Origin of the sequence: Noviherbaspirillum sp. (assembly GCF_036846085.1) — a bacterium.
GTDB lineage: Bacteria > Pseudomonadota > Gammaproteobacteria > Burkholderiales > Burkholderiaceae_D > Noviherbaspirillum.
On sequence record NZ_DAIUCO010000004.1, the window covers coordinates 1 to 54,929 of the forward strand.

Below are 54,929 nucleotides of genomic sequence, written 5' to 3' on the forward strand. Positions count from 1 at the left end.
TGTGGAGATTTGGAATCGCACCGTCATGCTGGCGTCGACTTTGGGCAGGGAAGAATTGCTGGCCACCGATATCCAGACGCTGATGCATCGCCTGTTCTGGGAGGAAACGATCCGCCTGTTCGACGCGCAGCATCCAAATTTTTATTGCTCCTGCTCTCGTGAAAAAGTGGGCAATATGCTGAAAATGCTTGGCAAACCGGAAGTTGATTCGGCACTGGATGACCTCGGCAAGCTGGGGATCAACTGCGATTTCTGTGGCCAGCACTATGAATTCGACAGAGTGGATTGTGCACAGCTCTTCGCTACCGAAACGTCGAGCGAGGGTCTGCAGGCGCCGGGGAAATTAAAGCATTGAGAGCGTGTACACGAACTGTGGCACTGCTTCACGCGCCGAAAGCGGGTACGGCTGGCCGTCGAATCACTTCTTCACTGTATCGGAAACGACTGGCGGTGTGCTGTTCGGCTCCAGTACCTGAACGAAGAGCTCGCCTTGCTTGATCATGCCGAGCTCGTAGCGGGCGCGCTCCTCCACCGCACCAGTGCCCTCCCTCAAGTCGCGTACCTCGGAGTTCAGTTTGGCGTTGCGCGCTTTCAGCTCGTCATTTTTCTTTTGCGCGGCCACCACCTGGTTGTCGAGATCCCACACGCGGAGCCATCCTCCCTTGCCAAGCCAAAGCGGGTACTGGATCAATAACAGCAAGGCCGCAAGGCTAAGGGTAATCACGCGCATCGGATTGTTACGTTCGACGGCCCGCCAGGGGCGGCAGGTCGTCGAACCCTCGTACTTATCTCAGGTTATAAAATGCGCCGCGGCCGGGGTAGCTGGCGATATCGCCCAGGTCTTCCTCGATGCGTAGCAACTGGTTGTACTTTGCGGTACGGTCCGAACGCGACATCGAGCCGGTCTTGATCTGCAACGCATTCGTACCCACCGCGATATCGGCAATGGTCGCGTCTTCGGTCTCACCGGAACGATGGGAAATCACTGCCGTATAGCCAGCCCGCTTCGCCATTTCAATGGCGGCAAAGGTTTCCGTCAGCGTACCAATCTGGTTGATCTTGATCAAGATCGAATTGGCAATGTTCTTCTGAATGCCTTCGCGAAGGATACGGGTGTTGGTTACAAACAGGTCGTCGCCCACCAGCTGAACCTTCTTGCCCAGCGCCTGCGTCAGCGTCGCCCAGCCTTCCCAGTCATTTTCCGCCATGCCATCCTCGATGGAGATGATCGGATACTTGTCGCACCAGGTTGCCAGCAGGTTGGTGAAGTCGCCCGACGACAGGCTCAGGCCTTCGCCGTCAAGACGGTATTTACCATCCTTGTAAAACTCCGACGCGGCACAGTCCAGGCCGAGGGCGATCTGGGTGCCAGGCTCGTAGCCGGCCTGCTCGATGGCTTGCAGAATCAGCTTGATGGCCGCTTCGTGGTTATCGACCGACGGCGCAAAACCGCCCTCGTCGCCGACCGCCGTCGTCAGGCCCTTCTCATGCAGAATTTTCTTCAGGGTGTGGAACACCTCGGCGCCGTAGCGCACCGCTTCACGGAAACTCGGTGCCCCGACCGGAATGATCATGAACTCCTGCAGGTCGAGGTTGTTGTCGGCATGCGCACCGCCGTTGATGACGTTCATCATCGGCACCGGCATCTGCATTGCGCCTGAACCGCCGAAATAGCGGTACAGCGGCAGGCCGGACTCTTCTGCAGCGGCCTTGGCCACCGCCATCGACACAGCCAGCGTGGCGTTGGCGCCGAGGCGGGCCTTGTTGTCGGTGCCGTCGAGATCGATCAGGGTGCGGTCGAGGAATGCCTGTTCATTGGCGTCCAGGCCCATGATGGCTTCGGAGATTTCGGTATTGATATTTTCGCAGGCCTTCAGCACGCCCTTGCCGAGGTAGCGGCTCTTGTCGCCGTCGCGCAGCTCGATGGCTTCGCGCGAACCGGTGGACGCGCCCGATGGTACGGCGGCGCGTCCCATCACGCCGGATTCCAGCAGAACGTCGCATTCGACGGTCGGATTGCCGCGCGAGTCGATCACCTCGCGGCCAATGATATCTACGATGGCACTCATTCAAAGCTCCCTAGTCAAAAAGAATTCTGTGGTGCAGGCCTCGACGCCTGCTGCGGCGCATGGCTGGAACCGCCTGCGCATGCCGGTCTTGTAATCGAAAATCTCAGGAAAAATCGGCTTCGAGGAAGCCGGCTTCCTTGACGGACCGGTCGAGTTTAACCAGCGTCGCCAGCAGTTCCTTGATACGGAGCAATGGCACCGCATTCGGGCCGTCCGATTTCGCCTCGGCCGGGTTGGGATGGGTTTCCATGAAGAGACCGGCAATGCCGACCGCCACCGCGGCGCGCGCCAAGACCGGCACGAATTCACGCTGTCCGCCCGACGACGTCCCCTGCCCGCCCGGCAACTGGACGGAATGGGTCGCGTCGAACACGACAGGGCAGCCCGTCTCGCGCATGATGGCGAGCGAGCGCATGTCGGAAACGAGATTGTTGTAGCCGAATGAGACGCCGCGTTCGCAGGCCATGAAATTATCTTCCGGCAGCCCTGCTTCCCGGGCCGCATCGCGTGCCTTGTCGATCACGTTTTTCATGTCGTGCGGCGCGAGGAACTGGCCCTTCTTGATATTGACCGGCTTGCCGGACTGCGCGCAGGCCCGGATGAAGTCGGTCTGGCGGCACAGGAAGGCCGGTGTCTGCAGCACATCGACGACAGCGGCAACCGGCTTGACCTCATCGATCTCGTGAATGTCGGTCAATACCGGAACCCCAATTTCCCGTTTGACCGTGGCGAGTATCTCCAGCCCTTTTTCCATGCCCAGCCCGCGAAACGATGTGCCGGACGAACGGTTGGCCTTGTCGAACGAGGATTTGTAGATGAACGGGATGCCGAGTTCAGCTGTGATTTCCTTCAGCCGCCCGGCGGTATCGAGCGCCATCTGCTCGGATTCGATCACGCACGGACCGGCAATCAGGAAGAATGGCTTGTCGAGACCGACATCGAAACCGCAGAGTTTCATGCTGCCTTCCTTTCGGACGATGCCTGCTTGCGGGCGAGCGCCGCCTTGATGAACGAAATGAACAGCGGATGCCCGTCGCGCGGCGTGGATTTGAACTCCGGGTGGTACTGCACGCCGACATACCATGGATGCGCATTCTCGCCGGTACGCGGTAATTCCATGATTTCACACAGTTCCTCGGTCGGCGTTCTGGCCGACACGATCAAACCTGCTTCTTCCACGCGGCTGAGATAGTGATTGTTGGCTTCGTAGCGGTGGCGATGGCGTTCCGTCACCACCGGACCGTAGATCTCCGCTGCGAGGGTGCCGGGCTTGACGGCGCAGGTCTGCGCGCCCAGCCGCATTGTGCCGCCGAGGTCGGAGTCCGCATCACGCCTTTCCACCTTGCCGTCATGGTTTTGCCATTCGGTGATCAGTGCAACGACCGGCTGTTCGGTATCCGGATCGAATTCGGTGGAATTTGATTTGGTCAATCCGGCCTTGTGACGTGCAAACTCGATCAGCGCGACCTGCATGCCAAGGCAGATGCCGAGATAAGGCACTTTGTGTTCGCGAGCGTATTTTGCAGCGGCAATCTTGCCTTCCACGCCACGCTTGCCAAACCCGCCCGGGACCAGGATGGCATCGTACTTCGCCAAACCGGCAGTGCCGCTGGCTTCGATTTCCTCGGAGTCGATGTACTCGATATTGACCCGGCTCTCGGTATGGATGCCGGCATGCCGCAGCGCTTCGGTCAGCGACTTGTAGGATTCGGTAAGGTCGACATATTTGCCCACCATTCCGATCGTAACTTGCTGCTTCGGATTTTCAAGGGCATGGACCAGCCTGGTCCAGACGGACAGGTCAGCCGGCTTGGGCGACAGGCCGAGCTTTTCGCAGACAATCGCGTCCAGGCCCTGGTCGTGCAGCATCTGCGGAATCTTGTAGATCGTATCCGCATCCCAGACCGAGATTACGGCGTCTTCCTGCACATTCGAGAACAGCGAAATTTTGGCGCGTTCGTCGTCAGGAATCGGACGGTCGGCGCGGCACAGCAGCGCGTCGGGCGAAATACCGATTTCACGCAGCTTCTGCACACTATGCTGGGTCGGTTTGGTCTTGAGTTCGCCGGCCGATGCAATAAATGGCACCAGCGTCAAATGCACGAATGCCGCCGCATTGCGGCCTGCCCGCAGGCTGAGCTGGCGGGCAGCCTCGAGAAATGGCAGCGATTCGATATCGCCGACAGTGCCGCCGATTTCGACCATTGCGACATCGAAACCCTCGGAACCGCGATAAATGTAGTCCTGGATCTCGTTCGTGATGTGCGGAATCACCTGCACCGTCTTGCCGAGATACTCGCCGCGGCGTTCCTTGCGGATCACCGATTCGTAGATCTGGCCGGTGGTGAAGTTGTTGACCTTCCTCATCTTTGCAGTGATGAACCGCTCGTAGTGGCCGAGGTCGAGGTCGGTTTCCGCGCCGTCGTCGGTCACGAAGACCTCGCCGTGCTGGAAAGGACTCATGGTACCCGGGTCCACATTGATGTACGGATCGAGTTTGAGGAGGGTGACTTTGAGGCCGCGCGATTCGAGGATGGCGGCCAGAGACGCGGCGGCGATTCCCTTGCCAAGGGAAGATACGACGCCGCCTGTGACGAATACAAACTTGGTCATTGCTGAATGTGCCGGACGGCACGTGCGGGAAATTCAAATTATAACGCAAACCGTTTGCCGGATTCCCGGCTTTGCCGTTCGTCGTGCCTCGCGCACGAAAGTATTTGCCGTTCAGGGCGTATAGGAAAATTGCAGGCGGATAAAATTTTGCGATCCGGTCGAATCCGGTAACGCCCTGATTTCATTGCCCCGTCGCACAATGGAAAACAGCAAACCGTATGAACCTTCCATCCACGCGACGCCAGCCTCCACCTCGCCCACGGCGCGTTTCGGCTTCACCGTATGCGGATCGCCGCTGGAGAAATAGCCGCCTTGCAAGGTGGCATTGTGGGCAACCGCCCTGCCGTCAAGCCGAAAAAAACCGTGCAGTGTCGATGCCCCCGGCAATGCCGCCAACCGTCCGGCCCGTACCAGCAGGCCGGCGCCGGCGTCCGCATGTATATTGCCGAAGCGGCCATGAAAACTCGGCGTAATGTCCAGCGACGGGGAAAGGGCCCATCGTATCGGCGCAATTTCGCCATGGAGAATCACGCCGAATTCATTTTTCACCTGGCGGCTCCATCCCTGAGGCAAAGGCTGGTTCAACAGCCGATGCAGATTCTTCTGTGTCCATTCACCGCCGGCACAAGGACCGAGGCAGCCGATGTCGATTCCCGCCCGCATATGACTGCCGTCGGAACGATGCGTTTCCTTGAAAACACCGCCGAACAGCCAGGCGGCATAGGGATGATCCGGCGCGCGTACCCGGGCCGGCGGAAGGTTGATGTCGGAGGCGGTATAGAGCTGTTGCCCGATCCGCCAGCCGAAACTTGTCGTTGACGATGGTCCTGCGACGGTTGCGCGCCGGGTATAGCGCAAGCCGCTGGAATAAAACCCGTCATCCCGGTTCAGCAACAGGCTGTCATTGTCGATGTCCAGCGCATGACTGGTCTTGCCTTCGACCGCATGACGCCGGAAATCGCTGACGAAATCGCTTACGAAGCCGGCCGCCTGCAGGGGCGCACATAAGGCAGCCAGAAGGAGAAAGGTACCGGATGCCGGGATGGATGAAGGAAGTGTCATGATCAGTGCCGTGAAGGAAGCAGGGATTGAACCATCTGGTGCACCGCCTGTGCCGCCGGTGCGGGGGACTCCATCGGAAACAGGTGGCCGCCCGGAATTTGCATGAAATGCTTGCCGACCAGCCGGCGGGTCGCCGACAAGCCAGCCTGGCGGCATTCCACCGAAGCGGCACCGCCGATGAAACCCACAGGTACCGGAAAGGATCGGCGCACCAGGCGGCCGAGATGATGTGGCAGGCTGCGGTACACCGCCGTCTCGGTCTCGCGGGTGAAGCGGAGGGTGACGCCCTCCGGATGCGCCGCCAGCCCGTGTTCGATGTAGTCGCGCAGCACTTCCGGTGGCCATGCGGCGAAAATTTTCTTGGCCGCATAATGCTGGTAGGCGGTTTCGGCATCCGGCCATTGATTGCGGCGTTTTGCGGAAAACTGGGCTGGCGAGAACCGGTCGTCGATGCCGATATGCTTTGCGATACGCAGCATTCCCGCGCGCCACCCCGCCACCACCGGCGCATCGAGCAACACCACGCAGCGAGCCACGTCAGGCCGTGCCCGGGCTGCCATCAGGCTGAGCATGCCGCCCATCGAATGTCCGACCAGGATGACCGGCTGATCGTAACGGGCCGCCAATTCATCCAGCAGTTCCCTCTTGAGTGCAGACCAGCCGTTGCGGACCGGATAGTTGGGATTATGGGCATGCATGTCAAGCGCCTGCACCTCGTAGTGGCGGCCCAAATGCTTGAAAAATTGGCGATAGGTACCGGCCGGGTAACTGTTCGCGTGTACGAAGTGGAGAATCGGTTGTGTCATCGGTGGCGCCGGCCCGCTGGGCCGGGAAATCGGTCGGCATGAAGAAGCCAAGATTGTAAAGGCAATGCCGCCGGACCGTTGCCGGCCCGTCGTGCCCTCATCATGTCAACGCCCATGCCAGTAGCGGGCGTGCTCCGTCCGGAATTCACTCATCTCGATGCGTTGCCCGAAGCGGAAACTGATCGCGCCCGACTGGTCGCTGCGAAGGCGCTGGATATCCATTTCGGCATACCGGTCGAACACTTCCTGCTTCGGATGGCGATAGCGATTGCGGTAGCCGACCTGGAATACGGCAACGGCGGGTTTCACCGCTGCCAGGAACGGCTGAGTGGACGACGTGCCGCTGCCGTGATGCGGCGCGAGCAGCACGGTTGCATGCAAGCTGTCCGACGCTTCGCTGACAAGGGCGGCTTCCTGGGCAGCCTCGATGTCGCCGGGGAGGAGAATCGAATGCTCGCCCATGGTGATTTTCAGCGTGCAGCTGCGTGCATTCGGTTTCCATTTATGGATGTCGTAACTTTCCGGCGGCGGATGCAGCATCTCGAAGCGTGCGCCGTCCCAGGTCCACGCCTGGCCCGCTTCGCAACGCCGATGCATGGGCGCGGCCTGGACGATCGCGTGATCGGCCGGAAGCGACGAGGCTGTCCAGCCCACCTTCACCTCGTCGAGAATGGAACGGGCGCCGCCGGAGTGATCGATGTCGCTGTGCGAGATCACTACGCCATCAAGTGCACCGATGCCTCGTCCGCGCAGGTACGGCAGGATGACGCGGTTGCCGCCGTCGGATTCGGGCGAATAAGCCGGACCGGTGTCATACAGCAGGCGATGATGCGCGGTCTCGACCACGACCGCCGTGCCCTGTCCTACATCGAACGCAGTCACCCACATCTGCCCGGGTTCCGGACGGGTCGGCTGGTTCAGGAGCAGCGGTATCCAGGCTGCCAGTCCGAGCCAACGCAGCGGCCAGCCGGGTGGTGCAAGCAGCCAGAGCGCGCCGATCAATGCACAGGCAAACATCCACCAGGACGGCGACGGCGCGGTCCAGACCGCCGATGGCAATTGGCTGATCCAGCCAAGGATTGCGGCGAGCCACTCGACCAGCAGATGCGCAGCGCCAAATACCCAGTTTGATATGGGAGCGGGCAGGATGCTGCCGCAGAGCGCCATCGGCGTCACAAGAAAGCTGATGACAGGTATGGCCACCGCATTGGCGATCGGACTGATCAACGAAACCTGGCCGAACAGCAGCAAGGTAAAGGGCACCAGGCCGAGCGTAACGACATACTGGGTGTGGCCTGCCGAGCGAAGCGCCGCAATAAGCCGCTCCCGGATGGTCGGTTTGCTGCCTGCGTGGAACCGGGCTCTGCCGACTGTCGCGAAAAGGATCATCGCCACCGCGCCGAATGAAAGCCAGAATCCGGGACCGAGGACCGCCCACGGGTCCAGGAGCAAAACGACGAACAATGCACAACACAGCACATGGGACACGCTGGCGATACGTCCGCACCACAACGCCAATGCCACTACCGAGAGCATGTACAGCGTACGCTGCGCGGGTACGCCGAAGCCCGCCAGCAATACATAAATCAAAGCAATGGCAACGCCGGCAAGCGCGGCGGCCTTCTGCGCCGGGAGCAGCAAGGGCAGACCGGCGGAGGTGAAGAAGGAGCGGCGCCAAAGCTGAAACACCAGAGCAGCGAACAAGCCGGCGATCATGGTGATATGCAGACCTGAAATCGAGATGAGATGCCCAACACCGGTCCGGTTGAAAACCTTCCAATCCGTTTGACTGACCGCCCGCTGTTCACCAATCACCAGTGCCACCAGCACGCCGGCATACCGGCCTTCCGGAAGCGCATCGTGAATGCGTTCGCGCAGCACGCCGCGCAGGTGTTCCACCACGTTTCCGAAGCTCCAGACGAAATCTTGCAGGCGCTGGTTCTTTATAACGGAGCGCTGGTCCGGCCGAACGTATCCTGTGGCACGCAAACCCTGCTCCAGCAGCCAGGCTTCATAATCGAAGCCATGCGGATTGGCATTGCCATGGGGCCGCTTCAGGCGTACGGTCAGCTGCCACCGTTCGCCCGGCCGGACGTTGCCGACAACCTGCATCTCCTCGGCATGAAATGCCGAATACCAGGAGAGCGCGAGTCGGCGCGGAATGACGGCCAGTTCAACACCCTCCGCCGTCGCCCTTTCCACATTGAAGTTGAAACGCACACCCCGCTCGAAATAAAACGGCAGGCTGTCGATGGTGCCGATGACCGTCACGTCTCGCCCCTCCCACTCCGACGGCAATTCCTGCACCAGATAGTGCTGCGCAATCGAGGCCGCCCAGGCGAAACCGGCCAGAACGCCGCAGGCGACGAACAGGGACAATTTCAGGAAGGTCCGTGTCGACAGAAATCCTGCGATGGCTACGGCAATGCCGAGACAGATCAGGAGCCCGATCACGCTCCATGGAGGCAGAGCGGCCTGGATTTGCAGGAGCCAGACGCCGATAACGAAACCGACAACGCCGCTACGCATTTACCCGAAAAGCGAAGCAAGCCTCGGCATCGCGGCGAGCGCATTCGCTCTCGTGGCGCTTGCGACTTCCTCTGCGGAGATGCTTCGCAAATCGGCAAGCGCATTGCCGATACGCGGCAATTGTTCGGGGCTGTTGCGCTGCGGATGCAGCCAGGCGGGCGATATATCCGGCGCATCGGTTTCCAGCACGATAGCGTCCAGCGGCAAGGTGGTTGCCAGCCTGCGAATCTGCAATGCGCGTGGAAAGGTCATCGCGCCGCCGAAGCCCAGCTTGAACCCGAGATCGATGAACATCTGCGCCTGCTGGAGGCTGCCATTGAATGCATGGGCAATGCCGCCGGCAACCTTCATGCGGCGAAGATGCTTGAGCACGGTGTCCTGCGAGCGCCGCACATGCAGCAGCACGGGAAGGTCGAAATCGCGGGCGATCTTCAGTTGCTCGACGTAAAAATACTCCTGCTTTTCACGGAGCGCACCGTCCTTCAACTGCGGGATGAAAAAATCCAGTCCGATCTCGCCGACCGCGACGAAGCGGCGATCATCGACTGCGGCTGCAACCTTTTCCCGCAGCAGCGCAAGGTCTTTCTCCGTTGCCTGCGGCACGAAGATGGGATGAATGCCGAGTCCATAGCTGCAATTGGACGTGCCTGCGGCAAGCGACGCGACGATATCGAAATTACCCCGCTCCACTGCCGGAATGACGATCATCGATACACCTTCCGCACCGGCGCGCGCCGCCACCGCACCCGACGCACCGCCGAATTCGGCCGCGTCCAGGTGACAATGGGTGTCAATCCACATAGGGCAGCAAACCATCTTCCGACAGGCGCAGTACGCGGTCGCAGTGACGCGCCAGCTCGATATCGTGGGTGACGATGACGAAGGCGGTGCCGAGCGTGCGCGATAGTTCGAGCATCAGGTCGAAGGTTTTTTGCGCGGTGGCGCGATCGAGGTTACCAGTGGGTTCGTCGGCCAGCACACAAGCCGGCTGCGTCACCAACGCACGCGCCAGCGCAACCCGCTGCCGCTCGCCGCCGGACAATTCACCGGGCACGTGCGACACGCGGTTGGCGAGACCGACACGCGACAGCACCTGCGACGCGGTCGCATGCGCCGCGTCACGATGCACACGCTTGATCATGAGCGGCATGCCGACGTTATCGAGCGCGGAAAATTCCGGCAGCAAATGGTGGAACTGGTAGACAAAGCCCAGGGAAGTGTTTCGAAGATCGCCCCGTGCTTTTTCGCCAAGGCTGGCGAAATCCTTGCCGAGCAAGGTGACGCTGCCGGCACTGGGCGTATCCAGACCGCCCAGCAGGTGGAGCAGCGTGGATTTTCCCGACCCGGAGGCGCCGACAATGGCGACCCGTTCGCCGCGTGCCACGTCGAAGTTGATATTGCTCAGCACCTTAACCGAGTACTTACCTTGGGTGAAGGTTTTGCCGAGGCCACGGCACGACAATACGACGGGCTGCATGTTCTGTTCCGGCTTATTCATAACGCAGGGCCTCCGCCGGCCGTACTGCCGAAGCGCGCCAGCTCGGATAAAGGGTCGCCAGGAAAGCAAGGATCACCGCCACACCGCCGATGGTGTAAACATCCGGCCAGCGCAGATCGGATGGCAGCGTGCTGATCAGGTAAATGTCCTTGGACAGGAACTGGACACCAAGCAGGCGCTCGATGAAGGGCACGATCACATCGATATTCAGCGCCACCAGTATGCCGAGGCCCACGCCGATTGCGGTACCCAGCAATCCGACCAGCGCCCCCTGGATCATGAAGATCTTCATGATCGACGGCGGCGATGCGCCAAGCGTACGCAGGATCGCGATATCGGCCTGCTTGTCGGTTACCGTCATCACCAGCGTGGAGACGAGATTGAACGCCGCCACCGCGATGATCAGTGTCAGGATGATGAACATCATGCGCTTTTCGGTTTGCACCGCGGCGAACCATGTCCTGTTCTGCTTCGACCAGTCCAGGATAAGTACATTGCCGGTCAGGATGCGTGACAGGTCGAGCGCGACTTCGGGAGCACGTTGCATGTCTTCGATCTTCAGCCTCAAGCCGGAAGGCGCATCCATCTTGAACATCCGCATCGCATCATCAAGATGGATGAAGGCAAGGCCGGAGTCGTACTCATGGTGGCCAGCCTCGAAAATGCCAACCACCGTATATTGTTTCAGCCGCGGCAGGACGCCGGCGGGCGTGACCTGCCCCTGCGGGGCGATCATGGTGACCTTGTCGCCTACTTCGGCGCGCAGTCCGAGCGCCAGCTCCTTCCCAAGCACGATATTGAATTCGCCCGGCACCAGATCGTTGAAACTTCCCTGGCGCACCTGCGATGCCACATCCGATACTTTCGGCTCCTCTGACGGCAACACGCCGCGCACGATGACGCCGCGCACCGTATCATCCCGCGTCATCATTGCCTGGCCCGCCACATAGGGCGCCGCGCCGCGCACTTCCTTCTGCAGGAAGGCTTCTTTGGCGGTGGCCTGCCAGTCGGGCATGGTGCCGGACGCATCGAACACCTCGATATGGGCCAGCACCGACAACATGCGATCCCGCACCTCCTTCTGAAACCCGTTCATGACCGAGAGCACGACAATCAGCGCGGCCACACCCAGTGCGATGCCCGCCATGGAGATCATCGAAATGAAGGAAATAAAGCTGTTACGCCCTCCGCGCCGGCCAGCGCGCGTATAACGCATGCCGACCAGCCACTCGAATGGCAGGTTCTTGAATATACCCAATGGAAAAGCTCCTGATGGAGACCATCGAAACCGGATGGCTTGGATGAGCGGCTACGGCACGTCGTTGCAACGGCGGCCCCGCACGAAGCCCGCAGTTTGCCACACAACCACATTCATGAACAGCGGCCGGGGATGCCGGGACGAGATCCATGACTTCAGCACCGGCACTTGGCCGCCATAAAAACCAATCGGGCGACATCGATAGAATGTCGCCCGACCGGAGTGGACCGCTATGAAACCTTGTCAATCGATATCAATAGGTCGTCGCTCCACGTCTATTGCTGCATGCCTATTGCTTCTTCGCAATGAAGCCACCGATCACCGCCGCACCCGTGGTATTCGACAAGGACATTGCGCCCGCAACCTCCGCAGGACCGGCACCCGATCCGCCAGGAACCACCGGACCGAAGTAACGTCCGCTCAGTCCGCCGGTCAGACCGGCATTGCTGACCGCGCCGGTCATGTAGTTGGCAACGCTGATGCCCGCCGCTCCCATATTGACTGTCGAAGTGAACGACAACGGCAGTGCGGCGTTGTTATCGCGATTGACCACGTTACGCAGTGCAACCGTGACCTGACGGGTTGCAAAGTTTGCGGTAATGGTTGCCTGGCCGCGGATAGGTACCGGATCATTGGCGCCGTTCACCGCATACCAGCCGGTGACGAAACCATCGTAGCTGGCGGTACCGGTGGTCGGCACTGCGGCAGGATCGGTTACTGCACCGAAGGCGACCGCGCCGCGGCGATTCTTGTTGTGCTCCAGCGCGCCTGGACCGCCCGTCCACTCGACGATTTGCACCGTGTCCTGGCTGAACCATGTCGAGAGATTGCCGTACTGAAGGCCTTCATTGGAATATTGACGGTAACCCTTCGAGCCCGGAAACGGGACGCCGGGTCCGGTGCCGCCGGACACGCCGTCGCCGGCGTGGATATCGCCGTCACTATGCAGACGCATGCCGAATGCGAGATCCGGGGTGCCGCCGCCAGTACGCCAGTCGCCGACGACGAACTGCAAGCCGGCAGTTTCCACGGTCTGGCAGCCGCCGCCAGTGCAACGGACAGGAGCAGTACGCGGGAAGTAGCGGTTATTCGCGTAATTCGCCTGCGTGCCAGCTCCGCCGCGGGTAGCTACATCAAAGAAGCCGAGGTCCGTGTTCGGCGGCAAGGGCGCGGCGGAGACAACGCCGTTTGCGCCAAGGACGCTGCGTCCCGACGTCGGATCGAAGGTTTCGATGATTGTCGGACGCTCAGTACGGCCATCCCATGACAATCCCAGGCTGTTGAGAATCAGGCGCTGCGCCGACAGGCGGCCATCCGTGCCCTTGGCGATGCGAATGTCGGCCACGCCGCCTGAACCGGTTGCGAGCGCAAGGCCGGTGGCGTTGGTAGTGTCGGGATTTGGATTCCTCAGATCGCTCGTCGAGCGGCCATAAACCTGAACGCCGGAACTGGTCAGGGCAACACCGTTATCGACGCGAATGATGCTGGTGCCGGTGCACTGATACGTTGCGCCGTCGGCGCAGGTCATGGTCATGGGCGCGGTCACTGGAGCGGGAGAATTCGGAGATGGCGTAGGTGCCGGCGCAGGCGACGGCGACGGTGACGGAGATGGGGACGGCGACGGAGAGGGTGCCGGCGCAGGCGCGGGCGCAGGTGCGGGCGTTCCTCCCGGATTGGTGGTCGTATCCGATCCTCCGCCTCCGCCGCATGCGGATAACACGCTTGCTGCCAATAAAGCGCCTGCTACAGGTTTTATATCTACGGAGAAAATCTTCATGGTTATACCTTTAAGTAAAATGCCCTAACACCCGGCTTCGTCATAGGAAGCGCAATGTGTTTGCATGCAAATAAAAAATTTATCGTCCCAGTCCGCCTACTGAATAACTTATTCTCCATGCTGCTTGCATCCGGTTGCCGCGTATCTCAACAGACAAATAGCGAAGACAGTAAAACAGCAAGGTTCTGTAAATATTCCATGTAATCGGGTGTTGAATCGCCGCACATCCGGCTTGAGAATCATTTTCGAATCTTGCTGGTTTTGAACATTGACACTTGTTAAGTTCATTGCCAGTAAGACTAGAGATGCATCAGACCAACTGGCGTTTTGTTTCATTGATACGACATGTTCACCACGTCTATCGAATGCATTCGACGACTGCACCCCTAAAGCGTTACAAGGTGTAACCAACCTCGTATTACGCGAACACTTAGGGACTTTATCGAGCGCCGCTGTGTTTGCCCTACAATCGCGGCATGAATCATCTCGATATCCTTATCCCGTTCGCGTTGCCGCCAGGAGAACTGGCAACGGACCTCCTTCGCGAACTGAAAACGCCTTGCCTTGCATTGCTTATATCCCGTGCGAAAGCAGCCACTATTGATCATGATGAACAGATGCGCGCATTGCTTCCTCATGAAGCCTGGGTCTCCAGGCGATTTGAGCTTATCGATAGCGATTCTTCGAACTCATCAAACAGTCCACACGCTGCCATTGCGGCAATGAAAGCAATCGGCATGGCGATGCCTGACGGCTTCTGGTTTGTCCTGAATCCCGTGCATATTCATATCGCACGCGACCATCTCGTATTAACAGATCAGCGCCAGTTACATCTATCGGAGGAGCAGTCACGTGCCCTGTTCGACATTGCGCGACCGTTGTTCGAGGAAAGCGGAAAGCCACTGCTATACGGAAACAGCTCCACCTGGTTCGTGCGCGCCGATGAATGGAGTGAACTAAGAACCTGTACACCGGACGCCACCTGCGGTCACAACATCGATATCTGGATGCCGAAGGGAAAGGGAGAACGGGATTGGCGGAAGCTGCAAAATGAAGTGCAGATGCATTGGCATGGCCATCCAATCAATGAGGAACGCGAATCGCGCGGCATGAAACCGGTCAACTCGCTATGGCTGTGGGGCGGCGCATCCGCTGCAATGCGTCTGGTGGCCAATCCCTATGACGCGGTCTTCAACATGGGTGGATGGACCGATGCACTTGGCATGTCCACCGGAATTGACAGGCAGGCCGGATCCGCGTCCACCATCATCGCAGAAGCCGGCACCCGCGTTTTGCTCAGCCTCGACACCCTGATCGAACCGGTACTGGCACACGACTGGAGCAACTGGCTACAGCACATGCAGCTGTATGATGCCGGTTGGATCGCACCGCTGCACGAGGCATTGAAGTCGGGCAAAATCGGCACCATCTCAATCATTGCAAGCGGCCATGCCAAAACGGTCACCTTCATTGTCAGCCGGCACTCGCTACGCAAGTTCTGGGTCAAACCCTCACTCATGCCACTTTGCTCATGACCCGTATCGCCACACGTTCCTACCCGTTCCGCACCGCGGAAATGCTGCGCCAGCAAGGCGTACACCCGGTGCTCGCACGACTTTACGCGGCGCGCGGTTTATCCGATGCACGCGAACTTGCCAGCGAGCTGAATGCCCTCATCGCCCCTGCCGGCTTGCTGCACATCGACGCCGCAGCGGTATTCCTCGCCGACGCCATCGCCGCTGGAAAAAAGATGACCATCGTGGCGGACTACGACTGTGACGGCGCTACCGCCTGCGCGGTTGGGTTGCGCGGACTGCGCGCGCTGGGAGCACGTGTCGACTATATCGTTCCGAATCGATTCGAATACGGCTATGGCCTCACACCCGAAATCGTCGAACTTACAGCAAGGGAGAAATCGCCCGATATTATCGTGACGGTGGACAACGGCATTGCCAGCATCGATGGCGTGGCGGAAGCCAACCGGCGCGGCATCGAGGTGGTCGTTACCGACCATCATTTGCCTGCCGCCACCCTGCCGGCAGCACGCGTGATCGTCAATCCGAACCAGCCGGAATGCGGATTCCCGAGCAAGAACCTGGCAGGCGTGGGCGTGATGTTCTATGTCCTTCTGGCATTGCGGGCCGAACTGCGTCGTCGCGGCGTATTTGATGCACAGAACCAGCCGAAGCTCGATTCGCTGCTTGATCTGGTCGCACTCGGCACCGTGGCCGACGTCGTCAAGCTCGATGCCAACAACCGCATCCTGGTCACCCAGGGCCTGAAGCGCATGCGCGCCGGGCGCATGCATGCCGGCATTGCCGCACTTTTCCGTGCCGCCGGCCGCGAAGCGCGAAAGGCCACCCCGTTTGATCTCGGCTTCGGTGTGGGTCCCCGCCTGAACGCAGCCGGACGGCTGTCCGATATGTCGCTGGGCATCGAATGCCTGACCACCGATGACGAAGGCCGTGCCTGGGCTATCGCCCAACAGCTCGACGGCATCAATCGCGAGCGGCGCGATATCGAAGCCGGCATGCAGGATACGGCGCTTGCCTTGCTGGAAAGCTTCAACCCGGCGGATAAAACCACCATTTCCGTATTCGATGCATCCTGGCACCAGGGCGTGATCGGCATCGTCGCCTCGCGCCTGAAGGACAAGTTCTACCGTCCGACGATCACCTTCGCGCCGGCCGGCGATGGCATGATCAAAGGCTCAGGACGCTCGATATCCGGCTTTCACCTGCGCGACGCACTTGACCTCGTTTCAAAGCAGGCGCCTAGCCTCATCGACAAGTTCGGCGGGCATTCCATGGCGGCCGGCCTGTCGATCCGCGCCGACATGTTTGAAGGCTTTCAGGCGGCTTTCGAAGCCGTCGGTCAAAACCAGCTGACCAAGAATCAGCTGGAACGCGTGCTGGAGACCGATGGCCCGCTCGAAGACGCTTATTTTTCGCCGCAATTCATTGAGTTGCTCGACAGCCAGGTCTGGGGTCAGGGATTCGCGCCGCCGGTATTTTGCGATGAGTTCCGGGTGCTGAACCAGCGCATATTGAAAGAAAAGCACCTGAAACTGCTGCTGGAAAAGAATGGCAGGCAATACGACGCCATCTGGTTCGGCCATGTGGACAGCCTGCCGGACCGCGCGACGGTGGCATTCCGGCTCGATGCAAACGAGTTCAACGGTATAACACGGGTGCAACTGATGGTGGAGCATGCGGAGCCCGCATAAGCCGCATCCGCTCGCCTGCCGACCCGCCTCCGCCCTGCTGCGGCGAGGTCTGCTCGGGTATAATTCCCGGTTTGACCGCACAAGAAATCATTATGGAAGCCGAACGCCTCAACGCCCTCTCCGCCCTCCTCGCGGACCTCACTACCCGCGAAGCCGAACTACGGAGGTATCTTTGACTTCGATGTGAAGTCGGAGAAACTGGAACAAGTCAACGCTGAACTGGAAGATCCCAACGTCTGGAACGACCAGAAGCGCGCCCAGGATCTGGGCAAGGAAAAAAAATCGCTGGAAGCGATCGTTCACACCCTCACCAAGATTGATACCGATCTTCGCGACGCCAGCGATCTTTTCGCGATGGCACGCGAGGAACAGGACGAAGATACGCTTCTTGCCATTGAGCAGGATGCAGATGAGTTGCGGAAACTGGTGGAAGGCATGGAATTCCGCCGCATGTTTTCGAATCCGATGGACCCCAACAACTGCTTCATCGATATCCAGGCCGGCGCCGGCGGCACGGAAGCGCAGGACTGGGCATCGATGCTGCTGCGCCAATACCTGCGCTATTGCGAGCGCAAGGGTTTCAAGGCCGAGATACTCGAGCAGTCCGATGGCGAGGTGGCCGGCATCAAGACCGCCACTCTCAAGATCGAGGGTGAATATGCCTATGGGTTCCTGCGCACCGAGACCGGTGTGCATCGCCTCGTGCGGAAGTCGCCCTTCGATTCCGCCAACGGGCGGCACACCTCGTTTTCGAGCATTTTCGTCTACCCGGAGGTGGACGAATCCATCGACATCGACATCAACCCTGCGGACGTACGCGTGGATACCTACCGCGCATCCGGCGCGGGCGGCCAGCACATCAACAAGACCGACTCAGCCGTGCGCCTGACGCACGCGCCGTCCGGCATCGTCGTCCAGTGCCAGAACGACCGCAGCCAGCACCGCAACCGTGCCGAGGCATGGGAAATGCTGAAATCCCGCCTGTACGAACTGGAGCTGCGCAAGCGCATGAGCGAACAGCAGAAACTGGAAGACTCGAAGACCGATGTCGGCTGGGGTCACCAGATCCGCTCCTATGTGCTGGACCAGTCCCGAATCAAGGACCTGCGCACCAATTTCGAAATGGGTAACACCAAGGCAGTGCTCGACGGCGACCTCGACGGTTTTATCGCCGCATCACTCAAGCAAGGTGTGTAAGCAAGCTCCCTATCTCAACCAAATCATTTCATGACAACCGATAACCAGAACACGGCGCCAGTCGAAGACGAAAATTCCATCATCGCGGAAAGACGCGCCAAGCTCGCCGCGATCCGCCAGAAAGGCGTCGCATTCCCGAACGACTTCCGACCGCAGCAAAAGGCCGCCGATCTTCAGGCGCAATACGGCGACATGGGCCGCGAAGAGCTTGAAGCGCTGGCAGTGCAGGTCAGCATCGCCGGCCGCATGATGCTCAAGCGCGAAGCGGGAAAGAAGGCCGCGTTTGCCACCTTGCAGGACGCCTCGGGACAAAAAGCGGACGGACGCATTCAGCTCTACGTCACGTCCGACAAAACCGGTGAAGCGGAAATGGAAGCCTTCCGTCACTACGATCTCGGCGACATCCTCGGCATCGAAGGCACGCTGTTCAAGACCAAGACCGATGAGTTGACGGTGAAAGTCACGACACTGCGCCTGCTGACCAAATCGCTGCGCCCCTTGCCGGACAAGTTTCACGGCCTGTCCAACCAGGAAATGAAGTACCGGCAGCGCTATGTCGACCTGATCATGAGCGAAGAAACCCGCCGCACATTCAAGGCCCGCACGGCCGCGATGTCGTCGATCCGCCGCTTCATGTCGGAACACGGCTTCATGGAAGTCGAAACGCCGATGCTGCATACCATTCCGGGTGGCGCGGCAGCCAAGCCATTCATCACCCATCACAACGCGCTGGACATGGAAATGTTCCTGCGCATCGCACCGGAGCTGTACCTGAAGCGGCTGGTGGTGGGCGGCTTCGAGCGGGTTTTCGAAGTGAACCGGAATTTCCGCAATGAAGGCGTCTCACCGCGCCACAACCCGGAATTCACGATGATGGAGTTCTACGCCGCCTACGTGGATTACCGCTGGCTGATGGACTTCACCGAAGCCGTGATCCGGCAGGCCGCGATCGATGCGCACGGTACCGCCTGCCTTACCTACCAGGGGCGCGAGCTCGATCTCGGCAAGCCGTTCCATCGAATGACGATTGTTGAAGCGATCAACAAGTTTGCTCCGCATTACAGCAGCGAACAATTGCAGGATGCGGCGTTCCTGCGGTCGGAACTGAAAAAATTCGGCGTCTCGCCGCTGGCCAATGCCGGCCTGGGCGCGCTGCAGCTTGCGCTGTTTGAGGAAACGGCCGAAGCGCAACTCTGGGAACCGACCTATATCGTCGACTATCCCGTCGAGGTATCTCCCCTGGCACGTGCGTCCGACACGATACCCGGGATTACGGAGCGGTTCGAACTGTTTATTACCGGCCGCGAAATTGCCAACGGCTTCTCGGAACTAAACGATGCCGAGGACCAGGCTGCACGTTTCCAGGCGCAGGTCGCAGCCAAGGATGCCGGCGACGAGGAGGCGATGTACTTCGACGCCGACTACATCCGCGCACTGGAGTACGGATTACCGCCGACTGGCGGTTGCGGCATTGGCATTGACCGTTTGATGATGCTCATCACCGATTCGCCGAATATTCGAGACGTGATCCTGTTTCCGCATCTACGGCGTGAAGACTGATTTTTCCGCGGCAGCAACGAGGACGTCCTTGGGCGTCCTTTTTTTGAGAATGTGCAGACGGGAAACAGGGTTACAAAGGCTTACAGCTGACACACTAAAGGGCTTTTTTCATTCGACGCCACCTCCGATAATTTGTCCACGTGCATGGTTCAGAAGATGCATACCAAAGGAGGTTCATAATGGAAGCAAGCAAAACAACAAACCGCATTCATCCACTGATCGCCGGTGCTGCCATATCGGTCATGCTGGTCAGCCTGACAGGTGTCGCGGCCATCACCGGACTCATCCCCAATTCTCACAGCACCGCATCTCCTTCAGCCGCGATTACGCCAGCGACAGCACCGGCGGTCGCAACGGCCGCCACATCTCCGGCGGCGCTGCTGGATGCAAAAGACACCAAGCTTGCAGCCGCGGAACCGACCGAAGAGAAGCCCAAAGTCGCACCCGCGCCGCAGCCTCGCAGTTACGCTCCGCGTCCGGTCCAGAAGCCCCAGCAGTCACACGACCGTTCGAGCTACGGAACCAGCACCCAAGTCGCTCAGGCGCCGAGCATCTGCACCAGCTGCGGTCGCGTCGAGTCGGTACAGGCCATTCAGCAGCAGGTGCAACCGAGCGGCATCGGCATGGTCGCCGGCGCAGTTCTCGGCGGCGTACTGGGCAATCAGGTTGGAGGCGGCAATGGCCGCAAGATCGCCACTGTGGCGGGAGCAGTCGGTGGCGGCTATGCAGGTAACGAAGTGGAAAAGCGGACGCGCTCCGTGACGTCGTACCAGGTTCATGTTCGCATGGAAAATGGCGAGGTGCGCAGCTTCCCGTATTCCCAGCAGCCGGTTTGGAATAGCGGCGATCGCGTACGCGTCGTGAATGGCCAGCTGACTTCGCGCGCTTAAGCAGGCTAGTCAATCAAACAAAAAAGGCGGCAGTGCCGCCTTTTTTGCTTCCGCGCGTTGTCTGTCGAGGGTCGCGCAGCAGGAAAACCAGGCTGACGGATGCAGCGCTTATTCGCTTTCCTCGATCCAGGCCATCTGGATCGCTTCCAGAATTTTCTCGCCGGATCGGTTCGGGTCGTCATCGAACTCATCCAGTTCACAAACCCATTTGTGCAAATCGGTGAAGCGGACGGTTAATGGATTAACGTCCGGAAACTTGTCGTGCAATGCTTCCGCAATGCGAATGGTATCTGTCCATTTCATGATTGCTCCCGCTTGGTCTTCTCTCTGTTTTCAGTGGCTCAGTGATTTTCACTGGCGTGGTTGATCGTGTATTTCGGAATTTCCACGACGAGATTCTCGTCCGCCAGAATCGCCTGGCACGACAATCTAGACGTCGCTTCAAGTCCCCACGCCCGGTCGAGTAAATCTTCCTCTTTTTCGGCAGGCTCGTTCAGCGACTCGAATCCTTCACGCACCACGACGTGACAGGTTGTGCAGGCACATGATTTTTCGCATGCATGCTCGATATCGATGTCATTGTCGAGCAATATGTCGCATACCGATTTGCCGGCTGGCGCTTCAATGACTGCGCCTTCCGGACACAGCACCGCATGGGGAAGTACAACGATTTGGGGCACTTGAAACCTCTTTACTTATTGATGTCTTGAAGAAAGGCTGCTATCAGATATTCATTGCGGGCCTTGCGTGACCTCATCGAGCGTCTTGCCCGACAATGCAGTACGCACACTGCGATCCATGCGCCGGGCAGCGAATTCCTCGGTGCCGTGCGCAAGCGCCTCCACTGCAGCCTTGATGGCGAGATGATCCGTCCCTTGCATCTGGCCGCGTACCGCGTCGAGCAATGCAAGGACCTCGCCGCGCTCTGTTTCCGACAGGAGTTCGCCGTCCGCATCCAGCGCAGACTGTGTCGCGAGCACGATCCGTTCCGCTTCCACCTGCTCCTCGCGCAGAGCGCGCAACTGCATATCGATATCCGCCGACGCAAACGAGTCCTGCAGCATTCTTGCGATATCGCCGTCGTCCAGTCCGTACGATGGTTTCACCGAAATCGATGCTTCGACACCGGAGCGCAGTTCGCGCGCCGACACGGACAGCAGGCCGTCCGCATCGACCTGGTATGTCACCCGGATACGCGCGGCACCGGCAGCCATCGGGGGTATGCCGCGCAACTCAAATCGCGCCAGGGAGCGGCAATCACTGACCAGTTCACGCTCACCTTGCACAACGTGAACTGCCATTGCAGTCTGGCCATCCTTGAAGGTCGTGAATTCCTGGGCGCGGGCGCAGGGAATCGTGGAATTACGTGGAATGACCTTCTCTACCAGTCCGCCCATGGTCTCAATGCCCAATGAAAGCGGGATCACGTCGAGCAGCAGCCAGTCATCGCCGGCCGCGCGATTGCCGGCCAGGAGGTTGGCCTGTATCGCGGCACCGAGCGCGACCACTTTATCCGGGTCGATATTTGCCAGCGGCGTGGTTTTGAAAAACTCGCCGACCGCCTTGCGGATGTGCGGCATGCGGGTGGCCCCGCCGACCAGGACAACGCCGTCGACATCATCCACCGACAGGTTCGCGTCGCGCAACGCTTTTCGAGTCGGCGTCATGGTTTTGTTGACGAGGTGCGCCGTGATCTCTGCAAAGACCTTCGCGGTCAGTGTCAGATGCACCTCTTCACCGGAACCCAGCACAGCATCGATATGTGTTTCGGCATTCGACGACAGCAGCTCCTTCGCCTCCCGCGCCTTGACCATCAACAGGCGGGTATCGTGGTCCGACAATGGCGCCAGCTTCGCCTGCTCGATCATCCAGCACAACACGCGATGGTCGAAGTCGTCTCCGCCGAGCGCCGAATCGCCGCCGGTAGACAGGACTTCAAATACACCTTTTGTCAGCTTGAGAATGGAAACGTCAAACGTGCCGCCACCCAGGTCATATACGACGTAGACGCCTTCCGACGCAGTGTCCAAACCGTACGCAATCGCAGCGGCAGTCGGTTCATTCAGCAAACGCAGCACATTCAAGCCTGCGAGCTTTGCCGCGTCCTTGGTAGCCTGCCGCTGCGCATCATCGAAATAGGCAGGCACCGTAATCACCGCACCGACGAGTTCATCACCGAGCGCGTCTTCTGCCCTCTGCCGCAACGTCGCCAGGATTTCCGCCGATACCTCTACCGGACTTTTGACGCCGGCAACGGTTTTCAACTGCACCATACCGGGCGTATCCAGGAAATCGTAAGGAAGGTTTTCAGCGTAGGCGATATCCTTCAAACCCCGGCCCATGAAGCGCTTTACCGAAACAATGGTGTTCTTCGGATCGGTCGTCTGCATTGCCTGTGCCTTGTAGCCGATGTGCGCATGGCCGTTCGGCAGATAGCGAACGATGGACGGCAGCAAGGTGCGGCCTTCTTCATCGGCCAGCACTTCCGGAATACTGCTGCGCACGGTAGCAACGAGCGAATTGGTCGTGCCGAGGTCGATGCCGACGGCCAGCCGATGCTGGTGAGGCGCAGTCGACATGCCAGGTTCGGAGATTTGAAGTAAAGCCATTGTTATATTCGCCAGTTGCGAGCTCCATCAAAGGGCGCTCATATAGTAGAGATCAGGCATCCAGCACTTCAAAGGCGCGCCCGATTTCTTCGCTGAATTTTTCCAGAAACATTAATTGCCGAACGGCCTGCCCAGCCCGGTCAAAATCCTTGTTATCAAGATGCGCGGCGATACGGTCGACCTCCGCCGTGCGTGCAGCACGCAAGTCCTTTTCGAGGTCTTCCAGCGCGCCAACGTCTTTTGCCGCCTTGGCATCGTCCAGCGCTTCACGCCATTCCATCTGCTGCATCAGGAAAGCGGCAGGCATTGCCGTATTCGATTCGATTTGCAGGTCGACACCGTTCAGTTCGCACAAATAGGCGGCGCGGCGGAAAGGGTTTTTCAGCGTCTGATACGCCTCGTTCGCACGCGTTGCCCATTGCATTGCGACCCGCTTCTCGGCATCCCCCGAACTGGCGAACTTATCCGGATGCACCTGGTTCTGCACTTCGAGATAAGCCTTATCCAGCGCCGAGAGGTCGATGGCAAAGCGTTCCGGAAGATGGAAAAGTTCGAAGTGGTTTTGCATGGTTACCTAAAACAAAAGCCTGTCCATACTTCAACAGGCCTTGTCAAAACAGTGCATCCCGGCGTCACCGGAATGCGGATCTTCAGATGCGGAAACTTTCTCCGCAACCGCATTCGTCCTTCACGTTCGGGTTGTTGAACTTAAAACCTTCGTTCAAGCCTTCGCGCGCAAAATCCAGCTCCGTCCCGTCGATATACGGCAAGCTTTTCGGATCGACGAACACTTTCACACCGTGGGACTCGAAGACACTGTCTTCCGGGGCGTTTTCGTCCACATACTCGAGCTTATACGCCAGGCCGGAACAGCCGGTGGTTCTTACGCCGAAACGCAAACCGATACCCTTCCCGCGCCGTTCGATGTAGCGGTTGATATGCTTCGCAGCTTTTTCAGTCAGTGTAATTGCCATAATCGTGAATGCGTTCAACAAGTAAGGTCATTCAAATCCGAAGCAATCCGTTTATGCCGCTTGCTCGGATTCCGTTCCATGTTTCGCCTTGTAGTCCTGCACCGCCGCCTTGATGGCATCTTCAGCCAGGATGGAGCAGTGAATCTTCACCGGCGGCAAGGCGAGTTCTTCGGCGATCTGGGTATTCTTGATCGACAGCGCCTGGTCCAGCGTTTTGCCCTTCACCCATTCGGTCACCAGGGAAGAAGATGCGATTGCAGAACCGCAGCCGTAGGTCTTGAACTTCGCATCCTGGATGACACCGTCCGAACCAACCTTGATCTGCAGTTTCATGACGTCGCCACATGCCGGCGCGCCGACCATTCCGGTACCGATCGACTCGTCGCCCTTGTCAAAGGCGCCTACGTTGCGCGGGTTTTCATAGTGATCGAGAACTTTTTCAGAGTAAGACATTTGAAGCTCCTTAAGTTATTCAGTTGTCGCCTTCTGCAAGGCGGGAGCGGCAGGTCAGTGCGCCGCCCATTGGATCGTGCTGATATCGATGCCTTCCTTGTGCATATCCCACAAGGGTGACAGATCGCGCAGCTTCGCTACTTTTTCCTTGATCAGCCGGATCGTGAAATCGATATCCTCTTCCGTCGTGAAGCGGCCGATCGTGAAGCGAATCGAGCTGTGGGCCAGCTCGTCGCTGCGACCGAGCGCGCGCAACACATACGACGGCTCGAGGCTGGCCGACGTGCAAGCCGAACCCGACGACACGGCAATATCCTTGATCGCCATGATCAGCGATTCGCCTTCAACGTAATTGAAACTGACGTTCAGGTTATGCGGCACACGGTTTTCCATGTCGCCGTTGACATATACCTCTTCGATTTCCTGCAAGCCCGTTGCAAGCCTGTCGCGCAACGCTTTTACGCGCTCGATTTCGTCATGCATTTCTTCATTTGCGATACGGAAGGCTTCGCCCATGCCGACGATCTGATGCGTCGGCAATGTGCCGGACCGCAATCCACGTTCATGCCCCCCGCCGTGCATCTGCGCCTCGATGCGAACCCGCGGCTTGCGCCGGACATACAACGCGCCAATGCCTTTCGGGCCATACGTCTTGTGGGCGGTGAACGTCATCAGGTCCACTTTCCACTTTTCGAGGTCGATATCCATCTTGCCCGTGGCCTGCGCTGCGTCGCAATGGAAAATGATGCCTTTCGAGCGGCAGAATTCACCAATCTCCGGAATCGGCTGGATGACGCCGATTTCATTATTCACCAGCATCACCGATACCAGAATGGTGTCCGGGCGGACCGCTTCCTGCAGTTGCTCGATGGTGATCAATCCGTTGTCCTGCGGCTGCAGATACGTCGCCTCGAACCCTTGGCGCTCGAGCTCGCGCACCGTATCAAGCACAGCCTTATGCTCGGTCTTCACCGTCACGATGTGCTTGCCCTTGGTCTTGTAGAAATGCGCGGCGCCCTTGATGGCGAGGTTGTTCCCCTCGGTTGCACCGGAAGTCCAGATGATCTCGCGCGGATCTGCCTTGACCAGCGCCGCCACATGGGCACGCGCTTCTTCCACCGCTTTCTCGGCGCTCCAGCCGTACATATGGCTGCGCGACGCGGGGTTGCCGAACTGCTCGCGCAAATACGGAATCATCTTGTCGGCGACGCGCGGATCGATCGGCGTCGTTGCCGAATAATCCATATATATCGGGAAATGCGGCGCTTTGATCGTGTCCAACAACTTCTTTTCCAGGGGGGCGTTCATTCCATACACTCCAATTAAGCAGCCACGTGCGGCCGGTGGAGAACCACCACGTTTTTTTGTTTCTGCTGGTCTACCAAATCTTTCAGCGACACCGAATCGAGATATTCCACCATCTTTGCATTCAGCGTCGCCCACAGGTCATGCGTCATGCAGCGGGCACCCTGCTCATGGTCGGAACCATGGCAATTTTCCTTGCCGCCGCATTGCGTTGCGTCCAGCGGCTCGTCCACGGCGATGATAATGTCGGCGACGGTGACTTCTTCCGCGCGCCGAGCCAGCGTATATCCGCCACCGGGACCGCGCACCGATTCGACGATCGCATGCCGCCTGAGCTTGCCGAACAGTTGCTCGAGGTAGGACAACGAAATATCTTGGCGCTGGCTGATCGCCGACAGTGTGACCGGCCCGTTGTCCTGACGCAGAGCGAGGTCAATCATCGCAGTTACCGCAAAGCGGCCTTTTGTCGTCAGACGCATATTTTAATTACTCCAAGGCTAGAAATTGCCTTAATTCAAATAATGTCCGGTATTCCTGAACAATTTAGTCAAGTATACCAAACTTGAGTAAATTCGTCAGGTATTGAATGTCGATTACCTATGGGAGTAAATGGGAGCCGCCGCTCGCGAATCTGTCTTCGCCAACGGCCTGGAAGGAGGTAAAGGCGGCTACTGCAATTTCAACCGCACGAACATCATGAAAGAGGTGGGATTGGTGCCGTAGAGATTTGTTTCCGAGGAAACAAGGTGTTTACTTATCAAGCCACCCACATCGAAACGCACTTCCTGGTTGAAGCGCACATCATGGAAATAGCCGATGGTGGCCTTTTTGACTTTGAATAGCGAATGCTGGGAGGACTGATTCTCCCGGTATAGGTCATCGCTGCCAACCTGCTCGAGGCGACCGAAAAACGAATGCGCTTTCTGAACCTTGAATATCGATTCCATCAGATAGCCGGTATTTCTTTCGCGAAAACGCCGGACATTGCGTCCCCACGCGAATGTGGTCTGCCACTCCGCATCGCCGATCAACTGCTGATAGGTCGCCGCGATGGCAGTGCGCTTGACCTGATCGTCGGCGCGAAGCTGGTCCAGGCTGCTGACATAGCCACGGCCAATCCTGAACGTCCAGTTTTCAGACGGACTGAACGAAAGCCGGCGGGAGGCGGACTTCAGTTTAAAACCTTCGTAGGTTGTCGGCTGATGGTCCTCCGAAGCAGAAATTGCAGAGCTCTCGTATTTCAAACCGCGCCACGTATAACCGAGGGTAAGTTTTCGATACGGCGCGTGGGCAGTATCAAGCCAGTGCTCGACAAGCATATTGCGGAGATCGCTGACTTCAGAAACCTGATCGAATCCGTTGACCGGCGACCGCGCGTAAACATCGACGCCGGAAGCAGTCACTTCGAATGACGGCCATGGTCCTGATTTCGCTCCCGTGCCCTCATCCGCTTTCATCACTTTGTCATCCGGCCTATCCGGAAGTGATGCAGAGTAAAGGAAAGCCGACATATCCTGCTGTACCAGCTCTGTATGTGCCAAGACCTCGGCCCATACCGGAGCGAAAGTAAGCCAACCCGAAATCGCCAATGCTGTGCCAGTTTTATTCATAGCTCTGCTTTTACGATGACAACCCGACAAGTAATGACATTAATGCAATATCCATACCATTCGTGTTTTCAGCACCCGGCGAAAAAATCAGCCGTCTAAAGACAGTGTAGGAAGGCTTTTGTATCCCGCAAGAAACAAATGCATTGTTGAGCTTTTGTACTTTTTACATCTAAGTGGTGCCCTTACATTGGGTTTGCGCTGACGCAAGACCTGCAAGACACCCGTCTTATCGCCGCGTTATCCGGCCATACATCAGCAGATCCATCAGGCCCATGCAGGCTTCTTCTATATGAGCCAGTGCCGTTTCAAATTGCCGGGCAGTTCCGGAAAATGGATCCTCAATTACGGCTGGGCTTTCGCGACGCGCATAGTCCATCAAAAGGCGGACTTTCGGCAGATAGCGCTGCGGGCACATCGATCTCAAAATTCCGAGGTTGTTCATATCCATGGCAAGCAGCAGATCGAAAACCTCAAAATCCGCCGGCTGGATCTGCCGAGCTCGAAGTGAAGTCAGATCGTAGCCATGCCTGCGGGCAGCGGCCTGCGCACGAACGTCCGGCGGTGCGCCAACATAGTAATCATGCGTTCCGGCGGAATCGACGATGATGCGCTTTTCGAGGCCGGCGTCCACGATCTGCTTGCGCATGACGCTTTCAGCCGTCGGTGAGCGGCAAATATTCGCCGTACAAACGAAAAGTATTGAAAACGGCTCCTTGGGAAGCGAAAGCTTGATTTTCTGTTCCGGCCTTGTATTTGTATATGCATTCAACACCGCATCGTCCTCCTCAATTTCTTAGACGCCGGCAATATGCGAAAACACGATCGGCAACCATGATGAGACCATCATCGCCAAAATCGACGCATAAAGACATGATGCAAAACAACTTATCAGTGTTTGAAAGCGCCGGATTCGGACGAGTCAGGCGCGGAGGTCAGGTTTGCTTGTGCAGCAATTTCATTGGCCCGAATAGCGATTGCATGACCGCATTACGGATAAACGAGAGGTTGTATGGATGTTCGGAGACGGCGCGCGGGTAGATGGCGCTGGATGGGAGAGCATGAAGTTGTTCAGCAATCTTTCCCCAAAGAACGAGCGTCGGCAAGGCTCCGCCCTGCTCGCTTGCTCGCCGGCCTAGCGCCTGGAACACCGTCTCCATGAACGGCTGCCATGCCCTTGCATCCTTGACGGGAGGCACATCCGGGCGGAATACCAGTGACGCATTGAGCAACAGAAATCCGCGGCGGGTCAGGTTAGCCTGCAGTTCGGTCAGCGACGCTATGTAGGTTGATGCCGGCGAAAGCGCTTCCGCGGCGATTTCCGCCACCGCGCTGCCGGACGTATTATCCGGTTGCAGGCGTCCGTCCGCAACCAACAGCATTTTCATGAAATTGCGCAGCGAGGTTGCGCGATTGACCTGCTTGGACAAGCCCGTCTCGGACCAAAGTGATTTGACCGCGCCATCCATGAAGCACACACCTGTGGCGCTCTCCTCCCTAGGGTAAGGCCCCTCCCCGACGAGTACGTACCGAACAGCGTCGAGGGGAATCATGAATGCGGCGAACAACCTGCCCTGGGTTGGCAGGTACGTATCCTCGACCAGCGCAGGCAGATAACCAGGATCGGCCTCCGCCATCGCCGCCAACGCTTGTGCCAGAATCGGTTGCCAGGAACGATCGGCTAGCTGCACAGCGTCGCGTATCGGCTTTGGTATGGAATCAGTCATGGTAGGAGAGACCACTCCGACTACGACTTGCCAAGGAGCGACACGACGTTATCGGAACCCGGCGCGCCGAAGAGCTGCTCCTTCATGATCCTGAGCTGGTCACGCACCTGCGCCGCCTTCTCGAACTCGAGGTTCTTCGCATGGTCGATCATCAGCTTTTCAAGCCGCTTGATTTCCTTGCTGACCTGCTTCTCGCTCATCGACTCGTACTTCACCTGTTCCTGGGCCACCTGCAGTTCGAGACGCGCCTCTTGCGGACTGTAGACACCGTCGATCAATTCGCGGATTTCCTTGCGGATTCCAATAGGCGTGATGTTATTCGCCTGATTGAACGCGATCTGCTTCGCACGACGCCGGTCCGTTTCGTCGATTGCACGGCGCATCGAGTCGGTAATACGGTCGCCATAGAGGATCGCCATGCCGTTCAGGTTACGGGCCGCACGTCCGATCGTCTGGATCAGGCTGCGCTCGGATCGAAGGAAGCCCTCCTTGTCCGCGTCCAGAATTGCAACGAGCGACACCTCGGGAATATCCAAACCCTCGCGCAGAAGGTTGATTCCGACCAGCACGTCAAACGTACCCAGGCGAAGGTCACGAATGATTTCGACGCGTTCCACGGTATCGATATCGCTGTGGAGATACCGGACTTTTATGCCATTGTCGCCGAGGAATTCGGTTAATTGTTCGGCCATGCGCTTGGTAAGCGTCGTAACGAGAACGCGTTCGTTCTTCTTCACCCGCTCGGTAATTTCCGACATCAGGTCATCGACCTGCGAGCTGGCAGGTCGGACGGAAATCAATGGATCGACGAGGCCGGTTGGGCGCACCACTTGCTCTACCACTTGTCCGGCATGCTGCTTCTCATAATCGGCCGGCGTGGCAGAAACAAAAATCGTCTGACGCATCTTGCTTTCGAACTCTTCGAACCGCAATGGCCGATTGTCCAGCGCCGATGGCAGGCGAAAACCGTAATCAACCAGATTCGTCTTCCGTGCCCGGTCGCCGTTATACATGCCGTTCAACTGTCCCAGCAATACATGGGACTCGTCGAGAAACATGATGGCGTCCTGGGGGAGATAGTCAACCAGCGTAGGAGGCGGCTCCCCGGGTTTCGCGCCGCTCAGATGCCGGGAATAATTCTCGATGCCCTTTGTGAAACCGATCTCGGCCATCATTTCCAGATCGAAGCGGGTACGCTGCTCGAGGCGTTGCTCTTCAACGAGCTTGTTCTGGCTGCGAAACCACTCAAGCCGGTCCCGCAATTCCTCCTTGATGCTCTCGATCGCACGCAACACGGTCGTGCGAGGGGTGACGTAATGCGAGCCAGGATAGATGGTAAAACGGGGAATCTTCTGCCGGACACGGCCGGTCAACGGGTCGAACAACTGAAGGCTGTCGATCTCGTCATCGAAGGTTTCGATGCGCAACGCGAGTTCCGCATGCTCCGCCGGGAATACATCAATTACATCACCGCGAACCCGGAAAGTACCACGACCGAAGTCCACCTCGTTGCGGGTGTATTGCATCTGGATCAAGCGTGCAATGACATCGCGCTGGCTGACCTTGTCCTTGGCGCGCAGCGTCAAAATCATCTGGTGGTATTCATTCGGATTACCAATACCATAGATGGCTGAAACGGTAGCGACGATGACGACATCACGCCGTTCCATCAGCGACTTGGTGCAGGACAACCGCATCTGCTCGATATGCTCGTTGATCGACGAGTCTTTCTCGATGAAAAGATCCCGCTGCGGCACGTACGCTTCCGGCTGGTAGTAATCGTAGTAACTGACAAAATATTCCACCGCGTTCTGCGGGAAGAATTCGCGGAATTCGCTGTAGAGCTGGGCGGCGAGCGTTTTGTTCGGCGCAAACACGATAGCGGGTCGTCCCATTCGGGCAATCACATTGGCCATCGTGTAGGTTTTGCCGGAACCGGTAACGCCCAACAAGGTCTGGTATGACAGGCCATCCACGATGCCTTCCGCCAATTTGGCGATGGCGGCAGGTTGATCGCCCGCGGGTGGAAATGGCTGGTACAGACGATAGGGGGAGTCCGGGAAAGTGACGATTTTCGCTTCGTCAATCGTGCTGGGAACTTGGGATAAATCTGCCATCTGGTTTCGACCTTTGGTAGAATAATAAGTTGCACTTCGGCGCGAGACATACGGCCTTGCACCGCATACAACCCGCTGCAAAGCAAAACTTCAGCAGCCAACTTTTCATGTTATCACGATGAACCAATCCTCTTCCGCTTCCCTGTTTACCGCCATCGAGATGGCGCCTCGCGACCCGATCCTGGGAATTACCGAAGGATTCAATGCCGACAAGAACCCGAACAAGGTCAATCTCGGCGTGGGTGTTTATTACGACGACAATGGCAAAGTGCCACTGCTCGACTGCGTGCGGAAAGCGGAGATGCAACTGATGGAAAAAGCGGCTCCCCGCACCTACTTGCCGATCGAGGGATTGGCTGCATACGACAAGGCGGTGCAAGAGCTTGTATTTGGTGCCGACAGCCCGGTAGTTCAAGAGAAGCGTGCAATCACCGTGCAGGCACTCGGCGGTACCGGCGCGTTGAAATTGGGCGCCGACTTTCTCAAGCGCTTCTCGCCTGCATCACAGGTCTGGATCAGCGATCCGAGCTGGGAAAACCACCGCGCCCTGTTCGAGTCGGCCGGCTTTACGGTCAATAATTATCCGTATTACGACCCTGCAACCCGCGGCGTCAATTTTGCCGGCATGCTCAGTGCGTTGAACAGCATGCCGTCCGGCGCCATCGTGGTGCTGCATGCCTGCTGCCACAATCCGACCGGTGCCGATCTGACCGCGGATCAGTGGACCGATGTCATCAAGGTCGTGACGGAACGTGGTCTCGTGCCCTTCCTTGACATGGCGTATCAGGGCTTTGGTGACGGCATCGACGCCGACGGCAAAGTCGTGCGACGCTTTGCGGATGCAGGCGGACCTCTGTTTGTTTCCAATTCCTTCTCAAAATCCTTCTCGCTGTACGGCGAACGCGTCGGGGCATTAAGCATCGTTGCGGTCAGCAGCGAGGAAGCCGCGCGCGTCCTCTCGCAATTGAAGCGCGTGGTGCGCACCAACTATTCCAATCCACCTATCCACGGCGGACAAGTGGTTGCGACCGTACTATCGACGCCCGACCTGCGCAAGCTGTGGGAGGAAGAACTTGCCGGGATGCGTGTCCGTATTCGCGAGATGCGCCAGGCATTGGTGGCAAAACTGAAAGAAAAAGCACCAGGTCATGATTTCGATTTCGTGATTCAGCAACGCGGCATGTTTTCGTATTCGGGCCTCACCAAGGCGCAGGTTGAGAAGCTGCGCAACGAACACTCGATCTATGCCGTCGATACCGGCCGTATCTGTGTCGCGGCACTAAACTCGCGAAACGTGGATACGATTGCCGCCGCAATCGCAAGCCTGCTTTGATTTCTTTCAACGAAAAAGTGTTTTCAAAATTTTGCTCGCAAAATTTTGACAGGAGCAAAGAAACGCGCCTATAATAGCTGCTCTGTTCCCTGATAGCTCAGTCGGTAGAGCGACGGACTGTTAATCCGCAGGTCCCTGGTTCGAGTCCAGGTCGGGGAGCCACAGAATACAAGGGCCTACATGCAAATGTAGGCCCTTTTTCTTTAGGCAGTTCTGCTTGCGCTGATTTGTTTTACTTGGCGAGGGCATACCTTTGTCAATCGGGCTTCGTGTGTGCGCATGGACATGTCGATCGATCGCCACTAACAGGCATACCCGCAATAATTGAGATCACCAGGGAATGCGTCACAAGGCAGCCGCGCCAGACGGCTGCTCAGTGATGTCAGCGCCAGGGCGCATCCTCTAGCTCCAGCAGCGCACTGATGACAATTCCGGCAATCCATGAGATAGCGACGACACTTAGCACATAAAGTATTGCTGTTATCACGTCTGTCTCCGTTTTTACCATTCCTTCCTGGTTATTTCACCAGTTTTGCGAAAACGAATGTTGACAATAGTCACTGACACCAGCTTGTCGGTTCTAGGGCTCCATCGGGCAACGAATGAATCTCGGCATGCTCTCTCCAAGAACAAGAAGTGTCAGATCAATGCATTGGCAAAAGCCTCAATTTCCAGATCCGGTCAGGAATCATCGAGCCGTCATTTCTTCCTGGAAGAAAAATGGCGCATCGAAAGTGTTTTCGTTGCAACAAATATTTCCCGTAGCAGGTAGACAAAACTGCCGATCAGGGAAAGCATGCCGAGCACGAAGAACAGTGCAATCACTTGCGCCAGAGCCAAGTTGAGTGCGTCGCCTACAAATAGCGTTGCAATTACCATGCAGATCAGTAGTCCACAGATGGTGCTAAGAGTAATGGCCCGATTGATCAGTCTTGCTCGTTGATACAGCGTCTCCAACTCGGCCAAGGCGTCTGTCATGTCGGCCATGCCAGCCGTATTGACCCTGTCTTCCAATACCCGAGAACGATCGATGATGCGCGCCAAGCGATTGGTCAATACGGTCAGCTTGGTTCCCACCCCTGTCAGCAAAAATACCGGCGCAATTGCCAATTGAATAATGTGACCAATGTCGCCGAGCTGTATTTCCATAGTGGACAAGAATCCGCAGGTGAGAAGGAGTGGACCTAGTCTATCAGTTGACACTGGCGACAAAAGAATTTGACAGGCGTTTGATTTTTATCGATTCCGGAAATGCTAATAAGCGGACCCTAGCGCAATCGGACGCTGTCACATCTGCGAAGGAAGCCAAATCAAGCTGGAGCCGTCAACAACGTTGATAGTCACGTTCTTGATCTGATGTGTGCCATTGCAGCTGACTTGTGAAGCTTGCTCTGGCAATCGCATCGTCGGTGACGGCTTCGCCATGGCGGGTTAACCCAAAAGCGTTGAGTGAGACAGATTTGACCAAATGCAACGCGTGAAACCTAAATCCGCGCTATACACACTACTTGGCCTGTTGGACATCGGTTCCGATCGTGAAAACGAGTGCAGTTGGCTCATCCGAAGATCGAAAAGAATGGGGCGGAATAGCGTCATTCCGCCCGCTGATCTGCATGGGGCGCGCCTGCGTATGTACGGTCACCCCATGAGAGCATACCTTCGGTAATGACACTCGCCCTTTTGATACCCGATCATTGTTACAACATGCCAGCAAGAGAGATCCGCAATGACGACTTATCTGGAACCCGAGTTTTCCCTACGTTTTCATAACGTCGCGACGACAAGTCCGCGCTTTCCTGCCATTGAGGCAGGCTCTTCGCTGTCGAACCTGGTCCATTCCACGACGGAAGGCGTAGTGGTGCTTGATGAGCGCTGCAAGATCGTTTTGATCAGCCAAACTGCCGAACGGATGTTTGGGTATCCCGCGCAGGATCTGCTCAACAAATCGGTGGATGTACTGCTGCCGCCGCATCTCGGGGCGGAACAGCGCCGCAGAATGGCGCGCCTGGCGTCGATTCACGTGAATGGCCGCAAGATGAAGGTTGGGTTGAAGGGTTTGCATGTAAGCGGCGAAGAGATTCCCGTCAATGCCAGCGCATCCCGTGCAACTGTACAAGGCGAGTCCTTCCTGGTCATGGTTCTGCAGGAGGATAAGGTCCTGACCGTTTTCGAGACCAAGAAACGCCCTGTCCGGCGCGCCGATCTGCGTAAACTCGCCGTGTCGTCGCAGCAGACGAATGAAGTGGAAAAACGGCGGTTTTCCAAGAAGCTGTATGACGATATCGGGCAGCGATTAAGCGTCCTTAAGCTCGACCTGGATTGGCTGGAAAACAGCCTCCCGGACACGGATGCCTGCGTACCGGCCAGAGTTGCGCAAATGCAAGGCATGCTCGACAAGGTCATCACGATGACGAAGACAATGGCGTCAACCTTGCGGCCACCCCTGCTCGACGATTTTGGCCTGATTCCTGCCGTGGAGTGGATGACCGACAATTTTCAGAAGAGGACAGGCGTCGCTTGTCAGCTTATCCTTGGAGGCGTTCAAAGCAAACTGGGCGATCCGATTGAATCTGCCGTTTTTCGGGTCTTACAGGAAGCGCTCCTGAACATCGAGAGGCACGCCGAGGCGAGCCAGGTCGAACTGATCCTGCTGCGAAATGGCAGCAAACTTGAGTTGACGGTGCGGGACAACGGCAAAGGCATTGCTGCCGGAAACGAGAATAAACCCGGTTGCTATGGGTTGATGACGATGAGGGAAAGGATTTTCATATTAGGAGGTACAATTACGATCGGCAACATTAACCCGCATGGGGTGGAGATTTCCGTATCCATTCCGATCGATTCCTTTCCCATTCACTAGAAGAACCTATGATTCGAATCGTTATCGCTGATGACCACACGATCATGCGAGAGGGGCTCAAGCGTATTCTGGACGGCGCAGAGGACATTGAAGTGGTTGGCGAAGCCGTGGATGGTTTCGAAGCGCTGGCCCATGTCCGCAAGGGCGGTTTCGATCTTCTGATGCTGGATTTGTCAATGCCGGGCCGCAGCGGCGTCGAATTGATCCGGCAGATCAAGGATGAGGTGCCGAAGCTGCCCATCCTCATCCTGACCATGCACGAGGAAGAACAGTACGCGGTCCGTGCCATTCGGGCCGGCGCACGCGGCTATCTCACCAAGGAAAGCGCCGGCACGCAGCTGGTCAGCGCAATTCGCAAGGTGGCCGCCGGACGTCCCTACATCAGCCTGGAAGTCGCCGAACAGTTGGCGATGGACGCCATGCCCACCAACGAGGAACTGCCGCATAAGCAGCTTTCCAACCGTGAATTCGAAGTATTCACGTTACTGGTCAGCGGCAAATCCATCACCGAGATCGCCGACTCGCTGCATTTAAGCGCAAAAACGGTCAGCACACACAAAACCCGAATTCTTCAAAAGATGAGCATGAATTCGCTGGCAGAAATGGTGCAGTATGCCGTCCAGCACCGTTTGCTTGGCCCGCTGAAAAACTAGCTGGTTTATGACACTGCCAAGAATTGAAAATAGTACAAACCCCGGCAGCCGTTGTGAAATTCCCACAAAGTCCACGTTGAGACGTCTTTTTTATTGACTTTATTTGTCTGACCTCCTGCCTCAGTAAATTCCACTTTCGCTTGTAAGAATATTCCTACAAGTCGCTCTCGCTTCCTACACCCGGATTCAGCCACGACCGATAGTAAATGTGCATGGTGCTTGCGATACTGAGCACACGCAATAAGCATCCCGACAGGCAACTCAATTGCCGCTCCAAATATTCAAGGCTTGATGGTGTTTTGGAGACCACATCGGCCTGCACCCATTTACGAAGACATCTACGGATGTCGTACCGCATCTGAATTCTGCTCTATCTTGAAATAGGAGATGACTATGTTATCTACGCAAATGTCTGAAATCCGTTCCGATTCCCCGAATTCGGCTTTGCACTCATCTTCTGTTGACGCAGCTTGGCAGCGCCAAGGGAAATTGTGGTCGAATCTGAAGGAGTTGTGCGACGTATTGCGTATTCCGCATGCCGCAGCGCATACGGATGAAGAACTGCAGTTCCAGCATGTGCAATTCAAAACTGGACAGCGTATTCATACGATCGGCCAGCCTTTCGATACCCTCTATATCGTGCATTCCGGGTTCCTGAAGACCGTATTGATCGATGAATTCGGGAACGAGCAAGTTCTCAGCTTCCCGATGAAGGGCGACCTGTTTGGCGTCGATGGCATCCATACCAAACGTTATGCATCCGAGGCAGTCGCCCTGTCCAATTGCGACCTGATCCTTCTGCCATTCAAGAAATTGACCGCTCTCGGCCGCGTGCATGTGGAATTCGAGCATGCCATGTATAGCGTGATGAGCCGGGAGCTCGTACGCGAGCAGGCAATGGTCAGCATGCTTGGTGCATTAAGCGCGGAGGCACGCGTGGCCCGGTTCCTGGTATCACTGTCCGAACGCTATGCCGAAATGGGGTATTCCAGCAAGCTGTTCAACCTGCGGATGACCCGCCATGAAATCGGCAGCTACCTTGGCCTGACACTGGAAACCGTGAGCCGCACGTTGTCAGCCTTCAATGAAATCGGCTTGATTACGGTCGATCAGCGGTCTATCGGCATCAAGGATGCGGATGCCCTGAAGACGCTGCGCCGTTTGCCGCCGTCCAGCTCGCGGGCAAAGCAGGTCGCCGCAAAGAAATCGAAACTGGCGGCGTCGCAGAAACAGCCACCCGAGTCGGATTTGACCGGACTCGCGTCGGTCTGATCAAAGCATCAATCCGGTTTCCGCCTCATCGCGAAATGCCCTGTCGATAGTCTCGACAGGGCATTTTTCCTTGGCACTACTGCATATGCTGGCCGCCATTGATCGCAATGTTCGCGCCTGTGACGAAAGCAGCTTCGTCCGAGCATAGATAAGCAATTAGAGCGGCAACCTCGTCCGGTTCACCAAGACGCCCGAGTGGAATTTGCGGCAAAATTTTATTTTCCAGCACATCCCGCGAAATCTGCATGACCATGTTTGTCCGCAAGTAGCCGGGCGATATGGTGTTCACCGTAATGCCCTTGGAGGCCACCTCCAGAGCCAGCGCCTTGGTAAAGCCGTGTACTCCCGCCTTGGCGGCGGCATAGTTTGCTTGTCCGAAAGCGCCTTTCTGGCCATTCACCGATGAAATATTGATGATTCGGCCCCATTCGTTTTCCAGCATGCCATGCATGACCAGCTTGCTCATGTTGAAGACGCTATCGAGGTTGGTCTGCCTGACGATCCGCCAATCGTCATAACTCATTTTTTTGAAGGTGGAATCGCGTGTGATACCTGCATTGTTGACAAGGATGTCAATGCGCCCCAAATCGGAAAGAATCTGCATCACACCGGCGCTGCAGGAATCGAAATCGGCGACATCCACCCGACAAGCCGAAAAGGTGAATCCTTCCTTTGCCTGGTTGCTCAGCCAGGTCGACGCTCGGTCGTTGTGTGGAGAATAAGTTGTTGCAACGCGGTACCCCTTGCGGAATAAGCTCCGGCAGATCGCTTCGCCGAGTCCGCCCATCCCGCCTGTCACAAGCGCAACCTTCTGCGATGTCATGTCTGGTGCCATTTTGCGTCTCCTCATTATTCTCAAGACGGTCAGGTGCTTCCGCCAATAAACGGAATGCACGAGCACACGAACTCATTAACCAACCGAGGTTCGTTTTCGATTCAGGGAGGAAGGAATAGTTCGGCATTGACTGATCCGCATGGCCGTCCGTGGCGTCGGCAGAGACCGCCATCCCGTCGCAGCGCCTGGAATATGAACCCGGCATGGCGGCAAAGGTCTACACATAGACGCAAAGGTAAAGCAGCAAGCAAAGGGAAGCACCAAAACAATAACGGATGCGGCTTGATACTGGACGCTGTTCAGCACAGCCAGGTCCGACTGATTGGAGCAGAAACCAATGCAGCCCAGATTCACCATTTGCTATTCGCCCGAACGGCCCGGTTATGTCACCGCGTCGCTCTATATTCCATCCGTTGCGGACATCCATGGCTGGCACATGGAAGCGAAGAAGGATTATTTTTCAGCGGCGTTCTTCACCGTCGAGAATTTCTACGCCGAACACGCCATGCATTTGTATCGAAGCGTGCAGGACGATGTGTACAGCCCATGGACAATCGACTACCCGCCGGCTGGTGACCGCATCCGCTGCCCGATGCCGGAAACGGTATGTCATGAACTGGAGCGACTTCAATCCAGATTTGTCCACGATTGGCTGTTCTTTAAAGAAGACCCGAATGCATCCGCGGAGGTCGATGCCTATGGCATGCTCGGCTTGCCCATCCAGGAAGTCAACGTCAGGTCAAGACGCATGCACCGCTTCGAGCGGAAGGGGAATGTGTGGACATGCATGTCCGCCGGCGCCGATCACCATGTGGATGAGATGCTTCGCAAGTATTGGCGATTGGGCGAGAAGATCTCGATGCGCTGAGACCGCACCTGTTCGCTGCTGCCGTCACCAGCAGGCTGCCGGCAGCGTACCCGTGCACGTTCCACTCACCTTTCCGGGCTCCTCGCTCAATGGCTTCGCGTCCACCGGGGAAGCGGGCTGCCACACAGCGTTATAATTGCCGCCGATATGCGGGGACCGGCCTCGCCCAGAGTCATAACGTTCGCGTCAGTCCGGTAGACGACGCCAACATATCGGACTAAATCGCGGGCGATTGTTCAATTGGATTGAAAATCCCATAATTTTCGAGGTTTTTCGGGGCCGCATTTGTTGCGGCCCGTTTCATTTTGCGGTTATCGGCGCGTTTGCATTTACAATGCCGTCGCAGCCTGCGCCGCATTGGCGGACCGAAAGTGCATTCACCAATCGTTTTTATGTCAAAGAACCAAGCCAGCAAGCCGATAGAAATGAAAATCTCGACAGTGGTCGCGGTATCCGCACTACTGCGGGAAACCGACCCTGCCCTTCTGGATGCCGCATTAAGGAGCATGACCGGCGGCGCGGCTGATTACTTCGATCATGAATTCACGGTGATCGACCTGGCCGGATGCGACTTGTCCGGGCATACCGTCGACTGGCCGGCGCTGATCAGCCTTTTCAAGTCCTATAGCCTGAACCTGGTAGCGGTACGCCATGCACCGGCCGCCATGGAAGCAGACATCGTCGCGCACGGGTTAAGCATCGATGTGGTCGCCAAGCCACGGCAGCAATTAGACGAGGAAGTTGTGCCTGCGCCAGCGCCTGCCCCCGTGGCCGCACCCGCGCCAGCCATCGCCGAACCCGCTCCTCCGCCGCCCATGCCTCAGCAATCCGCCGCCGCGATGATCGTGGATACGCCGGTACGTGCCGGCCAGCGCATCTATGCGCGCGGCGCGGACCTGATCGTGACGGCAGTCGTCAACAGTGGCGCCGAGCTGATCGCTGACGGCAGCATCCACATCTACGCGCCCTTGCGCGGACGGGCGCTGGCCGGCGCCAGCGGCAATGCCGACGCGAGGATTTTCGCATTGAGCATGGAAGCCGAACTCGTATCCATTGCGGGCACCTACCGTACTTTTGAAAACGGTTTGCCGAAAGAGATTGCGATGAAGCCGGCGCAGGTTCGCCTCGACGGCGATCGCATCGACGTGCTGCCGATTCACACCCGGGCCTAGTTCATTCAATATCGAAAGGAGTTTGTTTGTGGCAAAAATCATTGTTGTAACGTCCGGTAAAGGCGGAGTCGGCAAAACCACTTCCAGCGCCAGCTTCGCCTCCGGCCTGGCTCTGCGCGGACACAAGACGGCAGTGATCGACTTCGACGTCGGCCTGCGCAATCTCGACCTGATCATGGGCTGCGAACGCCGTGTGGTGTATGACCTGATCAACGTCATCAACAATGAAGCCACCCTGAACCAGGCGCTGATCAAGGACAAGCATTGCGAGAACCTGTTCGTGCTGCCGGCCTCGCAAACGCGCGACAAGGATGCGTTGTCGGAAGAAGGCGTGGAACGCGTGTTGAAGGACCTGGCGAAGATGGACTTCGAATACGTCGTCTGTGATTCTCCGGCGGGCATCGAGCATGGCGCGGTGATGGCGCTGACCTTCGCTGACGAAGCAGTCATTGTGACCAATCCTGAAGTCTCCTCGGTGCGGGACTCGGACCGTATTCTCGGCATCATTCAGGCGAAGTCGCGGCGCGCCAAGAGCGGCGGCGCTCCGGTGAAGGAGCATTTGCTGGTGACGCGCTACGTACCGAAGCGCGTCGAAGCGGGCGAGATGCTGTCATACACCGACGTACAGGAAATCCTGCGCATTCCGCTGATCGGGATCATCCCGGAATCCGAGTCGGTGCTGCATGCGTCCAACCAGGGCAATCCGGCGATCCACATGACCGGCACCGATGTCGCGGAAGCGTATCAGGATGTCGTATCGCGCTTTCTCGGACAGGACATTCCCCTTCGTTTCACGACCTACGAAAAACCCGGCCTGTTCCAGCGGCTTTTTAAGGGCAAGTAACATGGCGCTACTTTCATTCCTCTTTAATACCAAGCCGAAGACAGCGGTTGCCGCGAAGGAGCGGCTTCAGGTCATCATCGCCCGCGAGCGCAACGGATTGGACGGCCCGGACTTCCTGCCTGCGCTGCACAAGGAACTGATCGCCGTCATTTCGAAATATGCGAAGGTCGATCCGGACGACATCAAGATTTCCCTGGATCGCCAGGGCAATCTGGAAGTACTGGATGTGAACGTGGTATTGCCAGACGTGGCGACGAAGTAATCGCATCTGCGCCAATGCGCACCGGCGTCATCCAGCCGGCGCAATACGCAAAAAGGGCATGGCACCGTAACAGGACCATGCCCTTTTCTTTTTGCGTCATGGCAGGAGATTAATGTATCTGATGCTTCAGGTCGGAGAGCTCACGGTGCGCCTGCATCACTGCATTCCTGATCTCGTCGTCTAGCGAAGGTGCGCGTTCGCATGCGTCCTTGGCCTTGTCGCCCAGCTGTTCGAGGTCGTCGATACACTGACGGATTTGCTGCTCATCCTGCGTCTGCTGCATTTTCATCTTGGCTTCGCCGGATTTCTCGTCCAGCTGCTGGATGCAATCCTTCAGATCCATCGGAAGAAGAATGGCGTTCTGGCAAGCCTGGGATGCGGTATGGATGGTTTGCTCAACCTGATTGAATCGCTGTTGAATTTCATTGATTTGCATCATTATGAAGCTCCTGTTAGGCGAGTTACATCGACTGTAACGGGCCTGTTGGATGACGATGCCTACATGAAGTTCCGGTTGTTGCCGTGATGCAGGAAGAGGATTGGGTGCGTGACGCTTTCCTGTCCGGGCCGACTTTGCACAAATTGCCTGCGCTGACCAATCCCATGTGTGATGGCGCTCAAAAGGTTTCATCGCCAGTGGCGACATGATGAATGATGCCAACCGAAGCATGCACACCACTGACGATGCGAATGACGACAAGAAAGGACAACAATGCGTTGGATGCGATACCTGGCGGTGATGCTCGCCGCCGCTTTGACATTTGGTTGCGATAACCAGGGGCGTCCTGTGCAGGAATTTGGTCTGGATAAACTCGCCAAAGGCGTTTCCTCCGAAGGCGACGTGCGCATGGTGATGGGCAAACCGGATACCGTGCGCGAGGAAGATGACGGATCACGGACGCTGGAATATCCGAAGGGGCCGGAAGGCGCGCGAACCTGGATGTTCAGCATCGGCAAGGACGGCGTACTGCGCGACTACAAGCAGGTGCTGACGGAAGAAAATTTTGCACGCATCAAGCAGGGGATGAGCCAGGACGAGATCCGCTGGATGCTTGGCAAGCCGCGTACCGTGGTGCAATACAAGCTTAAGAACGAAGAGGTATGGGATTGGAAATACATGGCCGACAGCACGACGGCACGACTGTTCAATGTGCATTTCGATATCGGAACGCGCAAGGTTACAAGCACGTCGACGTCCCCTGCGACGAACTACTGATGCACTGCCGAGTCACCTTGGCCGCTGGGGAAAGAACGGAACAAACAGGCTCAATACCTGCGCGAATCCCCAGTCAACGTGCTCCTTTTCCACCTTGACGACGTTGTGCCTGGAATGCAGATAATCGAGCCAGTAGCATGACACGATCCAAGCATTCACCACCAACCTGTCGATCTGTTCGGCTGGCGCTTTCAGCAAGCCCGCTTCGACCAGCCTCTCAAGAACCCGCCTGATATCCGCCTGGGCGCGATCCGCAAGGTCGACGTTGCGCAGGCGCAGCGTCGGCGCCAGCTTCCAGATTGCCGCACTGTCGCGATAAAAGAACCGCCATTCCCACATCAGATTGAACCATTGCCGGAGATAGGCGATGCCCGCCTCCTCGCTCGCCCGGGCGCCAAGGGGTGTCGCCGCCACGCCGAGCAGCGCCGATTCGAAAGCATCAAATAGAGCAACGAGAATATGCTCTTTCTTCTTGAAGTAGTAATACAGATTGCCTTCATTGATGCCCACGGTGCGCGCAATTTCGGCTGTCGTAACGGCATCCGGCCCGGATTCATTAAAAAGCCGCTGGCAGGCATCGAGTATCCGTGCGCGGGTAGGGAGGGTGTCTTCCGTCATTTTTTGATTGTTTGACAAAATTAAGGTGCTCACCTTAATATTGATTGACCAGTTCGCCAAGCTTTCAGCGCCGCGCCATTTTACGTGACGACACCTGTAGCCGAACGGTATCCAGGCATCAATATCTGATGTCGATGATCGCTGCCGTTGTACATGAAAGGACGCGTATGGGGTTCAAACTCGAAGGAAGCGTTGCTGTCGTGACTGGTGCCGCCCATGGAATCGGCGCCGCCCTGTCTCTCGAATTGGCACGGCGAAAGTGCCATCTCGCACTGGTGGACCGGGATGCCGAAACCCTTGATGCGACTGCCAGCGCTGCCCAGGCGCTCGGCGTGAACGTCAGCAGGCACTATCTGGACATCACGGACGCTGACGCGGTAACGGCCTTGCCTACCGCCGTGCTTGCCGCCCATGGTCGGGTCGGGCTGGTGATCAACAATGCCGGTGTCGCGCTGATGGGCGATGTTGAACAACTGACATTGGAAGACATCGAATGGTTGTTCAACATTAACTTCTGGGGGGTGGTCAGAAGCTGCAAGGCATTTCTTCCTGTCCTGCGCATGCAACCGCACGCCCATATCGTCAACCTTTCCAGCGTCTTCGGCCTGATCGCCCCGGCCGGTCAGTCGGCCTACTGCGCAAGCAAATTCGCCGTACGCGGTTTCTCCGACGCCCTCAGGCATGAACTGGAAGGCAGCAGCATCGGCGTCTCCACCGTCCATCCCGGCGGCATCAAGACCCGCATCGCCCACCATTCCCGACGCGCCGCGCTGTTCGACGAACGACAGGCCGCTCAACTGGCGGACAAGTTCTGGCGCGAAGTGCGGACCACGCCCGCTCAGGCAGCCGCATGCATCGTGAAAGGCATCGAACGCGGTGCGCCGCGCATCCTGATCGGCGGGGATGCACGGGTGATCGACTGGCTATCCCGGCTCGCGCCGATCGGGTACTGGAGGCTACTGCGCAAATTCTTCGTCATCAAACCCAAAACCACCGGCGAACTGCGGGCGGATTCATCGCGGAGTTCCACATGAGCAGCTGGCAGGCCAGGTTATTCAGCTTTATTCTCAAGCAGACGTTCAAGCGCAAGCTTGCACGCGCCAGCACGGCGGACGAGGCGCGCAAATTGTTCAATGCCGGCGGCGGCAAGCCGATGTCCGGGGTTCGCTATACGCCGGCGGTCATGGGCGGCGTTCCCGGAGAATGGGTGGAAGCAGCCGGCGGCAGCGGTCAGGCCACCCTCCTCTATCTGCATGGCGGCGGCTATTTCGCGTGCTCCGCGCGATCCCATCGCGCCATTACCGGCTTTTATGCACGACAGGGATTCAAGGTGTTCGCCCCCGATTACCGCCTGGCGCCGGAACACCCGTTTCCCGCAGCGATCGACGATGCTGAGAGCGTGTATCGTGCTCTGCTGGAGAGCGGTGTGTCACCCTCGGGCGTCGTACTTTCAGGCGACTCCGCCGGCGGAGGCCTTTGCCTGTCGCTCCTGCTGCGTTTGCGTTCACTGGGCATGCCATTGCCTGCAGGCGCCGCACTGTTTTCACCCCTCACCGATCTGGCAGTGACCGGCGAGTCGCTGGCACGCAACGACAAGCGATGCGCCATGTTCTCTGGCAGCCGGATGGGCCTCGCGCCGTCGCTCTACCTCGGCAACACCGATCCCCGCGATCCGCTCGCCTCGCCCCTGTATGCCGACCTGGCAGGACTGCCACCGATCCTGATTCATGTCGGCGCGGACGAAGTATTGCTGGATGATTCCACCCGCTTCGCCAAGCAGGCACGCGACGCCGGCGTGCCGGTTGAGTTGCGGATTTGGCCTGCCGTGCCGCATGTGTGGCAGCTGTTTCACGGCTTTATTCCGGAAGGTGCTGAATCGCTGGCATCGGCCGGTGTCTTTCTCAAGCAGCGCATCCTGGATGGCGGTGCCCTCCTGAGCAGGCGCGATTCGGATCAACCCGATTTCGACACCATCATCGTCGGCAGCGGGTTCTCCGGCCTTGGCATGGCGATACAACTCAAGAAGGCGGGCAGACACTCGTTCATCGTCCTGGAGAAAGCGGATGACATCGGCGGCACATGGCGCGACAACACCTATCCGGGCTGCGCCTGCGACGTACCCTCGCACATGTACTCGTTCTCCTTCGAGCGCAAGCACGACTGGAGCCGCATGTATTCCACACAGCCGGAAATCCTCGCTTACCTCATGCATTGTGCGGGCAAGCACCATCTTGCTCCCCACATACGCCTGGGCGCGGAAATGCGCGACGCGGTGTTTGATGAAGCAACAAACATCTGGAAGGTGACCATGGCGGATGGCCGTTCATTGACGGCGCGCTTCCTCGTTTCCGCACTCGGTGCGCTGAGCCGACCGTCCTACCCGCGCTTGCCGGGCATCGAGCGCTTCAAGGGCAAGGCCTTCCATTCGGCCGAGTGGGATCACGGCTACACGCTGGCCGGCAAGAGGGTCGCGGTCATCGGCACCGGCGCCAGCGCGATCCAGTTCATTCCGCAGATTGCGCCTCAGGTGGCGCACCTCGCAGTATTTCAGCGAACACCGGTATGGGTATTGCCGAAGATGGACCGGCCGATCGGCAACCGTGAACGCGCCATCTATGAGCGCGTGCCGGGCGCAATGCGGGCGTTCCGCAATGTCATCTATTGGCGCCAGGAGCTCACCGGGCTCGGCTTCCTGCATCCAAAGCTGATGAAGCGGGCGGAAGAACTGGCGCTACGCCATGTGCGCCGCCACATCAGCGATCCGGCATTAAGGGAAAAGGTAACGCCGCATTACACCCTCGGCTGCAAGCGCGTGCTGATCTCGAACGATTATTTTCCGGCCCTGGCGCGGCCCAACGTGCAGCTCGTTACCGATGGAGTTGCCGAAATCACGGAGCACGGGGTCATTGATCGCAGCGGTGTGGAGCATCAGGTCGACGCGATCATTTACGGCACCGGCTTCCGCGTCACCGACCTCCTCTTGCCAGTACGCATCATCGGCCGAAACGGCGTCGACCTGAATGATGCATGGCGAAACGGCCCGGAAGCCTTCCTCGGCCTGATGGCGGCAGGCTACCCCAACCTGTTCATGCTCCTCGGCCCCAACACAGGTCTTGGCCACAATTCCGTGGTCTTCATGGCCGAACAGCAGATCCGGCATGCCCTGCGTTGCATGAACCTGATGCGAAAGCAGAAAAAGCGCTCCATCGAAGTCGATGCCGGCGCACAGAACCAATTCAATCACGGATTGCAGCGCAGATTGCAAACAACCGTCTGGGCTTCGGGCTGCAAAAGCTGGTACCTGAATGAAAACGGCAAGAATGTGACGTTGTGGCCCGGGTTTACATTTGAGTATTGGCGACGAATGAAGAAACTCAATATGAGGGACTATCGTCTTGCATAGCAAGGAATGGATTCCGAGTTGTTGACGGCGGCCTCCAAGCAAAAAACAGCTTTCGTCCGCAGGCAATGTTTTGCTTTACTTGTACCGCAAGATGCGACTCAACGCAGTCCGGAACCAATCAAAGGTTTCGCCGGAATCCACAAGTGCTTACTGTGTCAGCCGATCCCCATATTTGATGATGTCGTGAAGACTGTCGGGAGTGCTTGGTGCCAGAGGGTCGATCCAGAAACCGGCATGCGTCAGCCTGTCTAAAAGATGTTTTTTTGCAATGACATTATCGATTTCGATTATCCGGTAGATTTCACCGAATTCGTTCTCCACGCCAACCCGCATTGCTATATCCGCACCAGCTTTCGGAATTTCATCTGGGGAAGGAAGATCTGCGAGTAACTTTTCGTCGAAACTGGATCGCTTGGATCCGCTTACAAGGTAAGTATTCATTCTCTGCCTCCTGGTGAACTCAGCTTGGAGCGTTGTCGCTGAATTTAGTGCGGTATTGATAAGGATCAGTGTTCAACGAGGTGCCTGACATATGGCTGTTCAGCCTATGGTTCAGGTGATTGCATATAGATACCGTCGCGACAGATGCTGTTACTGATCGTGGCTGCGCTCTTGAGGTGAAGTGATACTGCCGAAGCGAACGGACAAAAACGGATTCACCAAAGCAATATCGGGAAACAAGCACCTGACCGCGGCTTCCCTATCACACCGGCGCAGAAGGCAGGATTGGCTGCCCTGCAGATCAGCAGTTGTCGATCAATGAACTATTAAGCCGGAATCAATGGTTTGCTCCACCTATTCCGGCATGTCTGCCGCACAAAACCGGTTTGGACACTTAATTCCGCTTGCATGTTGGTGGCTTAGGTCCATACTGCATCGATAAATCAATAATTCATTGTCGTAGATGGCTCTTCCTGATCGGTGGACAATGAACATCCTGCGATGCATGAGTCCGCTATGTCAGCGGCCTTTCCAGTCAAACCAGTTCAGCAAGTCATTCGACGCATTTGCGGACTATGGATTGATCGCCTGCCCGCACTGCGGCATTACTATCAAGGGCAACGTCGATTCGATGCACCTGTCGCATGCCCTGTCGACCCAGGAAGAAGCCGAATTCAACATTCAACATCCGGCTTCGCCTCTCCAATGAATCATCCGCATCCCGACCATCGCTGGTTTTTTGGTGCATACCTGATCGTTGCCAGCAATCGGTTCGTTGCACGCGAAGTGCATGACCTGCTCTTCCAGAGAGGCGATCACTCCAAGCCGTTCGGAACAGTCTGCTTGCCCTCAGGTGAATGCGGGGAGTGGTGTGATCTTATGTACGTCCGCCGGGCAGATACGCCCGTGACAGCCGCAGTCGCTCGTCGCGCAGTCGCTCGTCGTATTAGCAGCATATAACGGCCACGCAGGGTTGATGCCTGCCCCTTGGATGGACTTGCCTCATGCGGACTTCGGTCAATAGATGGCGGGACTTGAAATCAGTGCATTTTGCGTTACAGGCGCATTCGATGCATGTGGCATCAAGCAAGCGGCATGGACGGTTGACCTTGCGACAGAATGCAAAAAGCCTGCACAGGGCAGGCTAATATTGACCAATCTGCAACTAACTGCATCGGTCAATTCCATGCAGTCAGGCGTGTGTTCTGTGGTGGACGGTACTGGGATTGAACCAGTGACCCCTGCCGTGTGAAGGCAGTGCTCTACCCCTGAGCTAACCGTCCGAAGCGGCGCGAATTATCTCACAAATCATAATGCGAATCAATTTGCCGGCGCTGCGCTGCGCCATACCGACGTGCCCTTGCAATCCTTGTCCAGCTTGTCCAGAAGCGCCTCGTGCTCGGCGAGTTCGTCCTCCATGGCTTGCAACACGATAATATCGGCCAGCGGCGCATCGACGATCGCGCTGTCGTTGTCCATGCTGGTTTCCTCGGCTGCCAGGTCAATGGTCAGGCTGTTTTGACCGCGTGTCATTGCGAGGTAAACTTCGGCGAGCAGCTCGGCGTCAAGCAAGGCGCCGTGCAGGGCACGATGGGCATTGGAGATGCCGTAACGATCGCAAAGTGCATCGAGGGAATTGCGTTTGCCGGGATGCATTTCCTTTGCCTGGACCAGGGTGTCGGTGATGCTGCCGACATGATTCCTGAAAGGCGGGAACCCCATGCGGTCGAATTCGGCGTCGAGGAATCCAAGGTCGAACGGCGCGTTATGGATGATGATTTCGGCATCCTTTACATAGTCACGCAATTCATTGGCGATCTCGGCGAACTTCGGCTTGTCGCTCAGGAATTCGGTGGTGAGACCGTGCACCGCGAGTGCGCCTTCCTCGGAATCCCGCTCGGGATTGATGTAACTGTGAAAGTTGTTTCCGGTCAGTCGCCGGTTGACCAGTTCGACGCAACCGATTTCAATAATGCGGTCGCCGGAGCGTGGATTGAGGCCTGTGGTTTCGGTATCGAGGACGATCTGTCGCATGAAGTGTGTCGTAATGAATGCTAAGGTTGACGTCGGCACGGCAAGGAAGCCGGCCGGCGGACAAGGTAAAAAGCAACGTAGTTCCGGCCGGGAGCGAAGGCAGCATCGGCTCTTGCAATGCTACAGCACGGATGCCACGCCCATGTTGGCTAGCGCGTCCGCTCTTTCGTTGCCGTCATGCCCGGCGTGGCCTTTCACCCAACGCCACTGAATGGTATGTGTCGCCTGTGCCGCGTCGAGCGCTTGCCATAGGTCGACATTCTTCACCGGTTCCTTCGATGCGGTTTTCCAGCCGCGGGCCTTCCAGCCATGTATCCATTCGCTGATGCCTTTTTGCACATACTGGCTGTCGGTATGGACGATGACTTCGCAAGGCCTTTTCAGCACGGACAATGCCTCGATTACTGCTTGCAATTCCATCCGGTTGTTGGTTGTATTCCGCTCGCCGCCAAATAGTTCTTTCTTGTGTTCGCCTGCAATCAATAATGCGCCCCAGCCGCCACGGCCTGGATTTCCCTTGCAGGCCCCGTCGGTATAAATCTCTATTTTGTCCATCTACTCGTTGTCTATGTGTTGATTGATTCTATTGGTGACCGCAACGCCCTGCTGTGCTTTGGCGCGCTTGTGTTTCCAGGCTGGACCGATGAGCCGCATACCCCTTACCCGCTTGATGGCTTGCACGACGTAGATTGCGCCGAGGTAGGGCCACCAGCGGTCGCCGGCCTTTTCCATGAAGTTGAACCGGTTGAGCCATTTTTCTGTCATGCACGGTGGGGCATAGCAGCCGAAATGACCGCGATTGACTTCCATATTGAGCAGCTTCAACCAATCCTTCAATCGGGGCAAACTGATGAATTCGCCGTTCTGCGGCAAAAAATGCGCGCCGGTCAGCCGTCCCGTCGCCTGCCGCACGCCCCAGAGGCTGGCGGGGTTGAATCCGCACACGATGACCTGCCCCTCCGGGATCAGCACACGCTCAACCTCCCGCAGGATCTGGTGCGGCTCCTCGGCGAACTCGAGTACGTGGGGCAGGATTATCAGGTCCAGGCTTTGGGACGCAAACGGCAGTTCGGCGAAATCATGCACCACCACGATGGGTGTACGGGTGCCATCTTCCTCGGTCTTGGGCAAATGTGTGTCGGTCAGCCACTTGTTCGGCATGCGGCTGGCCTGAAGCGCATTCACTTCCGGCAAGCCGATCTGCATCGCATTGAAACCAAAAATGTCCGTGGTCAGCATGTCCAACCGAGCTTGCTGCCACGTGCGCACATAGCTGCCAGCCGGCGTTTCGAGCCAGCGACCGAGCGATATAATGGCTTTTTGTGTAGACGGATTGGACATCGTATGTTGAACGTGCTGGCAATTCCCGCATTTCAGGACAACTACTTGTGGCTGGTTCACGACGGCGTGCACGCGGCCGTTGTCGACCCGGGCGACTCGGCCCCAGTCCTTGCCGCGCTGGCGAAACACAGGTTGTCCCTGGTTGCTATTCTACTGACTCATCACCATGCTGACCATGTCGGCGGCGTCCCGGAACTGCTCCGGCACGTCAAGGTTCCCGTGTTTGGCCCGCACAACGAGTCGATCCCAGGCATCACCCATCATGTCGCCGAAGGCGATGAAGTCTCGGTGCCCGGGCTGCCGCTGCGCCTTGAGGTGCTTGATGTGCCAGGCCATACGCTTGATCATATCGCCTATTTTTCGCCGCAACAGCAATGGCTGTTCTGCGGCGATACATTGTTTGCGGGCGGTTGCGGCCGGTTGTTCGAAGGCACGCCGGCGCAAATGGTGACGTCGCTGGCAAAGCTGACTGCCCTGCCGGATTCCACCCAGGTGTATTGCGCGCATGAATATACGCTGTCGAACCTGCGTTTCGCCCAGGCCGTGGACCCGAACAATGCTGATCTGGCCGCACGCGTTCCCGAGGAACAAGCCAAGCGGGACCAGGGCATACCCACCGTTCCCACGACGATCGCGATGGAGAAGGCGACCAACCCGTTTCTTCGCCATACCGAGGATGCCATTTTGGCGAGGCTTGCCGACAACGGTTTTGTTGACTCCAGGGAACCAATTGCCGCATTTGCTGCCTTAAGGCAATGGAAAAACACCTTCCGTTGAACCACCGCAAACTAGTTACCATTCTTGCATGATCTACTTGTAACCCTGAGGTAATAAATATTGACGCAGGTAAACACCATTACGTACACTCCCAACACCTTAACGCCGGCATCAACGGCTCTGAAAACAAATAGCAAGTGAGGATCCATGCGTACGCTGAAAATAAAAGTTCTTCCATTTACAGCGCTACTCCTTCTCGGCGCACCCCTCACCTCCAGCGCCGCCGATCTTTCCCTGCCACTCCATAACTGGTCGCAAGTCTCCGCGATCGAGGCGCCCTATGACCCAAACGATCCGCTGGCTCAAGTGCTCGGCATGGAGGAAATCGATGTATGGGGACGCATCCGTAAAGGGTTCGGTATTCCCGACCTCGACAATCCGCTGGTAGCGAGCCAGACCCAGTGGTACAGCTCCCGCCCGGACTATATTCAGCGCACCACGACCCGCGCGTCGCGTTACCTGTTCCATGTTGTCCAGGAGCTGGAAAAGCGCAATATGCCGATGGAGCTGGCGCTGCTGCCGTTCATCGAGTCGGCTTTCAATCCGCAGGCTTACTCAAGCGCTCACGCTGCGGGCATGTGGCAGTTCATTCCCTCCACCGGCCGGGATTTCAATCTCAAGCAGAACGTGTTCAAGGATGAGCGGCGGGATGTGCTTGCCTCGACCGACGCGGCGCTGACCTACCTGCAGAAGCTGTATGGCATGTTCGGCGACTGGCAGCTCGCGCTTGCCGCGTACAACTGGGGCGAAGGCTCCGTGCAACGGGCAATCAACAAAAATCGCGCCGCCGGATTGCCGACCGATTTCAACGGCTTGTCCGCGATCATGCCGCTGGAGACTCGCAATTACGTGCCCAAGTTGCAGGCCGTGAAAAACATCATCGCTTCGCCCTCCCAGTACGGCATCACGCTGCCGAAAGTCGACAATCAGCCGTATTTCGTCACCATCGGCAAGACCCGTGACATCGATATCAAGGTAGCCGCCCAGTTGGCGGAACTGTCCATGGATGAGTTCAAGGCCTTGAACCCGCAGTTCAACCGGCCGGTGATCGTGGGCAGCCCGAGCACGCAAATCCTGCTCCCGCAAAGCAATGCGGAGAAATTCAAGTCGAATCTTGCAAAATGGGGACGTTCGCTCTCGTCATGGACCGCCCATCGCGTCACCAATGCCCGTGAACGCATCGAGACAATCGCGTCAAAATTCGGCACGACACCGGAAGTCATCCGGGAGGTCAACAATATTCCGCCGAAAATGCGCCTGAAAGAAGGTTCCACCGTACTGGTGCCGAGGACCGAAACGACGGCTGGATCGGATATCTCGGCAGAGCTTGCCGATAAAGCGATGATTGCCGTTGAGCCGGATTTGCCGGATTCCCGTCGTGTCTATGTCAAGGTCGGCAAGCGCGACACCCTTGCATCGATCGCACAACGCCACAAGGTAAGTGTCCAGCAGATTAAGACCTGGAACAATCTGGATAAAGAAAAGCTTGCAACCGGACAGCGCCTTCAGCTTAACGTCCCGTACAAGGCAGCCGCGAAGACCGGCAAGCGCTATGCCGCAAGTCCTGTGAAGACACGCAAAGTGGCCACGGCGTCGAAAGCAACGCCGAAGAAATCATTGGCGAAGTCAGACACCAAATCCAAAAAACGCAGTTAAGTACTCCGCGATGAAGCCAGCCAGGGGTGCGCCATAACGCCGCTCTTGGCTGCGATCCCACCTCGTTCTCACGCAATTGCCTAGCGCGATTCCATCCTGACCTGCCATAACGTGAATGGCAAATCTATTCCTCACATCCGTCGGCGTTAAACCGATCGAGCATGCTGCCAAAGTCCGACCAGAGACCGTTCATGGTGCGAGCAGCGGTTTTCCTCAGTAGCATTTTGAGCCTGGCAAAGACTTGTTCGATGGGGTTGTAGTCGGGGCTGCAAGGCGGCAGGTACCGCACTTGCGCGCCAGCGCTCTCGATGGCAGCGGCAACGCCAGCGACCTTGTGCGAGCCGAAATTGTCCATGACCACGATATCGCGCGGTTGTAGCACCGGGAGCAGCGCCTGGTGTACCCACGTGCGAAAGGCATTGCCGTTGATCGGGCCATCGAGCACGCAAGGTGCGACCAGTCTGCAGGTACGCAGGGCGAAAACGAAGGTGGTGGTATGCCAGTGGCCATAACTGCACTAACTATGACGGGACTTTCTTGCTGCATCCCACCGGAGAAAAATAAGCCCAAAAATCGCTCGAAACTCACACGTTCGTCCCGTTTGATTGACGACGTTTTTGTTTCAACAAGCGTTACCGAGTAATTATGAGCGAAACGCAACACATCGACCGGCGCAACGCCGGAAAGGCGCCTGAATGCTTGCCTTCGGGAAATATGCGAGAGTATTCTGCTTTTAATCAACCGGAAAACGAAGTATTTGCCGATCCGGAATCGATGTTCAAAAGCGCCGATTGAAGCCGGTGTTTCTCCATTCTGGAAGGGATAACAATGTACGCCTCTTCGATCATTCGCTTTGCATCGGCAATCTCGATACTGGCCCTCCTGTCGACGATGTCGACAGCACAGAATATCTCCGACGCAGCCCTCAAACGCCTCAATCCGGTGGATTTCCAGCAATGGCACCTGCCCGCAAATCCCCCTTATCCCGCTGATAACCGACCGACGCCGGAACGCGTGGCGCTCGGCAAAATGCTGTTCTTCGATCCGCGTATCTCCCGTGACGGCAATATGTCCTGCGCCTCATGCCATAACCCGATGCTCGGGTGGTCCGACGGCCTGGCAACGGGCCGCGGCTTTCAGGGCCAGCTCCTTGGCCGTGCATCGCCTACGGTCATCAATGCAGCCTATAACACCATCCAGATGTGGGACGGCCGCAAAAAGACTCTGGAGGACCAGGCGATGGGGCCGCTCGAAGCTGGCTCGGAGATGAATACCGATATCGAGCGCTTCTTTGCCTGGATGAATTCCAACCAGGGCTACAAGGCGGCGATCGCCAAGGCCTACCCGGGCGAACCCATGAACGCTGACACGTTCAGGAAGGCCATCGCGTCATACGAACGAACGCTGGTGAGCCGGAACTCACCCTTCGACCGCTGGGTCGCGGGGGAACCCAAGGCGATGAGCAAGGAACAATTACGCGGGATGATGATTTTCATGAATCCCGATAAAGGTAATTGCGCTGTTTGCCACTCGGCACCGAATTTTACGGATAACGGCTTCCACAACATCGGGCTTGCCTCGTTCGCCGCAGACAATCCCGACCTCGGCCGGTATGCGCACAAGCCGGTCGCGATCAATCGAGGCGCTTTCAAAACACCGACACTGCGTGACGTCGAGCGGACGGCGCCTTACTTCCATGACGGCTCGGCGAAGACCCTGCTGGACGTCGTGGAGCACTACGTCAAAGGCGGAGAGGTGCGGAACAACCTGTCGAAAAACATCAAGCCGCTGAATTTGACGCAGCAGGAAAAAGAGGATCTGGTGGCTTACATGAAAGCGCTGAGCAGTCCGCCGATCAAGGTCGACTTCCCTGCCCTGCCGCTGGATTGAGGCCGGTTTTCTCGCCATCAACGAATCGCCCAAAACGCTTTCTGCCACAGATTATTTCCGGAGTCGCCAGTGTCTAGTACCCACGTTCGCAAGTTGGAAGGCGCATAAGGAATGACTATATTGCTATGGCCCGGCTCCTTGCTTGCCGGTTTCGGCTGGCGGGCACGAATCTATGCG

At 57.4% G+C, this 54,929-nt stretch carries 53 protein-coding genes, 2 tRNA genes and 1 pseudogene; 23 read left to right on the forward strand and 33 right to left on the reverse strand.

Annotation, left to right across the window (positions count from 1 at the left end; genetic code table 11):
• Positions 1-355, forward strand: a 355-nt coding sequence (locus tag V7080_RS00835; RefSeq protein ID WP_334186498.1) for an Hsp33 family molecular chaperone HslO, incomplete at its 5' end; no start/stop codon positions are given.
• Between the two features lie 63 nt (positions 356-418).
• Here the strand turns inward: V7080_RS00835 and ftsB are convergent.
• The 11 genes from ftsB to V7080_RS00890 form a co-directional block, all read right to left on the reverse strand.
• Positions 419-730, reverse strand: a complete 312-nt coding sequence (ftsB, locus tag V7080_RS00840) for a cell division protein FtsB (RefSeq protein ID WP_334186499.1) — start codon at positions 728-730, stop codon at positions 419-421.
• Between the two features lie 55 nt (positions 731-785).
• Positions 786-2,069 (reverse strand): phosphopyruvate hydratase, encoded by a 1,284-nt coding sequence (gene eno / locus V7080_RS00845; protein WP_334186500.1) that lies wholly within the window; start codon positions 2,067-2,069, stop codon positions 786-788.
• A 103-nt stretch (positions 2,070-2,172) separates the two neighbouring features.
• Positions 2,173-3,027 (reverse strand): 3-deoxy-8-phosphooctulonate synthase, encoded by an 855-nt coding sequence (gene kdsA, locus V7080_RS00850; protein WP_334186501.1) that lies wholly within the window; start codon positions 3,025-3,027, stop codon positions 2,173-2,175.
• Entirely contained in the window at positions 3,024-4,682 is a 1,659-nt protein-coding gene (locus V7080_RS00855; RefSeq protein WP_334186502.1) for a CTP synthase, read from the reverse strand. The genes kdsA and V7080_RS00855 overlap by 4 nt, the downstream gene beginning before the upstream one ends.
• Before the next feature lie 111 nt (positions 4,683-4,793).
• Positions 4,794-5,744, reverse strand: a complete 951-nt coding sequence (locus tag V7080_RS00860; protein WP_334186503.1) for a lipid A deacylase LpxR family protein — start codon at positions 5,742-5,744, stop codon at positions 4,794-4,796.
• Positions 5,745-5,746: 2 nt separating this feature from the next.
• Positions 5,747-6,550 (reverse strand): alpha/beta hydrolase, encoded by an 804-nt coding sequence (locus V7080_RS00865; protein WP_334186504.1) that lies wholly within the window; start codon positions 6,548-6,550, stop codon positions 5,747-5,749.
• A 105-nt stretch (positions 6,551-6,655) separates the two neighbouring features.
• Positions 6,656-9,079 carry a DNA internalization-related competence protein ComEC/Rec2 gene (locus tag V7080_RS00870; RefSeq protein ID WP_334186505.1) on the reverse strand — a complete coding sequence of 808 codons (2,424 nt, stop codon included), beginning with the start codon at positions 9,077-9,079 and terminating at the stop codon, positions 6,656-6,658.
• A complete protein-coding gene (locus V7080_RS00875; RefSeq protein WP_334186506.1) occupies positions 9,080-9,880 on the reverse strand; it encodes a TatD family hydrolase in 801 nt (266 codons plus the stop codon).
• On the reverse strand, positions 9,870-10,577 hold the full coding sequence (lolD, locus tag V7080_RS00880; protein WP_334186507.1) for a lipoprotein-releasing ABC transporter ATP-binding protein LolD: 708 nt from the start codon (positions 10,575-10,577) through the stop codon (positions 9,870-9,872). Before lolD ends, V7080_RS00875 begins: the two co-directional genes overlap by 11 nt.
• On the reverse strand, positions 10,570-11,835 hold the full coding sequence (locus tag V7080_RS00885; RefSeq protein WP_334186508.1) for a lipoprotein-releasing ABC transporter permease subunit: 1,266 nt from the start codon (positions 11,833-11,835) through the stop codon (positions 10,570-10,572). Before V7080_RS00885 ends, lolD begins: the two co-directional genes overlap by 8 nt.
• Before the next feature lie 289 nt (positions 11,836-12,124).
• Positions 12,125-13,369: a hypothetical protein gene (locus V7080_RS00890; protein WP_334186509.1), complete on the reverse strand. Its 1,245-nt coding sequence runs from the start codon at positions 13,367-13,369 to the stop codon at positions 12,125-12,127.
• 965 nt (positions 13,370-14,334) lie between these two features.
• Here V7080_RS00890 and V7080_RS00895 point away from each other — a divergent pair.
• From V7080_RS00895 to V7080_RS00915, 5 genes are all read left to right on the forward strand, one after another.
• Positions 14,335-15,147, forward strand: coding sequence for a hypothetical protein (locus V7080_RS00895; protein WP_334186510.1), 813 nt, complete (start codon positions 14,335-14,337; stop codon positions 15,145-15,147).
• Entirely contained in the window at positions 15,144-16,838 is a 1,695-nt protein-coding gene (gene recJ, locus V7080_RS00900; protein ID WP_334186511.1) for a single-stranded-DNA-specific exonuclease RecJ, read from the forward strand. The genes V7080_RS00895 and recJ overlap by 4 nt, the downstream gene beginning before the upstream one ends.
• Before the next feature lie 92 nt (positions 16,839-16,930).
• A protein-coding gene (prfB, locus tag V7080_RS00905) for a peptide chain release factor 2 (protein WP_334186512.1) occupies positions 16,931-18,035 on the forward strand; the annotation gives its coding sequence in 2 pieces (ribosomal slippage) (positions 16,931-17,011 and positions 17,013-18,035; 1,104 coding nt in all).
• A gap of 30 nt (positions 18,036-18,065) precedes the next feature.
• The gene (gene lysS / locus V7080_RS00910; protein ID WP_334186513.1) at positions 18,066-19,595 is read left to right on the forward strand and encodes a lysine--tRNA ligase; all 1,530 of its coding nucleotides are present in this window, start codon (positions 18,066-18,068) and stop codon (positions 19,593-19,595) included.
• Between the two features lie 179 nt (positions 19,596-19,774).
• Complete coding sequence (locus tag V7080_RS00915) at positions 19,775-20,485, forward strand: glycine zipper 2TM domain-containing protein (protein ID WP_334186514.1); 711 nt, start codon at positions 19,775-19,777, stop codon at positions 20,483-20,485.
• Between the two features lie 108 nt (positions 20,486-20,593).
• On the opposite strand, the gene iscX is transcribed toward V7080_RS00915, so the two are convergent.
• The 12 genes from iscX to uvrB form a co-directional block, all read right to left on the reverse strand.
• The gene (gene iscX / locus V7080_RS00920) at positions 20,594-20,788 is read right to left on the reverse strand and encodes a Fe-S cluster assembly protein IscX (protein WP_334186515.1); all 195 of its coding nucleotides are present in this window, start codon (positions 20,786-20,788) and stop codon (positions 20,594-20,596) included.
• Between the two features lie 38 nt (positions 20,789-20,826).
• Positions 20,827-21,165, reverse strand: coding sequence for an ISC system 2Fe-2S type ferredoxin (gene fdx, locus V7080_RS00925; protein ID WP_334186516.1), 339 nt, complete (start codon positions 21,163-21,165; stop codon positions 20,827-20,829).
• Between the two features lie 51 nt (positions 21,166-21,216).
• Complete coding sequence (gene hscA, locus V7080_RS00930; protein ID WP_334186517.1) at positions 21,217-23,094, reverse strand: Fe-S protein assembly chaperone HscA; 1,878 nt, start codon at positions 23,092-23,094, stop codon at positions 21,217-21,219.
• A gap of 52 nt (positions 23,095-23,146) precedes the next feature.
• Positions 23,147-23,662, reverse strand: coding sequence for a Fe-S protein assembly co-chaperone HscB (gene hscB, locus V7080_RS00935; RefSeq protein ID WP_334186518.1), 516 nt, complete (start codon positions 23,660-23,662; stop codon positions 23,147-23,149).
• Between the two features lie 82 nt (positions 23,663-23,744).
• Positions 23,745-24,068, reverse strand: coding sequence for an iron-sulfur cluster assembly protein IscA (gene iscA, locus V7080_RS00940; RefSeq protein WP_326509036.1), 324 nt, complete (start codon positions 24,066-24,068; stop codon positions 23,745-23,747).
• Positions 24,069-24,119: 51 nt separating this feature from the next.
• Positions 24,120-24,521, reverse strand: a complete 402-nt coding sequence (iscU, locus tag V7080_RS00945; RefSeq protein ID WP_334186519.1) for a Fe-S cluster assembly scaffold IscU — start codon at positions 24,519-24,521, stop codon at positions 24,120-24,122.
• Positions 24,522-24,575: 54 nt separating this feature from the next.
• Positions 24,576-25,829, reverse strand: a complete 1,254-nt coding sequence (locus V7080_RS00950; protein WP_334186520.1) for an IscS subfamily cysteine desulfurase — start codon at positions 25,827-25,829, stop codon at positions 24,576-24,578.
• 14 nt (positions 25,830-25,843) lie between these two features.
• Positions 25,844-26,305, reverse strand: a complete 462-nt coding sequence (gene iscR, locus V7080_RS00955) for a Fe-S cluster assembly transcriptional regulator IscR (RefSeq protein ID WP_334186521.1) — start codon at positions 26,303-26,305, stop codon at positions 25,844-25,846.
• Positions 26,306-26,494: 189 nt separating this feature from the next.
• Positions 26,495-27,436, reverse strand: coding sequence for a hypothetical protein (locus tag V7080_RS00960; RefSeq protein WP_334186522.1), 942 nt, complete (start codon positions 27,434-27,436; stop codon positions 26,495-26,497).
• A gap of 226 nt (positions 27,437-27,662) precedes the next feature.
• Positions 27,663-28,169, reverse strand: coding sequence for a low molecular weight protein-tyrosine-phosphatase (locus V7080_RS00965; protein WP_334186546.1), 507 nt, complete (start codon positions 28,167-28,169; stop codon positions 27,663-27,665).
• A 199-nt stretch (positions 28,170-28,368) separates the two neighbouring features.
• Complete coding sequence (locus V7080_RS00970) at positions 28,369-29,160, reverse strand: uracil-DNA glycosylase (RefSeq protein ID WP_334186523.1); 792 nt, start codon at positions 29,158-29,160, stop codon at positions 28,369-28,371.
• A gap of 20 nt (positions 29,161-29,180) precedes the next feature.
• The gene (gene uvrB, locus V7080_RS00975) at positions 29,181-31,277 is read right to left on the reverse strand and encodes an excinuclease ABC subunit UvrB (protein ID WP_334186524.1); all 2,097 of its coding nucleotides are present in this window, start codon (positions 31,275-31,277) and stop codon (positions 29,181-29,183) included.
• Positions 31,278-31,395: 118 nt separating this feature from the next.
• Here uvrB and V7080_RS00980 point away from each other — a divergent pair, with 118 nt between their 5' ends.
• Both V7080_RS00980 and V7080_RS00985 read left to right on the forward strand, forming a co-directional pair.
• A complete protein-coding gene (locus tag V7080_RS00980) occupies positions 31,396-32,610 on the forward strand; it encodes an amino acid aminotransferase (RefSeq protein WP_334186525.1) in 1,215 nt (404 codons plus the stop codon).
• Between the two features lie 86 nt (positions 32,611-32,696).
• Positions 32,697-32,772: transfer RNA gene (locus tag V7080_RS00985), tRNA-Asn, on the forward strand.
• A 537-nt stretch (positions 32,773-33,309) separates the two neighbouring features.
• Here V7080_RS00985 and V7080_RS00990 read toward each other — a convergent pair.
• On the reverse strand, positions 33,310-33,759 hold the full coding sequence (locus V7080_RS00990) for a DUF2721 domain-containing protein (RefSeq protein ID WP_334186526.1): 450 nt from the start codon (positions 33,757-33,759) through the stop codon (positions 33,310-33,312).
• A gap of 577 nt (positions 33,760-34,336) precedes the next feature.
• On the opposite strand from V7080_RS00990, the gene V7080_RS00995 reads away from it, so the two are divergent.
• From V7080_RS00995 to V7080_RS01005, 3 genes are all read left to right on the forward strand, one after another.
• Positions 34,337-35,470 (forward strand): PAS domain-containing sensor histidine kinase, encoded by a 1,134-nt coding sequence (locus tag V7080_RS00995; protein ID WP_334186527.1) that lies wholly within the window; start codon positions 34,337-34,339, stop codon positions 35,468-35,470.
• An 8-nt stretch (positions 35,471-35,478) separates the two neighbouring features.
• Complete coding sequence (locus tag V7080_RS01000) at positions 35,479-36,123, forward strand: response regulator transcription factor (protein ID WP_334186528.1); 645 nt, start codon at positions 35,479-35,481, stop codon at positions 36,121-36,123.
• Between the two features lie 408 nt (positions 36,124-36,531).
• Complete coding sequence (locus V7080_RS01005; protein WP_334186547.1) at positions 36,532-37,395, forward strand: Crp/Fnr family transcriptional regulator; 864 nt, start codon at positions 36,532-36,534, stop codon at positions 37,393-37,395.
• A 76-nt stretch (positions 37,396-37,471) separates the two neighbouring features.
• On the opposite strand, the gene phbB is transcribed toward V7080_RS01005, so the two are convergent.
• Positions 37,472-38,218 (reverse strand): acetoacetyl-CoA reductase, encoded by a 747-nt coding sequence (phbB, locus tag V7080_RS01010; protein WP_334186548.1) that lies wholly within the window; start codon positions 38,216-38,218, stop codon positions 37,472-37,474.
• 349 nt (positions 38,219-38,567) lie between these two features.
• Between phbB and V7080_RS01015 the strand changes: the two genes are divergently transcribed.
• The 4 genes from V7080_RS01015 (at position 38,568) to minE (ending at position 41,376) form a co-directional block, all read left to right on the forward strand.
• Complete coding sequence (locus V7080_RS01015; RefSeq protein ID WP_334186529.1) at positions 38,568-39,098, forward strand: hypothetical protein; 531 nt, start codon at positions 38,568-38,570, stop codon at positions 39,096-39,098.
• A gap of 392 nt (positions 39,099-39,490) precedes the next feature.
• Positions 39,491-40,270 (forward strand): septum site-determining protein MinC, encoded by a 780-nt coding sequence (gene minC, locus V7080_RS01020; RefSeq protein WP_334186530.1) that lies wholly within the window; start codon positions 39,491-39,493, stop codon positions 40,268-40,270.
• A gap of 28 nt (positions 40,271-40,298) precedes the next feature.
• Entirely contained in the window at positions 40,299-41,114 is an 816-nt protein-coding gene (gene minD / locus V7080_RS01025; RefSeq protein ID WP_334186531.1) for a septum site-determining protein MinD, read from the forward strand.
• 1 nt (position 41,115) lies between these two features.
• Complete coding sequence (minE, locus tag V7080_RS01030) at positions 41,116-41,376, forward strand: cell division topological specificity factor MinE (protein WP_326860078.1); 261 nt, start codon at positions 41,116-41,118, stop codon at positions 41,374-41,376.
• Positions 41,377-41,485: 109 nt separating this feature from the next.
• Here the strand turns inward: minE and V7080_RS01035 are convergent, their stop codons facing one another.
• Positions 41,486-42,022 carry a hypothetical protein gene (locus tag V7080_RS01035; protein WP_334186532.1) on the reverse strand — a complete coding sequence of 179 codons (537 nt, stop codon included), beginning with the start codon at positions 42,020-42,022 and terminating at the stop codon, positions 41,486-41,488.
• Positions 42,023-42,088: 66 nt separating this feature from the next.
• Between V7080_RS01035 and V7080_RS01040 the strand changes: the two genes are divergently transcribed.
• Positions 42,089-42,592, forward strand: coding sequence for a hypothetical protein (locus V7080_RS01040; protein WP_334186533.1), 504 nt, complete (start codon positions 42,089-42,091; stop codon positions 42,590-42,592).
• A gap of 12 nt (positions 42,593-42,604) precedes the next feature.
• Here the strand turns inward: V7080_RS01040 and V7080_RS01045 are convergent, their stop codons facing one another.
• Positions 42,605-43,210, reverse strand: a complete 606-nt coding sequence (locus V7080_RS01045; protein WP_334186534.1) for a TetR/AcrR family transcriptional regulator — start codon at positions 43,208-43,210, stop codon at positions 42,605-42,607.
• Positions 43,211-43,377: 167 nt separating this feature from the next.
• On the opposite strand from V7080_RS01045, the gene V7080_RS01050 reads away from it, so the two are divergent.
• On the forward strand, positions 43,378-44,244 hold the full coding sequence (locus V7080_RS01050) for an SDR family NAD(P)-dependent oxidoreductase (protein ID WP_334186535.1): 867 nt from the start codon (positions 43,378-43,380) through the stop codon (positions 44,242-44,244).
• Entirely contained in the window at positions 44,241-46,613 is a 2,373-nt protein-coding gene (locus tag V7080_RS01055; RefSeq protein ID WP_334186536.1) for an alpha/beta hydrolase fold domain-containing protein, read from the forward strand. Before V7080_RS01050 ends, V7080_RS01055 begins: the two co-directional genes overlap by 4 nt.
• Positions 46,614-46,760: 147 nt before the next feature.
• Here the strand turns inward: V7080_RS01055 and V7080_RS01060 are convergent, their stop codons facing one another.
• Complete coding sequence (locus V7080_RS01060) at positions 46,761-47,054, reverse strand: hypothetical protein (protein ID WP_334186537.1); 294 nt, start codon at positions 47,052-47,054, stop codon at positions 46,761-46,763.
• 505 nt (positions 47,055-47,559) lie between these two features.
• Between V7080_RS01060 and V7080_RS01065 the strand changes: the two genes are divergently transcribed.
• Positions 47,560-47,763, forward strand: a complete 204-nt coding sequence (locus V7080_RS01065) for a hypothetical protein (protein WP_334186538.1) — start codon at positions 47,560-47,562, stop codon at positions 47,761-47,763.
• Positions 47,764-48,262: 499 nt separating this feature from the next.
• On the opposite strand, the gene V7080_RS01070 is transcribed toward V7080_RS01065, so the two are convergent.
• From V7080_RS01070 to V7080_RS01085, 4 genes are all read right to left on the reverse strand, one after another.
• Positions 48,263-48,337 (reverse strand) — tRNA-Val (locus tag V7080_RS01070).
• Between the two features lie 37 nt (positions 48,338-48,374).
• Positions 48,375-49,088, reverse strand: coding sequence for a DNA polymerase III subunit epsilon (gene dnaQ / locus V7080_RS01075; RefSeq protein ID WP_334186539.1), 714 nt, complete (start codon positions 49,086-49,088; stop codon positions 48,375-48,377).
• A 120-nt stretch (positions 49,089-49,208) separates the two neighbouring features.
• Complete coding sequence (rnhA, locus tag V7080_RS01080) at positions 49,209-49,643, reverse strand: ribonuclease HI (protein WP_334186540.1); 435 nt, start codon at positions 49,641-49,643, stop codon at positions 49,209-49,211.
• Positions 49,644-50,429 (reverse strand): class I SAM-dependent methyltransferase, encoded by a 786-nt coding sequence (locus V7080_RS01085; RefSeq protein ID WP_334186541.1) that lies wholly within the window; start codon positions 50,427-50,429, stop codon positions 49,644-49,646. It abuts the gene before it with no gap.
• A gap of 3 nt (positions 50,430-50,432) precedes the next feature.
• On the opposite strand from V7080_RS01085, the gene gloB reads away from it, so the two are divergent.
• Positions 50,433-51,206, forward strand: coding sequence for a hydroxyacylglutathione hydrolase (gene gloB, locus V7080_RS01090; protein WP_334186542.1), 774 nt, complete (start codon positions 50,433-50,435; stop codon positions 51,204-51,206).
• 147 nt (positions 51,207-51,353) lie between these two features.
• Complete coding sequence (locus V7080_RS01095; RefSeq protein WP_334186543.1) at positions 51,354-52,862, forward strand: transglycosylase SLT domain-containing protein; 1,509 nt, start codon at positions 51,354-51,356, stop codon at positions 52,860-52,862.
• 124 nt (positions 52,863-52,986) lie between these two features.
• Here V7080_RS01095 and V7080_RS01100 read toward each other — a convergent pair.
• Positions 52,987-53,364: pseudogene (locus tag V7080_RS01100) on the reverse strand (transposase); the annotation flags it as partial.
• Positions 53,365-53,507: 143 nt separating this feature from the next.
• Between V7080_RS01100 and V7080_RS01105 the strand changes: the two are divergent.
• Both V7080_RS01105 and V7080_RS01110 read left to right on the forward strand, forming a co-directional pair.
• Positions 53,508-53,657, forward strand: a complete 150-nt coding sequence (locus V7080_RS01105; protein WP_334186544.1) for a hypothetical protein — start codon at positions 53,508-53,510, stop codon at positions 53,655-53,657.
• Between the two features lie 33 nt (positions 53,658-53,690).
• On the forward strand, positions 53,691-54,752 hold the full coding sequence (locus V7080_RS01110) for a cytochrome-c peroxidase (protein WP_334186545.1): 1,062 nt from the start codon (positions 53,691-53,693) through the stop codon (positions 54,750-54,752).
• Positions 54,753-54,929: the final 177 nt, after the last annotated feature.

Excerpts from the sequence above, each read along its gene's own strand:
- lysS (WP_334186513.1), top strand. The coding sequence starts at position 18,066 with ATGACAACCGATAACCAGAACACGGCGCCAGTCGAAGACGAAAATTCC.
- V7080_RS01015 (WP_334186529.1), top strand. The coding sequence starts at position 38,568 with ATGCAGCCCAGATTCACCATTTGCTATTCGCCCGAACGGCCCGGTTAT.
- V7080_RS00860 (WP_334186503.1), bottom strand. The coding sequence starts at position 5,744 with ATGACACTTCCTTCATCCATCCCGGCATCCGGTACCTTTCTCCTTCTG.
- V7080_RS01000 (WP_334186528.1), top strand. The coding sequence starts at position 35,479 with ATGATTCGAATCGTTATCGCTGATGACCACACGATCATGCGAGAGGGG.
- V7080_RS01005 (WP_334186547.1), top strand. The coding sequence starts at position 36,532 with ATGTCTGAAATCCGTTCCGATTCCCCGAATTCGGCTTTGCACTCATCT.
- V7080_RS01040 (WP_334186533.1), top strand. The coding sequence starts at position 42,089 with ATGCGTTGGATGCGATACCTGGCGGTGATGCTCGCCGCCGCTTTGACA.
- iscA (WP_326509036.1), bottom strand. The coding sequence starts at position 24,068 with ATGGCAATTACACTGACTGAAAAAGCTGCGAAGCATATCAACCGCTAC.
- V7080_RS00960 (WP_334186522.1), bottom strand. The coding sequence starts at position 27,436 with ATGAATAAAACTGGCACAGCATTGGCGATTTCGGGTTGGCTTACTTTC.
- dnaQ (WP_334186539.1), bottom strand. The coding sequence starts at position 49,088 with ATGCGACAGATCGTCCTCGATACCGAAACCACAGGCCTCAATCCACGC.
- minE (WP_326860078.1), top strand. The coding sequence starts at position 41,116 with ATGGCGCTACTTTCATTCCTCTTTAATACCAAGCCGAAGACAGCGGTT.
- V7080_RS01045 (WP_334186534.1), bottom strand. The coding sequence starts at position 43,210 with ATGACGGAAGACACCCTCCCTACCCGCGCACGGATACTCGATGCCTGC.
- V7080_RS01105 (WP_334186544.1), top strand. The coding sequence starts at position 53,508 with ATGAGCGAAACGCAACACATCGACCGGCGCAACGCCGGAAAGGCGCCT.
- hscB (WP_334186518.1), bottom strand. The coding sequence starts at position 23,662 with ATGCAAAACCACTTCGAACTTTTCCATCTTCCGGAACGCTTTGCCATC.
- V7080_RS00990 (WP_334186526.1), bottom strand. The coding sequence starts at position 33,759 with ATGGAAATACAGCTCGGCGACATTGGTCACATTATTCAATTGGCAATT.
- V7080_RS01085 (WP_334186541.1), bottom strand. The coding sequence starts at position 50,429 with ATGTCCAATCCGTCTACACAAAAAGCCATTATATCGCTCGGTCGCTGG.
- V7080_RS00875 (WP_334186506.1), bottom strand. The coding sequence starts at position 9,880 with ATGTGGATTGACACCCATTGTCACCTGGACGCGGCCGAATTCGGCGGT.
- V7080_RS00855 (WP_334186502.1), bottom strand. The coding sequence starts at position 4,682 with ATGACCAAGTTTGTATTCGTCACAGGCGGCGTCGTATCTTCCCTTGGC.
- V7080_RS00980 (WP_334186525.1), top strand. The coding sequence starts at position 31,396 with ATGAACCAATCCTCTTCCGCTTCCCTGTTTACCGCCATCGAGATGGCG.
- rnhA (WP_334186540.1), bottom strand. The coding sequence starts at position 49,643 with ATGGACAAAATAGAGATTTATACCGACGGGGCCTGCAAGGGAAATCCA.
- V7080_RS00895 (WP_334186510.1), top strand. The coding sequence starts at position 14,335 with ATGAAAGCAATCGGCATGGCGATGCCTGACGGCTTCTGGTTTGTCCTG.
- eno (WP_334186500.1), bottom strand. The coding sequence starts at position 2,069 with ATGAGTGCCATCGTAGATATCATTGGCCGCGAGGTGATCGACTCGCGC.
- minC (WP_334186530.1), top strand. The coding sequence starts at position 39,491 with ATGTCAAAGAACCAAGCCAGCAAGCCGATAGAAATGAAAATCTCGACA.
- kdsA (WP_334186501.1), bottom strand. The coding sequence starts at position 3,027 with ATGAAACTCTGCGGTTTCGATGTCGGTCTCGACAAGCCATTCTTCCTG.
- lolD (WP_334186507.1), bottom strand. The coding sequence starts at position 10,577 with ATGAATAAGCCGGAACAGAACATGCAGCCCGTCGTATTGTCGTGCCGT.
- iscX (WP_334186515.1), bottom strand. The coding sequence starts at position 20,788 with ATGAAATGGACAGATACCATTCGCATTGCGGAAGCATTGCACGACAAG.
- V7080_RS01060 (WP_334186537.1), bottom strand. The coding sequence starts at position 47,054 with ATGAATACTTACCTTGTAAGCGGATCCAAGCGATCCAGTTTCGACGAA.
- V7080_RS00970 (WP_334186523.1), bottom strand. The coding sequence starts at position 29,160 with ATGACTGATTCCATACCAAAGCCGATACGCGACGCTGTGCAGCTAGCC.
- uvrB (WP_334186524.1), bottom strand. The coding sequence starts at position 31,277 with ATGGCAGATTTATCCCAAGTTCCCAGCACGATTGACGAAGCGAAAATC.
- V7080_RS01050 (WP_334186535.1), top strand. The coding sequence starts at position 43,378 with ATGGGGTTCAAACTCGAAGGAAGCGTTGCTGTCGTGACTGGTGCCGCC.
- V7080_RS00950 (WP_334186520.1), bottom strand. The coding sequence starts at position 25,829 with ATGAACGCCCCCCTGGAAAAGAAGTTGTTGGACACGATCAAAGCGCCG.
- V7080_RS00915 (WP_334186514.1), top strand. The coding sequence starts at position 19,775 with ATGGAAGCAAGCAAAACAACAAACCGCATTCATCCACTGATCGCCGGT.
- V7080_RS01035 (WP_334186532.1), bottom strand. The coding sequence starts at position 42,022 with ATGTCGCCACTGGCGATGAAACCTTTTGAGCGCCATCACACATGGGAT.
- V7080_RS00890 (WP_334186509.1), bottom strand. The coding sequence starts at position 13,369 with ATGACCATGACCTGCGCCGACGGCGCAACGTATCAGTGCACCGGCACC.
- V7080_RS01110 (WP_334186545.1), top strand. The coding sequence starts at position 53,691 with ATGTACGCCTCTTCGATCATTCGCTTTGCATCGGCAATCTCGATACTG.
- V7080_RS00870 (WP_334186505.1), bottom strand. The coding sequence starts at position 9,079 with ATGCGTAGCGGCGTTGTCGGTTTCGTTATCGGCGTCTGGCTCCTGCAA.
- V7080_RS01065 (WP_334186538.1), top strand. The coding sequence starts at position 47,560 with ATGAGTCCGCTATGTCAGCGGCCTTTCCAGTCAAACCAGTTCAGCAAG.
- iscU (WP_334186519.1), bottom strand. The coding sequence starts at position 24,521 with ATGTCTTACTCTGAAAAAGTTCTCGATCACTATGAAAACCCGCGCAAC.
- recJ (WP_334186511.1), top strand. The coding sequence starts at position 15,144 with ATGACCCGTATCGCCACACGTTCCTACCCGTTCCGCACCGCGGAAATG.
- iscR (WP_334186521.1), bottom strand. The coding sequence starts at position 26,305 with ATGCGTCTGACGACAAAAGGCCGCTTTGCGGTAACTGCGATGATTGAC.
- gloB (WP_334186542.1), top strand. The coding sequence starts at position 50,433 with ATGTTGAACGTGCTGGCAATTCCCGCATTTCAGGACAACTACTTGTGG.
- V7080_RS00995 (WP_334186527.1), top strand. The coding sequence starts at position 34,337 with ATGACGACTTATCTGGAACCCGAGTTTTCCCTACGTTTTCATAACGTC.
- phbB (WP_334186548.1), bottom strand. The coding sequence starts at position 38,218 with ATGACATCGCAGAAGGTTGCGCTTGTGACAGGCGGGATGGGCGGACTC.
- V7080_RS01055 (WP_334186536.1), top strand. The coding sequence starts at position 44,241 with ATGAGCAGCTGGCAGGCCAGGTTATTCAGCTTTATTCTCAAGCAGACG.
- hscA (WP_334186517.1), bottom strand. The coding sequence starts at position 23,094 with ATGGCTTTACTTCAAATCTCCGAACCTGGCATGTCGACTGCGCCTCAC.
- ftsB (WP_334186499.1), bottom strand. The coding sequence starts at position 730 with ATGCGCGTGATTACCCTTAGCCTTGCGGCCTTGCTGTTATTGATCCAG.
- V7080_RS00865 (WP_334186504.1), bottom strand. The coding sequence starts at position 6,550 with ATGACACAACCGATTCTCCACTTCGTACACGCGAACAGTTACCCGGCC.
- V7080_RS01095 (WP_334186543.1), top strand. The coding sequence starts at position 51,354 with ATGCGTACGCTGAAAATAAAAGTTCTTCCATTTACAGCGCTACTCCTT.